The following is a 56,040-nucleotide window of genomic DNA, read 5'->3' as shown; positions in this document are numbered from 1 at the left end:
CGGTGGCGAACTCCCAGGTGAAGAGGTCCGGGGGCCCGGGGGTGGGGGTCGGGGTGGGGGTGGGCTGGTTGGTCACTCCTTGACGGTAGCTGGCGGGTCGGGGGGTGCGCCGAGGGGCCGGGAGGCTACGGGGCGCCGAGGTCTTCCGGGCTCGCCCGAGGGCCCGGGAGGCTACGGGGCGCCGAGGCCATCCGCGGCTCGCGGAGAGACCGGGAAGCTACGGGGCGCCGGGGCCATCCGTGGCTCGCCGAGAGACCCGCAAAGCTACGGGGCGCCGGGGCCATCCGCGGCCCGCCGAGAGCCCGGGAAGCTACAGGGCACCAAGCATCCGCGGCCCGCCGAAAGCCCGGAAAGCAACGGCGCACCAAGACCATCCGCGGCCCGCCGAAAGCCCGGAAAGCAACGGCGCACCAAGACCATCCGCGGCCCGCCGAAAGCCCGGAAAGCAACGGCGCACCAAGGCCATCCGCGGCCCGCCGAGAGCCCTGGAAGCTACACGGCGCCGAGGCCCTCCGCGGCTCGCACCGCGTCCCGGTAGGTCCTGGCCGCCACCCGCAGGGCCGCCTCCGGGTCCACGCCGGCCGCCTCCGCTCTGACCGCCATCGCCAGCAGCTCGTAACCGAGGCCCTCCCCCGTCGGCAGTGGCACCTCCAGACCCGCCGTGCGCACCCGGGACGCCAGCTTGGCCGCGAGGGCGAGGCCCGGCTGGCCGAGCGGGATGCCCTCCGTCACCGACTCGCGCCGCTTCTCGACCGCCTTCGTGCGCAGCCAGTGCTCCTTGACCTCCTCGGGGGTGGTCGCCGTCTCGTCGCCGAAGACATGGGGGTGGCGGTGGATGAGCTTGGCGACGATGCCGCCGGCCACGTCGTCGATGGAGAAGGGGGCTTCCGGATCCTCCTCGGCTATCCGGGCGTGGAAGACGACCTGGAGGAGGACGTCACCCAGCTCCTCGCGGAGTTCGTCGCGGTCACCGTCCTCGATCGCCTCGACGAGCTCGTAGGCCTCCTCGATGCCGTACTTCGCCAGGCCCTTGTGGGTCTGCTGGGAGGACCAGGGGCACTCGGCGCGGATGCGGTCCATGACCTGGACGAGGTCGAGGAGCCGGGCGCCGGGCAGGTCGTAGGAGGCGGGGAGCAGCTCCAGCTCCGGCATCTGGACGCGGCCGGTGCCGGCGAGGCGGGCGAGGCCGTCGGTGAGCGCGGGCTCGCCCTCGCCGGTCGCCACGACCACGGCCGTGCGGCCGCCGGCGCACGCCTCGATCAGGTCCTGCGCGGTCGGGGCGGCCTCGTCGACGGTGATCCCGGCCTCGCGCAGATACGGCAGCTGCGGGTGCGCGCCGTCCGCGCACAGCACGCGGTCGGCGGAGTGCAGCGCCTGCCACGCGGGCCAGGACAGCAGGCCGGGGGCGACACGGTGGCTGGTGGTGAGCAGGACGATGCGGCCGGGGTCGGCGGCGGCTTCGGGGCTGGTTGCGTTCACGATCCGAACGTAACCCAAGCGACCGACGACCCCGGAAGTTATCCACAGGCCGGGTGGGGCTCCGCGACTGTCCCCGCCCCGGTCGCCGTCACATCGGCTGCTGCGCGCCCGCCGCCGTCACCTCACGCACCCACGGCGTCTTCGCGTCCGCCCGGCTGCTCTTCTGCACGTCCCAGGTGCCGTAGCGCGGGTTCATGTCGATGTCGAGCTTCTTGGACGCCCCGGCCAGGGCGTTCCAGAAGGCGGGCTTGCCGGTGTCGGTGCCGAGGCTGGTGGCGAGCTTCTGGGCCTCCAGCTGGAGGCGGAGGTTCTCGTCGAGTCGCTGCGGCGGGATGCCGTACTGCTGGAGCCAGGCGGTCTCCAGGGCCTTCGCGCCGCCGACCTGCTCCTCCAGGCCGCCGCGCATCTCCTGGATCTCCTTGCGGGTGACGGTCACACCCGCGTCCTGGGCGGCCTTGTGCAGCACCTCGTCGAGAACCATGTTGTGCAGGACGTCGCGCGGGAGGGTCCCGGACTTGGCGATCACCTGCGAGTACGCGGCCTCGTCGGGCACGGCCGCGCGCTGAGCCGCGCGCACCTCGCTCACCCTGCCCTCCAGCTGCGAGACGGTGATCCGCTGGCCGCCGACGACGGCGGCCGCACCGGGGTGCGCGTCGGATCCGCAGGCGGTCAGCAGGGGCGCCGCGACGATCGCGGCGGATAGCAGGAACGCGGTGCGACGGCGGCGGTGCAAGGAGACCTCCCGAGGAGAGCGCAACAACAGGTGCGGCGCGCAGCGTCTCCACCAGGGGTGGTGGTCGGGCGACGGGCGGGCGCACAAAGTCTTGCGGTGATCGATGGTAGGCAGTGGGCAAGCTCTGGCCAACCCATTGGACCAACGATTCACCAGGACTTCGGGCACCGCCGCACACCGCCATGCGGGGGGTCGGCGTGTGCCACAGACCCTCAACCCGCCGCCAGGAACTAGCCGCGCACCTGCCCGAGCCACTGCAGGGTCCGCCGCACCTCCGCCGCGACCGGGTGGCCGGGGCCGTGCAGGCGCTCCACGTCGATCAGGAGGCGGGCCAGGGTGTCGTGGGCGGCGGGGCGGTCGCCCAGGGCGAGCAGGAGGTGGCCGATGCGGCGGCGGACGTCGTGGGCGAGCTCGGGGTCGCCGGAGACGTACTGGTTCTCGTAGTACGGCAGCAGCGCGCGGTACTGGGCGAGCGCGGCCGCCGGCTCACCGAGCTGTTCGAGGCACTGGGCCACGTCGAAGCGGAACCGCAGGGCCTGCGGGTCGGCCTGGCCGGCCTCGGCGGCGCGTTCGTCGGCGAGGCGGCGCAGTTCGGGCAGCGCGCGCCGGTACTGGCCGTCGTCCATGAGCGTGGCCGCGTACTGCTTGCGCAGGGTGCGCACCACCGGGGAGTGCTCGCCGTGCCGTTCGGCCGCGGTCGGCAGGATCGAGCCGAGGATGTCGACGGCCTGGGTGATACGGCCCTCGCCGAGCAGCCGCTTGACCTCGTCGACGGCCCGCGCGACGTCCGTCTTCTCGGTGTCGGGGGTGATCGGGGTGGCGGGCGCCGGCTGGGGTGCGGGGGTGCGGGCGCGGTCCGGCCAGGGGGCGTGCGGGCGCAGGAAGGGGCGGGCGGGGTCGCGGGGCTCTCCGGTGGGGGTGCCGCGCGCGGGCAGGAGCGGTGCCAGGGCCTCGTACACGTCCTGCGCGGAGGCGGGGCGGTGCTGCGGGTCCTTCGCGAGCAGCCGCAGCACCAGGGCTTCGAGTGCCTCGGGGACTTCGGGGCGAATCCGGCGCACGGGCACCGGCGGCTCGTACAGATGCCGGTGCAGCACGCCGAGCGCGGTCGAGCCGGAGAACGGCACGTCTCCGCTGAGCAGTTCGTGCATCAGCACGCCGAGTGCGTACAGGTCGGTGTACGGGCCGACCGCGCCGCCCATCGCCTGCTCGGGGGCCATGTAGGCGGGCGAGCCGATGGGGGTGCCGGTGTGGGTGAGGCGGGTGGTGTCGGCGTCCATGACGGAGGCGACACCGAGGTCGAGGACGGTGACCGTGCCGTCCTGCTTCACCATGAGGTTGCGCGGCTTGAGGTCGCGGTGGACGATCGGCACCGCGTGCACGGCGCTCAGCACCGCGCACAGTTGGGCGGCGACGGCGACCGCCCACTGCCAGGGGTACGGGTCGCGCTCGGCGAGATGAGCGGCGAGGTCGACGCCGTCGACGTACTGCATGACGAGGAACAGCTCCTCGCCCTCGCTGCCCGCGTCGTGCACCGTGACGAGTCCGGGGTGGTCTACCTGGGCGGTCACCCGGCATTCGCGCACGAACCGGCGGCGCAGCTCGTCCGCCTCCTGTCCGGCCACCTTGTCCGGGCGCAGCAGCTTGACCGCGACGCGCCGGTCGAGGCGCTGGTCGTAGGCCGTCCAGACCTGTCCCATGCCGCCCTGGCCGATGAGGGTGGACAGTTCGTAGCGGCCGGCGACGACGCGTCCTGTCGCCACGGTCACCTTCCGCCCTCGTGGTTGTCGTCCTGCCGGCCGTCGTGCTTGCGCAGGTAGTCACTGAGCTCGTCGAGCTCGGCGCGCACCTGGTCGATGCGGGCGGGGGCGGGACGCTGCGGGGGCGGGGGCACGGGTGTCCGGGGTATCGGCGTGTGGGGTACGGCCGGAGACTGCGGCACCGTCGTGGCCGTGTACGGCGACTGGTTCTGCGGGTAGCCGTAGGCCGGGGACGGGGGCCGCTGCGTGGGGTAGCCGGAGAGGCGGAGCTGGTGGAAGTGGCGTATGTCCGCGGACAGGTAGTACGCGATCGCGGCCACCATGCCGCCCAGGACGAGGGCGAGGCCCGTCCAGCCGCCCGCGGTGTGGATCTCGTCGCCGGGCTCGGAACCCATCAGGTACAGGCCCAGGAACTCCACCACGATCGACGCCGCGAACAGCCACCAGTCGAGCGCCCTGCGGGTCACGATGGCCAGGCGGAGCATCATCGTCCACATCAGCAGCCCGAAGCTGAGCACCGAGATCACGACGAAGACCACGCGCAGGAAGACCAGCCAACCGATCGGCGGCGGCTGGTTCACCGGCTGCGTATAGCCGTGGCCTTGCATGGCTGCTCCTGATGCCTGGAATGGACGCGCGGGGCCGACCGACCCTGCCCGGTGCGGGGCAACCTCGGTCGTGCGATTGTCGCTTCGAGCGTATAGGTCGACACCGACATACGGTCACCGGTTGTACCGAACCGTTGTCGTGCTGATCACTTCGCACGACGGCGCAGGTCGCGTGGAGGCTTTCCTTCCGCCGCCGGCCGCGCGCCCCCGCCCCGGCTCCGCTCGCCCCGGAGGGCTCAGAGCGGGTGCCGCATCCACACATTGGGCTCGACATACACCGCCTGGTCCCGCTCCGGCTCGCACCGCACCGGCACCAGCGCGCCCGGCACCTCGACGTCACCCGGGGCGTCGAAGGGCAGCCCGGTCCAGCCGCGCCACTGCTCCAGCGAACCGGCGACGGTCATGGAGGCCGGGGCGACGGAGTCGATGGTGGCCCCGGCCCGCGCATGGACGCGCAGCCACGGGTCGTGGGGCAGGCCGTCGGGGCGTACCCGGTGGGCGTACTCCTCGATGGGCGTGTGCGGTTCGAGGTGCTTGGCGTTGGGGCGGACCGGGGCGACGACCTCACGGAAGCCGTGGGCACGGGCGTGGTCACGCATCGCGGAGAGCATCCGGGCGGACAGGCCGCCGCCCAGCGCGTGCGGGGCGATGACAACGGAGATGGCGCTGACCGTGTCGGGCCGCACCCCCGCGCGCTGGTCCGCGAAGGCCCACACCAGCACCTGGTCCCAGCCCCGGTCGGGCAGCCGCCCGCGTCCCTCGGCGTGCAGGGCGAACGGGACGCTGAAGGCGTGGGCGACCACCTCGCCCCGCTCGTCCTCCGCGAAGAGCGCGTACTCGGGGAGCTCGCGCGGGATCCGGGCGTAGTGGGCGTTGCCCACGAGGTCGTTGACGACGAACTCCGGCCAGGTGTTCGGCATTTCCAGCACCCGATCGACCATCTCGGGGCGCTCGGCGAGGCTCGCCACCTTCAGTTCCATGCCCGAAACCGTAAGGTCGGGCCACCCGCACCGGAAAGCCGTTTTCGGCTCACGGGGCGGCAGTCCACTGCTCGGCAGCCGCCGGCACGTCGGGTCACCCACCGCACTGGCGCAGCATCATGTCCTTGTCGGCGGCGGTCACGGGCAGTTCGTACTTCAGCGACACCTGGGCGAAGCGCACCGCGTACGAGCAGCGGATCCCCTTGTTCGGGGGCAGCCAGGACGCGGGGCCCGAGTCGCCCTTGGAGCCGTTGGTCGGGCCGTCGACGGGCATGAGGTTGAGGGGGTCGTTGGCGATGTCCTGGCGCTTGCCCTTGGGCCAGCGCGAGGCGCCCATCTGCCAGTCGTACGACAGCGGCATGACGTGGTCGATCTGCACGGTCGTGGCGCGGGACTTGGCCCAGTCGATCGTCCGGCCCGTGTACGGGTCGTCCAGGGTCATGGACATCACGACGCAGTCGGAGCCGGAGCGGAAGCGGACGTCCTCCCCGTCGCGCTTGAGCAGGTCGTTGCGGGTGTCGCAGCCGTTGCGGGCGAACGGGATGCCGCCCGGGGCCGAGTCCATCCACGCGTAGCCGAACTCGTCCCGGTCGTAACCCGTCTTGGGGCCGCGGCCCTTCGTCGTCACCTTGCCGATGATCGCCCGCGCCTCGGCCCGGTCGGCGTCCGAGGTGAGCGGCGCCAGTCCCGGTTTCGTGCCGTCGGGGTTGTCCAGTGGGCTCACGGCGCGACCGGATCCACCGGCCGGGGCGGAGCCCGAAGGCCCGTCGTCGACCGGCAGATCGACGTTCTCACAACCCGCCAGAACCAGCACCATGCCGAGCATCGCCGCGGCGCTCGCCGCCCCGCCCCTCAGAGGCATCACGACGCGTCCCTCCCCTTGCTGCCCGTCCGCCCCGCATCTGCGGTCTTCCCTGGTACACCGTCGCGCACACGGTAGCGACCCGGCGCACGGCGGCATTCGGGAGGTACGGGCGGAGGTCCAGACCATCAGGACGCGAGTCGCGCATACTTCGCAACTCGGGCGTATCGTCGGTGGTGAATCACCTCTGGAAGGAGCTCTGGATGGGCATCTTCGACAGGTTCAAGAACCGCCAGGCGCAGCAGAAGGCAAGGGACATGTCCGACACCGCCGAGCAGAAGGTCAACGAGCGGACGGGCAACAAGCACGAGCGCCAGGTCGACGAGGCGCAGCAGCGGATGGAGCGCCAGGCCGGCATGGACCGGGACAGGCCCGAGCAGCAGTAGGGGCGCGAGCGGGGACCACAGACGGAACACAGACGGACCACTGGTGGACCACTGGGCAACCGAGGCCGTCCGCGGAGCCGCAGCTCCTGCGGGCGGCTTCTGACTGCCGACACCACCGTGCGGCACTCAAATCCCGGGCTTCTCAGACCTTCCCGATGCCCAGCGTCGTCTCCGACGGCAGCAGCCCCGAGGACAGCACCGCCACCCAGAACTCGCCGAGCAGTCCCACCAGCCGGTCAACCTCGTCCTCCGTGAGCGACAGCCAGGGCGCGGCGGCGAGTTGGTCGGTGTGCTCCTCGACGGTGCGCCGCAGTTCGCGGCCCGCCTCCGTGGCCGTACCGTCGGCGTCGACCAGCCCTCGGGCGGCCAGGCGATCGCGGGCGGACGCCCACTCCGGCGCACTCCAGCCACGGCTTTCGAAGCGCTCGACGGACGCGGCGCCTATCGCGGCGAACGACACGAGCGATTCGACGGGGTCGAGGCCGGCCACCAGCAGGGCCGCTATGTGACCGTCGCCGCGGTGTTCGCGCAGCAGGGTCGCCGCGTGCCAGAGCTGGAGGTGGGGGGCCTGCGGCCAGTCCAGGGCGGCGTTGGCCGCGGCGAGCGGGCGCCCCTCGGTGTTCACCGCCTCGGCCGCGCGGCGGGCCAGCGCCGCGGCTTCCGCCAACTCGGGGCTGTCCGTGCGGTCGCCGAGTATCGCGCGGTAGGCCCGGTCCACGCCCCGTGTCCGTGCTCGCAGCAGAGCCTCGGGGCTCGCGGTCTTCCATGCGGGGTCGATGTGCTCGGCCACCATGCGCGGGCTGAAGCTGTAGAAGGCGGACGTGACGCTCCGCGCGCCGACCGCCCCCAACGGCGCGGTCCGGTACGGGAAGTAACTCGGCCAGCGCTCCTTGGTGTCGTAACCGAGCGCGGCCGCCTCCTCGAAGGCCTCCGGCGCGTAGTACAGCACCGCGTGCAGCGGCTCCAGCAGATGCCAGAGCTGACGTACGCGACCCGGCTCCAGGCCGCCGTTGAGCTCCTTCATGACGCGACTCCCCCAGTTCGAAGTCCCGAGGACCGACCTCCCGGCAGACCCGGCCGATCTCTCCAACTTGACACTGACAAGATTGCCTCGCCCACCCAAACTTGTCAATGCCTAGATCCAAGGAACTTGTCGATGCCAAGATTGCGCGTACGCTGCTGCCATGACAGCCGCACAAGAGCCGTCCCGCCGCCCCTACCACCACGGCGACCTGCGCCGGGCCATCCTCACCGCCGCGCTGGACGCCATCGCCACCGACGGCCCGTCCGCGCTCAGCCTGCGCGACCTCGCCCGCCGTGCCGGTGTCTCGCACGCTGCGCCCGCCCATCACTTCAGGGACCGGACCGGTCTGCTCACCGCGATCGCCGCCGAGGGTTTCGGGCTGCTGGCGACCGCCCTCATCGAGGCCACGGACCTGAAGGACGCGGGTGTGCGCTACGTCCGCTTCGCGCGCGAGCACCCCGCGCACTTCCAGGTGATGTTCGCGCCCGAGCTGCTGCGCACCGACGACCTGGAACTGACCACGGCCCGCGCCCTCGCCGCCGACACCCTGCGCGGCGCCGTCTCCGCCATGCACCCCGAGGAACTCGGAATCGACGCCCGCCTGGCCGGCGTCGCCGCCTGGTCCCTCGCCCACGGCTTCGCCACGCTGCTCCTCAGCCACAACCTGGAGGGCCCGGTCGGCGACAAGGATCCCGAGGAGGTGTTCCGGACGCTGGCGGTGATGATGTTCCGGAGCGAGGCACGCGAAAAGGCTTGACCTCAACCCCACTTGATGTCCCAGAGTGATCCGCATGACCACCGAAACGGGACACGCAAGTGCACACACCGACGCCGACCTCAAGGCCATCACCGAGGTCGTAGCCACAGTCGAGCGCACCCAGCGCGCCAAGGACCCGGAAGGCTTCCTCGCCCTCTTCCACCCCGACGCCCTCTGGACGACCGCCCACGGCAAGGTCCTCATCGGCCTCGACGCCATCGCCGAGTTCACCCGCGCCGTGCTGCCCGCCGCGACCTGGGACGGCGAGGTCACCTACGAGGTGGCGCACACGCAGTTCCTGCGGCCCGACGTGGCTGCCGTCAAGGTGCGGCAGGTCTACCACTCGCCCACGGGCGACACCGAGGGCGCCCCGCTGTACGTCATGACCAAGCAGGACGACGGGAGGTGGCTGCTGCACGCCTGCCAGAACACCGAGGTGCGGGTCGGCTGACAACTGCCGCAGACCGCACCCCGGCCCGGATCACGACCCCAGGATCGACGCGAGGAACTCCCCGACCCACCCGAGCAACTCCCGTCCGACCAACGGCTTCCCGCCCACCTTCGCCGTCTTCGGGCGCGGCACCAGCAGCTGGTGCACGGCCGGCTTGATGACGGTGCCCGGGTACAGGCGCTTGACCCTCAGCTCCTGCGACTCGCGCAACTCCACCGGCGCGAAGCGGATGTTGTTGCCCTGGAGGACGATCTCGCCGACGCCGCACGCGCGTGCCAGCATGCGCAGGCCCGCCACCAGCAGGAGGTTCTCGACGGGCTCGGGCAACTTGCCGTAGCGGTCGACGAGTTCCTCGCGTACGGCGGTGATGTCCGCCTCGGTGTTGGCGGAGGCGATGGAACGGTAGGCCTGCAACCTGAGCCGCTCGCCGGGGGCGTAGTCGTGCGGGACGTGCGCGTCGACCGGCAGCTCGATCTTGACCTCCAGCGGCGGCTCCTCCTCCACGCCGCCCTCCAGCGAGGCGCGGTAGTCCGCGACCGCCTCGCCGACCATGCGGACGTACAGGTCGAAGCCGACGCCGGCGATGTGTCCGGACTGCTCGCCGCCCAGCAGGTTGCCCGCGCCCCGGATCTCCAGGTCCTTCATGGCCACGTACATGCCCGCGCCCATCTCCGTGTGCTGGGCGATGGTGGCGAGGCGCTCGTGGGCGGTCTCGGTGAGCGGCTTCTCCGGCGGGTACAGGAAGTAGGCGTACCCGCGCTCGCGCCCACGCCCGACACGGCCGCGCAGCTGGTGCAGCTGGGACAGGCCGAAGTTGTCGCCGCGCTCCACGATGAGGGTGTTGGCGTTGGAGATGTCGATGCCGGACTCGACGATCGTCGTCGAGACGAGCACGTCGAACTTCTTCTCCCAGAAGTCGACGACGACCTGCTCCAGCGCCTGCTCGGACATCTGGCCGTGGGCCGTGGCGATGCGTGCCTCGGGGACGATCTCGCGCAGCCGGGCGGCCGCGCGGTCGATCGACTCGACCCGGTTGTGGATGTAGAAGACCTGGCCCTCGCGCAGCAGTTCGCGGCGGATCGCGGCGCCGATCTGCTTCTCCTCGTAGGGGCCGACGAAGGTCAGGACCGGGTGGCGCTCCTCGGGCGGGGTCGTGATCGTCGACATCTCGCGGATGCCGGTGACCGCCATCTCCAGGGTCCTGGGGATCGGGGTCGCGGACATCGTCAGGACGTCGACATTGGCGCGCAGCTTCTTCAGCTGTTCCTTGTGCTCGACGCCGAAGCGCTGCTCCTCGTCGACGATGACCAGGCCCAGGTCCTTGAACTTGGTCTCCGAGGAGAACAGCCGGTGCGTGCCGATCACGATGTCCACCGAGCCCTCGCGCAGGCCCTCCAGGACCGCCTTCGCCTCGGTGTCGGTCTGGAAGCGGGACAGGGCCCGGGTGTTCACCGGGAACTGCGAGTAGCGCTCGGAGAACGTCCCGAAGTGCTGCTGCACCAGCAGGGTCGTGGGCACGAGTACGGCCACCTGCTTGCCGTCCTGCACCGCCTTGAACGCGGCCCGCACCGCGATCTCCGTCTTGCCGTAGCCGACGTCACCGCAGATCAGGCGGTCCATCGGGACCGACTTCTCCATGTCCTCCTTGACCTCGGCGATGGTGGTCAGCTGGTCCGGGGTCTCGGCGTACGGGAAGGCGTCCTCCAGCTCGCGCTGCCAGGGGGTGTCCGAGCCGAAGGCGTGTCCGGGGGCCGCCATGCGCGCGCTGTAGAGCTTGATCAGGTCGGCCGCGATCTCCTTGACGGCCTTCTTGGCCCGCGCCTTCGTCTTCGTCCAGTCGGCGCCGCCCAGGCGGTGCAGGGTGGGCGCCTCGCCGCCGACGTACTTGGTGATCTGCTCCAGCTGGTCGGTGGGGATGTACAGCCGGTCGCCGGGCTGGCCGCGCTTGGCGGGCGCGTACTCGACGACGAGGTACTCGCGCGTGGCGCCCTGCACGGTGCGCTGCACCATCTCGATGTAGCGGCCCACGCCGTGCTGCTCGTGGACGATGTAGTCGCCCGCCTCCAGGGTGAGCGGGTCGATGGTCTTGCGGCGGCGGGCCGGCATCCGGGCGCCGTCCTTGCCGGCCGCCTTCTGCCCGGACAGGTCGGTCTCGGTCAGGACGGCGAGCTTGAGCGCCGGGTCCACGAAGCCGTAGTCGATCGAGCCGCAGGCGACATGGACGACGGACGGGGCGATCTCCCCGAGGTCGGCCTCCAGGCGGGCCGCGACGCCCTCACCGCCGAGCACCTCGACCGTGCGGGCCGCCGGGCCGTGGGCCTCGGTCACGAAGACCGTGCGCCAGCCGTCGGCGAGCCAGCCCTTGGTGTCGGCGAGGGCCTTCGCGGTGTCCCCGCGATAGGACTCGGGGGCGTGCATGCCGAGCTTGAGGGTGTCCGCGTCGAGCGTCTCGTCGGCGGCGAACGGCGACACCGACCACCACATCATGTCCAGCTCGCGCGCCCGGTCGCGGACGTCCGCGATGGACCACAGGGAGGCGGCGCCGACGTCGATGGGCGCCTCGCCGCCGCCGGCCGTGGCGGCCCAGGAGGCCTGCAGGAACTCCTGTGAGGTCGCCACGAGGTCGGCGGCACGCGTGCGTACCCGCTCCGGATCGCATACGACGGTCATGGCGCCCTTGGGCAGGACGTCCAGCAGCAGCTCCATGTCGTCGACGAGGACCGGCGCCAGGGACTCCATGCCCTCGACGGCGATGCCCTCGGCGATCTTGCCGAGCAGTTCGCCGAGCTCGGGGTGCGCCTCGGCGAGGGCACGCGCGCGTGCGCGCACGTCGTCCGTGAGCAGCAGCTCGCGGCAGGGCGGGGCCCACAGGCCGTGCTCGGCGACTTCGAGGGAGCGCTGGTCGGCGACCTTGAAGTAGCGGATCTCCTCGACGTCGTCGCCCCAGAACTCGATGCGCAGGGGGTGTTCCTCGGTGGGCGGGAAGACATCGAGGATGCCGCCTCGTACGGCGAACTCGCCGCGCTTCTCGACGAGCTCCACGCGCGCGTACGCGGCGGCCCCGAGGGCGTCCACGATCGCGTTGAGGTCGGCGGTCTGTCCGGTCCTCAGCGCCACCGGCTCCAGGTCGCCGAGGCCCTTGACCTGCGGCTGAAGCACGGAGCGCACCGGCGCGACGACGACGGAGACCGGGCCCGTCTCGGGGTCGTCCGAGCTGGGGTGGGCGAGGCGGCGCAGGACGGCGAGGCGACGGCCCACGGTGTCGCTGCGAGGGCTGAGGCGCTCGTGCGGCAGGGTCTCCCAGGACGGGTACTCCACGACGCCCTGGGCGGGGAGGAGGGAGCGCAGGGCCGCAGCCAGGTCCTCCGCCTCGCGTCCCGTGGCCGTCACCGCGAGCAGCGGGCGGTCGGCCTCACGGGCGAGGGCGGCGACCACGAACGGGCGGGCCGCCGGGGGGCCGACCAGGTCGACGTGCATGCGGTTGCCGTCTGCGGCCGCCGTGACCGCTTCCGCGAGGGCGGTGTCCTTGACTACGGCGTCGAGCAGACCGTGCAGACTCATGGAGGGCGCTTTCCGTCCAGGGGTGGGCAACACGAAGGGCCCGACACGTGGCACGAGCGTGGGACGAGCCGGGTGTTCCAGCGTACGTCGCTGCGCGGGCGGACGCCGGGGCCTGTGGATAACGCCGGTTCTCCGCGACTGGGGGCCCGTGTCCTAGATCACTCCTCGATCACTCCTCGGACCGCTCCTGGGCCGCTTCTCAGCCGCTTCTCGGCCGCCCCTCGGCCGCTTCTCAGCCGCCCCTCGGCCACTCCACCCCCCATCGGACCGAATCGCACAGGCGGGCGAAAAACCGAGCACGGCAACGCGTAAGGTCCCCCCATGCCCACCCCTGCCGCCTCCATCACCCCCGACGCGTCCTCGGACCCCCACATACCGGCACCCGCCCCCAGCGAGCCGGGCCACACCCGGCCCGACGGCGCACGGCGAGACCCGTGGCTCCTCGCCACCGCCCTCTTCACCGCCTACGCCGTCATCTCCGTGGGCCGCTACCGCCACCTGGGCCAGCGTTCGTGGGATCTCGGCATCTTCGAGCAGGTCATCCGCTCCTACGCGCACCTTCAGGCACCGATCGCCGACCTGAAGGGGCCGGGGTTCAACATCCTCGGGGATCACTTCAGTCCGGTGACCGCGCTCCTCGCGCCCCTGTACCGGGTCTTTCCCTCGCCGGTCACCCTGCTCGTCGCGCAGGCCGCGCTCTTCGCGCTGTCCGTCGTTCCCGTCACCCGTGCCGCGGCCCGGCTGCTCGGGCGGCAGCGGGGGCTGGCGATCGGTGTCGCGTACGGGCTGTCGTGGGGGCTCCAGCAGGCCGTCGACTTCGACTTTCACGAGATCTGTTTCGCCGTGCCGCTGATCGCCTTCTCCCTGGAGGCGCTTCTCGCGCGGCGGTGGCGGGCCGCGCTGCTGTGGGCCGTGCCGCTCGTCCTGGTCAAGGAGGACCTGGGGTTCACCCTCACCGCCATCGCCCTGGTCGTCGCCTGGCGGGCCCGCCAGGACTCCCCGCGCGCGTACCGGTACGCGATCGGCGTCGCCGTGCTCGGGGTGGTGGCCCTCGCGGTGACGCTTCTGGTGGTCATACCGGGCTTCAATTCCGCGGGGACCTACGACTACTGGGACAAGGTGAGCGAGTCGGGCGGCGGCGGCCCGTTCGACGGCCTCGACACCAAGCTCCGTACGCTCGCCTGGCTTCTGATACCCACGACCGGGCTGCTCGCCCTGCGGTCCCCGATCCTGCTCGTCGCCCTGCCCACCGTCGGCTGGCGTTTCGTCTCCTCCTATGCGCAGTACTGGGGGACGGACTGGCACTACAACGCCGTCCTGATGCCGGTCGTCACCCTGGCGCTCGTCGACGCCCTCGTCGCCGGCAGGCACAGCACGCGCGCGTGGCTGCGTTCGTACGTCCGTCACGTGCCCGCCGCCGTCGCGGCCGCCGCGCTCGCGCTGACCACCTCGCTGCCGCTGTCCGCGCTGGCCGAGAGCGAGATCTACCGCAAGCCCGCGCGCGTGAGCGCGATCGAGCGGCTCCTGGCCGAGGTTCCCGACGGCGCCTCCGTCGAGGCGAACATCGCGCCGATCAGCCGGCTCACCTCGCGCTGCCGGGTCTTCTGGGTCAGCAACGCCCGGGGCGTCGAACCCGACTTCATCGCCCTCGACAACTCCCGCAAGCGCTACCGCGACGTCGAGGCCTACGCCCGCACCCTGCACCCCGACGCCCGGTACACCACGAAGGGCACCGCCTACGGAGTCGTACTCCTGGAGCGGCGCACGGCGGGCTGAGCGCGGCCCCATGACAGCCGGGCCCGGTCCGAAGGTGGCAGTACCTTCGGACCGGGCCCGTCCCCCGCAACCCCCGTGTGCGGTGGCTATTCGGTCGCGATCGCCTTCAGGACGTTCATCCGGCCCGCCCTGAACGCCGGGATCAGGGCGGCGAACAGGCCCACGAAGGCCGATCCGACGAAGACCCCGATGATCGTCGGCCACGGGATCTCCAGGACGTTCAGACCCTCCAGAGCCAGCAGCTTCTGGGCCGTCGCGCCCCAGCCCATGCCCAGCCCCAGGCCGAGCAGGGCACCGAAGAGGGCGATCACCACCGACTCCATGCGGATCATCCGGCGCAGCTGGCGGCGGGAGAGGCCGATCGCCCGCATCAGGCCGATCTCCCTCGTCCGCTCGACCACCGACAGCGCCAGGGTGTTCACCACACCCAGGACCGCCACGATGATCGCCAGGGCGAGCAGGCCGTAGACCATGTTCAGCAGCTGGCCGACCTGGTCCTTCAGCTCTTCCTTGAAGTCGGTCTGGTCACGGACCTGGTACTGCGGGTACGGCTCCAGGGACTTCTTCAGAGCGGCGTACGCCTCGTCCTGCTGACCGTCCTTGGCCTTGGCGAACATGATCTCGTTCGGCGGGATCCGGTCGGCCGGGACGTACTTCTGCATCGTCTCGATGCTGGTGTACCGCGCGCCCTGGTCGATGGAGGTGTCGTCGTCGGTGACGGCGGCGACCTTCAGCTCGGCGGTCCGGCCGCCCTTGAAGGCGACGGAGATGGTGTCGCCGACCTTCACGCCGTGCTTCTTGGCGTAGTCGGAGCCGACCGACATGGCGTCCTTGCCGTACGCGGCCGACAGCGTGCCCGCCGTGGTGGGGCGGCGCAGATCCTCGGCGTACGTCGGGTCGGCGGCGGTGATGTCGCTGTCCTCGGTCTTGCCGTCCGGGGTGGTCAGCTCGGCGTCGAGCATCTTGTAGCGGGTGACGTGGGCCAGGTCCGGGCTCTGCTGCATCGCCTTCTCGGCCTGCGGCACGATCCGCTGGTTGCCCTGGACGATGAAGTCCGCGCCGACCGACTTGTCGAGCTCGCTGGTGGCCGAGGCGACCATGGAGGAGCCGACGACCGACAGACAGGCGACCAGCGCGAGGCCGATCATCAGGGCCGCGCCGGTGGCGCCGGTGCGGCGCGGGTTGCGCAGGGCGTTGCGCTCGGCCATCCGTCCGACGGGACCGAAGGCCCGCAGCAGCACCGCGCTGATCACCCGGACCACGGCGCCCGCCAGCAGCGGGCCGATGACGACGAAGCCGATCAGGGACAGGACGATGCCCGCGCCCAGCATCAGCGCGCCGTCGCTCGCCTTGTCGGCGGTGGCCGCCGTGTACAGGGCGAACGCGCCGGCCCCGGTGAGCACCGCGCCGATCAGACCCCGGATCCAGCCCGCCTTCACGTCGGCCGGCGTACCGGCGTCCCGCAGGGCGGCCATCGGGGAGACCTTGCCGGCGCGGCGGGCCGGGAGGTAGGCGGCGAGGACGGTGACGACGACGCCCAGGACCACTCCGGCGATCGGGGTGGTGACCTTCACGGTCAGGTCGTCGGTGGAGAGGTTCATGCCGGCCATCGACATCAGCTTCATCAGCCCGATGGCGATGCCGACCCCGGCGGCCACGCCGAGGACGGAGCCCACGACGCCGAGGAGCAGCGCCTCGACCAGCACGGACCGGTTGACCTGCCTGCGGGACGAGCCGATGGCCCGCATCAGACCGATCTCCCGCGTCCGCTGGGCGACCAGCATGGAGAAGGTGTTGATGATCAGGAAGATGCCGACGAGGAAGGCGATGCCGGCGAAGCCGAGCATGGCGTACTTGATGACGTTCATGAACTCGCCGACGCCCTCACGGTTCTCGTCCGCGGTCTCCGCCTGCGTCTGGACCTTGTACGTGCCGTTCAGGGACTGCGTGACGTTCCGCTTGAGCTGCTCGTCGCTGACGCCCGTGGCGGCGGTGACGTTGAGCTGGGTGAACCGGCCGGTCGCGCCGAGCAGTTCGCGCTGTGCGGTGGCGGTGTCGAAGTAGACGACCGCGGCACCGGGGTTGGTCACCTTGAAGGTGGCGACGCCGACGATCCGCGCCGTGAAGTCACCGGTCTGCGCGATGGTGCGCAGTTCGTCGCCGAGCTTCAGGTCGTGCTTGTCGGCGGTGTCGGCGTCGACCATCACCTCGGTGGGCCCGCGCGGGGCGTGTCCGGAGGTGATCTCCATGGAACGCAGGTCGTTCTTGGTCCAGTTGCCGGCGATGGTGGGCGCGCCGGTCGTCGACCCCATGTTCTTGTTGTCGCTGTTGACGACGGTCACGTTCATCGAACTGACCGCGCCCTCGGCGGACTTGACGCCGTCGGCCCGCTCGGCCCGTGCCAGCAGCGAGGCGGGCAGCGACTCGGGGACGCCGCTTTGCGGGGTGTCGTCGGCCTTGGTGTCCTTCGGGGAGATGGTGACGTCGGACGACGTGGTCGCGAAGAGCTTGTCGAACGTCGTGTTCATCGTGTCGGTGAACACCAGCGTCCCGCACACGAAGGCCACCGACAGCAGCACCGCCACGGCCGACAGGGCCATCCGCCCCTTGTGCGCGAAGAAGTTGCGCAGGGAGGTCCTCAGGACGGTCATGACGTACGCCCCCGGGCGTCGAAGTCCTTCATGCGGTCCAGGACGGCGTCGGCGGTCGGCTTGTACATCTCGTCGACGATGCGTCCGTCGGCGAGGTACAGCACCCGGTCCGCGTAACTGGCCGCCACGGGGTCGTGGGTGACCATCACGATGGTCTGACCGAGTTCGTCGACGGACCGCCGCAGGAAGCCGAGCACCTCGGCGCCCGCGCGCGAGTCGAGGTTTCCGGTCGGCTCGTCACCGAAGATGATCTCCGGGCGGGCGGCCAGGGCGCGGGCGACGGCGACACGCTGCTGCTGGCCGCCGGAGAGCTGGGTGGGCCGGTGCTTGAGCCGGTCGGAGAGCCCGACCGTGTCGACCACCCGCGCGAGCCACTGCTTGTCCGGCTTGCGGCCCGCTATGTCCATGGGCAGCGTGATGTTCTCGAGCGCGTTGAGCGTCGGGAGCAGGTTGAACGCCTGGAAGATGAAGCCGATCCGGTCCCGGCGCAGCTGCGTGAGCTTCTTGTCCTTCAGCCCGGTGATCTCGGTGTCGTCCAGGTAGATCTGACCGCCGGTCACGGTGTCGAGCCCGGCGAGGCAGTGCATCAGGGTGGACTTGCCGGACCCCGAGGGGCCCATGATCGCGGTGAACTGTCCCCGCGCGATGTCCACGTCCACATGGTCCAGGGCCACGACGCGGGTCTCCCCCGACCCGTACGCCTTGACGACCTGCCGCGCCCGCGCGGCAACGGCCGTACGCCCTCCAGTACCCCCGTGCCTGGGAATGGTCACAGCCGATGTCACGGTATGTCTCCTAAGTCGGTCAGCAGGTCGGTCACGAAAACCGGTACGTCCGTCAGTCTCGTGGCGGGGACGGGTCCGGCGCGCTGGTGCCGGGCCCCCTCTTGTGCGGGGGAAAACCCCACCCCCGCCGGTTCGGTAAACCGCCCCCCAGCGGCGTAAAGCCAGGTTAAGGACGGCGCCCCGGCCGTCTCGTCCTCCGGCGGTACCAACCCTCCCCGAGACCTAGTACGGAGGTCCCCCTAGGGGCTCTCCTCCCTCCGGTGGAGCGCGGGTCAGGGTCGGCTCCCCCCTCGGGCCCATCGAGCCTCCACCCTCCCGCGGCGTCAGGGTCAAGTGGGAAGCTGGTGCGCGCCGGATAGATGCAAGGGGAAAGCAACGCGCGGCGACGGGAAGCACCAGGAGAGGAGCCCGGTGGGCAGGACCGACAGACGAGGGGCCGTGGTCGCGGCCCTGATGCTCGCGATGGCGCTGGCCGCGCTCGACTCCACCATCGTCTCCACGGCCGTACCGCAGATCGTCGGCGACCTCGGCGGCTTCTCCGTCTTCTCCTGGCTCTTCTCCGGCTATCTCCTCGCCGTGACGGTGACCCTCCCGGTGTACGGCAAGCTCTCCGACACCTTCGGCCGCAAGCCGGTGCTGATCGCGGGGGCCGCGGTGTTCCTGCTGGGCTCGCTGCTGTGCGCGGTGGCCTGGAACATGGGGTCGCTGATCGCGTTCCGGATCGTGCAGGGCCTGGGCGGCGGGGCCCTCCAGGGCACCGTCCAGACGCTGGCGGCCGACCTGTACCCGCTCAAGGAGCGCCCGAAGATCCAGTCGAAGCTGTCCACGGTGTGGGCGGTCTCGGCGGTGGCGGGACCCGGACTGGGCGGGATCCTCGCGGCGTACGCGGACTGGCGCTGGATCTTCCTCATCAACCTGCCCATAGGCGCGGTGGCGTTGTGGCTGATCGCGCGCCATCTGCACGAGCCCGAGCGGCGGCGGAGGGGGCCGCGCGCGCGGATCGACTGGGCGGGCGCGCTGGCGGTGTTCGCGTGCGGCGGTGTGCTGCTGACGGCCCTGGTGCAGGGCGGAGTGGCCTGGCCGTGGTGGTCGGGACCGTCCGTGGCCCTGTTCGGTACGGGACTCGCGCTGGTGGCGGTCGTGGTGCTGGTGGAGCGCCGGGCGGCCGAGCCGATCATCCCCGGGTGGGTGTGGCGGCGCCGCACGATCGCGGCGGTGAACCTGGCGCTGGGCGCGCTGGGACTGCTGATGGTGGCCCCGACGGTGTTCCTGCCCACGTACGCCCAGGCGGTGCTGGGCCTCGCGCCGGTGGCGGCCGGATTCGTGCTGTCGGTCTGGACGTTGAGCTGGCCGGTGTCGGCGGCGCTCAGCCAGCACGTGTACCGAAGGATCGGCTTCCGCAACACCGCGATGCTGGGGATCGGCACGGCCTCGCTGATCCTGCTGGCGTTCCTGTTCCTGCCGTATCCCGGTCAGGCCTGGCAGCCGGCACTGCTGATGCTCCTGCTGGGCGCCGCGCTGGGCCTGTTCCAACTCCCGCTGATCGTCGGCGTGCAGTCGACGGTCGGCTGGTCGGAGCGGGGCACGACGACGGCGTCGGTGCTGTTCTGCCGGCAAGTGGGCCAGACGGTGGGCGCGGCGGGCTTCGGCGCGGTGGCCAACGGCGTACTGGCGGCACGGCTCGGCGGGGCGGGCGACCTGGACTCGGTGACGCGGGCCCTGGACCTGGGCGGTACGGCCCCGGAGGCGACCAGGAGGGCCATCGCCGACGCGGTGCACGCCGTGTATCTGGGGGCGTCCTGCGCGGCGGCGCTGGCCTTCCTGGTGCTGTTGCTGCTGGCGCCGAGGCGGTTCCCGGTCCTGAAGGAGGCCGACGACCAGGCCGCGGACCGGGCCACCAGCGACGCCGCTACGGGAGACGGACGCTGACCTCGGGGTGGTCCGGCGAGGGTCCGTCGAGCAGCGGCTGCGGTACGCCCTTCAGGTGCAGGTCGAAGAAGGCGGCCACGTACGCGCGCGTGAGGGCCAGCGAGCGCTCGTACGGCAGCGGTTCGGCGTCCGGGATTCCGACCAGCCTCGCGAGCAGCGGTACGTCGGTGAAGGAGCCGTGGTCGGCTCCGGTGACGGACAGCCGGCGCTTCCAGCCGTCCAGGTCTCTCCAGGACTCGTCCCAGGTCGTGTCGTTCGGCGACCTGTCCTTGGCCCCGAACATCAGGAACGGACGCCCGTCCAGACCGTCCGCGGGGACCGGCGCGAAGAAGTCGCCGTCCATGTTCACACCGGCCCGCACGCGCGCGTCGGCGGCCATCGTCGCGACGGCCGCGTTGCCGCCGATGGAATGCCCGGCCATACCGACCCGCTCGGCGTCGATCACGCGCGCGTACCGCCACGCGGGGTGCCGCCCGGTCAGCCGGTCGAGCACGAAGGAGACGTCCGCGGCCCGGCTCTCGGCGACGGCCTTGCCGCCGATCGAGGCGGAGTCGTCGCAGATGGCACAGGGCAGGGTCTGACCGTCGGGCAGGGTCGTGCCGGCGTTTTCGTACGGATGGTCGACCAGTGCGACGACATATCCACGACTGGCCAGGTCCTCGGCGAGGCCGGTGAGCGTGGCGCGCGGGAGCGTGAACCCGGGCGACAGCACGACGAGCGGGAACCTGCCGTGCGCGGGGCGCGCCGCTGTGCGCGCCCAGGTCCCGACGCCGCTGATCGCCTCCGGCGGGACGGTGGAGCCGGGCACCCTCAACTCCAGCAGGTGACGTGCCTCTTCCCTGGTCATGTACGGAGCTGCCGGCCCGCCCGTACCCCTGCGCGCGGGGTAGTACAGGGACACCATCAGCTGCCGCGGACCGGCGGAGGGCACCCAGGGGTCGGAGCGGTCGCCGTCCACGAGGTGGAGCGTGTCGCGTCCTACGGCGTGGGGACCGGAGGGGCGGGGCAGTTGGACCGATGCCGCGACAGGGGCTGTAGCGGATGCGGCGACGGGGGCTGGGGAGGATGCGGGGGCGGCGGCGAGCGCGGGCAGAGCGAGGGCCGGCCCGATCACGAGCACGACGGAGGCCGCCGCGGCGGCTAAGAAGCGTGGTCTGTTCATGCACAGGACGCTAGGCCGCGCGCCCCCTGCCTGACGTCGCCCGACGGTCGTAGGCCGGGGGTGCCGGAGGGTAGTGCGGATGTACTTCCCCGGTCTGACCGGCCCCTGACACACACCCTTACCCTGTCCCCATGCTGACCCTGGAGCGCCTGCGCGCCGACCACGCGGACGCCCTGCTGGCCTTCGAGCGCGAGAACCGGGAGTACTTCGCCCGTACGGTGCCCGACCGCGGGGACGCGTACTTCACCCCCGCGGGGTTCGCGGCCAGGCACGCGGCGCTCCTGGCCGAACAGGACGCCGGGATCTGTCACTTCCACGTGGTGCTGGACGACGAGAGGCGCCTCGTCGGGCGGGTCAACCTGATGGACGCCATAGACGGCTCCGCCGAACTCGGGTACCGCGTGGGAGAGTCCGCGGCGGGCAAGGGAGTCGCCACGGCGGCGGTGGCGCGGCTGTGCCGGCTGGCCGGGACGACGTACGGGCTGACGTCCTTGGAGGCGAGGACGACTCTGGACAACCTGGCCTCCCGGACGGTCCTGGAGCGTAACGCCTTCGTCGCCGTGGAGGAGACCCCGATCGAGGGCCAACCCGGGGTCCGCTACCGGCGCGCGCATCTCGGGCACTGACAGGGCGGGAACCGGCCCGCGAGGTCGAAGGGCGTGTCCTTGCGGGAGGGCTGGTACGTCACTGTGGGTCCCCACGTGCGCCCACCGTCCCGGGACACGCGGAGGGTGAGCCAGGGTCCGGCCACCTCCTCGAACGGGTCTTTGTGCTGGTCCGCCTGTTCCATGCCGCCGCCTTTCACTTTCCGTGCTGTTGTCTGCACACAGTGACGTCACCCTGGGTACGCTCGGAAGGTGGCTCAGCGTGACAACGGGGTGCGCACGGAGGGGAGTTGCCGACGTGGCGATCGAGGACAATCCGCGTTCGCGGGAGCAGTACGGGGCGGAGCTGAAGCGGCGGCGCGAGGCGGCGGGGCTCACGCAGGAGCAGTTGAGCCAGCGTGCGGTGATGTCACGCACGCACATCGCGCATATCGAGGCGGGGCGGCGGAGGCCGGATCCGGATGACGCGCGGCGGTTGGATCAGGTGTTGGAGGGGGGTGGGTTCTTTGTGAACTTTCTGCCGATCCTGGATGGCCGCAAGGTGGCAGAGCACTTCGAAGAGGCCCTCGAATTCGAGGGCAAGGCAAGCGAGATCCGGGAGTATGCCCCCAAGTTGGTACCGGGCATCCTGCAAACCCCGGCTTACGCGCGCGAGGTGCTCAGTTCTGGCGCTTCGCCAAAGAGTGCCGCAGAACGCGACGAGCTCCTCGCCACCCGCCTCGAACGCGGCGGCATCCTCGAGGAGTTCGGCTCACCAAAGGTGTGGACACTGCTCGACGAGGCGGTGCTACGGCGGCCCATCGGCGGCCCAACCGTGATGTGCGAGCAGCTCCGTCACATTGCTGCGCTGGGGGAGAGCCAGCGCATCCGGGTCCATGTCCTGCCCTTCGCGGTGGGCTACCACGCCTTGTTGGAGGGCTTCGTCTCACTCATGTGGTTCGAGGACCTCCCGCCCATCGCATATGTGGAAGGCTTGAAGTCGGGCCGGGTTTGGGAACTTCCGTCCGTGGTCCGCCAATGTCAGGTGGCTTACGATCATGCGCTGGGCGACGCGTTGTCGCACCGCCAGTCCCTGGCGCTGATCAGGTCGGTCGCGGAGGATTACGAGCATGAAGCGCAGCGAGACCAGCATCCCTGACGCGTCGGTACTGACCGGCTGGAAAAAGTCCAGCTACAGCGGCGGCAGCAGCGGCGACTGCCTCGAAGTCAACGACGCCGCCCGCCCCACCCACGTCCCCGTCCGCGACAGCAAGAACCCCACCGGCCCGGCGATCGTCTTCTCGGCGCCCGCCTGGTCGGCGTTCGTCACGTCTCTCACCACGTCTCCCTGAGCGCACCCCTTCTTCGGCGACGCCAGAGAGAAAGCCTGTCCAGCCACAACCGCCACGCCGACTCCGGACCGCCCGTCCAGTCATCTCCGAAGAACGAGGCGAACCCCACACCCACAACGACAAACACGCCGCATACCAGCGTGGGTCCGAGTGCCACGGGCCCCCTGCCCATCACCTCTGTTCCGATCTTCCACAGACCGCCTCCGGCGAATGCCCACCCAAAGGCCCTGCCGAAGATCTGCCAACCGAACTCCCCGAGTTCCCCGTTGCCCAGCAGCGACCACATCAGCAGCCCAAGCCCCACCCAGAGGACGGCCAGGCGCCAAGCGAGGTCCGCGCCCATCGGCGTCAGTTCGAACGTCTCTTCCTGAACCGCGATCTCGACCACACGATCGCGCCAGATCGTGAAGCCCGCCTCGCGCCCGACCTCCGCCGCGCTGTAGACCTCGCTGTCGACCCGATGCGTCTCAAAGCTTCCCGAGTCCCTCCGCACCGTCAGCTCGTAGATGGTCTGCTTGGTCTCCTTGTCCCCTTCTTCGTACGAGTCCTTCTGCGCGACCTCGCCGGTCTCCTGCCCGACGCAGTCCTCCGTCGTCGCGGCCTCGGTCACCGCGCACACCTGCGCCCGCTGATACGCGCGAAGGTCCTCAAGCGGCTCCCAGGACAGATACGTCCCCAGCACCAGGGCGACGACGGCCACCGCGAACCCGATCCTCCTCGGTGGAGTGAAGTAGGGGGGAGAAGGCCTCCTCAAGTGGGTGATCATCCATCCGGTAGGTGAGCGCCCCTGCCCCACAGGGACCCAGCCGTCACGCCGCGGCCCGTTGCGGGACCCGCTCGCGCCGCCCTCCACCCGGCCCGTTCCGACCGTCGCCATCACGGGTGCGGCCACCCGCCGCCTGCTCTCCTCCTCGCTGAGGCGGGTCACCTGACCTCGGAGCGTCCTGACCTCGGCCTCCAGGCGGAGGACGGTCACGGCCATCTGCTCACGCTGCTGCTCACTGCTCCGCAGCCGGAGTTCGAGGTCTTGTACATACGCGGAAGCCGCCTTCAGCTGCCGCTGCTGCCATTCGCTGTGCCGTCGCAGCTCCAGCACACCGGCTTCGCGGGCGGAGGCGGCGACCTGAGCCGTCCTCAGCTCCCGGTGCAGACCGGCGACCGCCCCGTCGAGTCTCCCCCGCGCCTTGAGCGCCTCCGCCAGTTCCGTCTCGACGGCCCGCTGCCGGTCCTGGGCCGCCTCCAGCTTCCGCTCCAAGTCGTAGCGGGCCCACCGCTGTTGGTACGGCTTCTTTCCCGCGGGCCGCCTCGCCGCCTCGTCCTCGGATTCCTTCAGCGCGTCCATGTACAGGGCGAAGACGCGCGCTTTCTCCTCGGCCGGCACCGGCATCCCGGCCACGCGTTCACGGGCCTCGTGGAGTACGGCGAGCCACTCTCTCGCCGGCATCAGCTTGCCGGCGAGGATCCGCGACAGCTCCGATTTCTCCGTGGCCAGCGCGCGGGCCGCGTCCTGCCGTGACGGCCATAACTCCCCGACCACGCGACGCGCGTACGTCGCCCAGCCCCGCACAGCCGGGCCGAGATCGGGGTCGAGTTCCTTCAGTGGACGCCCCCGGCGCCGGCCGGGCGCACGCTCCTGTGGCCCCGCCTCTGGCCCCGACGTCTGTCCGGGGTCTTCAAAATTCCTGGTCACAACGTTAGTTGCAGCTTTCGCACAAATTCTCGGGGGGCTCATGCTCTCAGTTGTCCGCACCGGATGCGGCTGATCCGTGAAACCCCGAGGAGCAGTGCGCCATGCGCAAGAACCCCCGCTGCGACCGCCGTCGCCCCCTACGCCTGTCCCGTACCGCGCTCAACGGCCTGGTCACCGGCGCCGCCACGGCCGTCGGCGCATCCCTGTGCGGGTGGTTCCTGTCATGGCTCTGCGGCCGTTTCTGAGAGGCATGTCACTGTCCGCGTCGGCACCTCGAGTGCTTGCCCCAGCCGTTCCCCCCTAGGGCTGACCGGCCCTTCCCGCGTTGGGGCAGCACGTGACCGCCACCGCGGCGCTGCTGCACCTGAAGTAGCCACTCGGTTGCCCTCAGTCCCCAAACAGGCGCTTAAAAGTCAGAGTTAACGGCGGTAACACCGCTGGTCAGACACGGTTCGGCATCAGTGGGCGCAAACCGACCACTCAGTTTGCCGAAACCCTCGCGCATGCCGGTACTCCGAAGTAACGTGCGTGGCTCGCCCGCCCCCCACCTCCCTGCGGTCCGCCGCGCCGGACCCGAGCCACGCAAGGAGTACCGGGATGTCCACCCCGTACGACCCATATTCACCGCACTCGTCTCCCCCGAGGCACTCTCCCCCGCAGTACGCCACCTACCCCTGGCAACCGTCCGCCCCACCGGAACCGCCACGCCACCGAGTCCCCGACCACCCGCCCCTCGGGCACCACAGCGACCTGCGGGTCCTGCGCAGCGCCTACCGCTGGCAGCGGCGCACGGCGACCCTCACCGCACTCGGGTACTTCACGCTGTTCCTGCTCCTGTCCGCCTGCGCGCCCGGGTTCATGACCAGCACGGTCACCGACGGACTGCCCGCCGGCCTGCTGCTCGCGCTGCTCCAACTTCCCGTCACCTGGCTGGCGATAGGCCTGTACGAGTACACCGCCCGCCGCTACCTCGACCCGATCGCGGACCGCATCCGCAAGGAGGCCGCGGTGGACGCCAAGCGCGAGGCGGGCAAGAGGGGAACGGGCCGATGACGAACTTCAGCGGAAACGCGCAGGCGATGTCGCTGGTGGCGTTCTGCGTCGTGGTCACCGTCACGCTCCTGCTGTGCGTGATGACCGGCCCGGACCGGGACGACCTCGACGAGTTCTACACGGGCTACAGCTCCCTGTCCCCCATGCGCAACGGCCTCGCGATCGGCGGCGATTACATCAGCGCGGCCACCGTACTCGGGACCACCGGCGTGGTCGCGCTGTGCGGCTACGACGGGATCGTGCTGGCGCTGAGCACCGCCCTGTCGCTGATGCTGCTGATGTTCCTGCTGGCCGAACCCCTGCGCAACGCGGGCCGGTTCACGATGGGCGACGCGCTGGCCCGCCGTATGCCCGGCCGGGGCGTGCGGGTCGCGGCGTGCGCGGTGACGCTGGCCGCGCTGGTCCCGCTGATGCTGGTGCAGCTGGCGGGGACCGGGCAGTTGCTGGCGTTCATCCTCGGCTTTTCGAGCGACGGCCTGAAGACCGGGTGCGTCATCGGCCTGGGCGTGCTGATGATCAGCTACGCGGCCATCGGCGGTATGAAGGGCACGGCCCTCATCCAGATCCTGAAGATGGTGATGCTGCTCGGCTCGGGCGCTGTGGTGGCCGTCCTGGTGCTGCGGCGGTTCGACTGGGATCCGGCTGCGTTGTTCAGCGCGGCGGCCGAGCGCAGCGGCGTCGGCTCGGCGTTCCTGGAGTCGGGACTGCAGTTCGCGGGGAGTCCGTATCCGCGCGTCGACATGATCACCTCCCAGCTCGCGGTCGTCCTCGGCGGGGCGGTGCTGCCGCACATCACCATGCGTATGTACACGGCGACCGGCGCCCGCCAGGTACGCCGGTCGATGTCCTGGGCGGTGTCGAGCGTGGCGCTGTTCGTTCTGGTGATCACGGTGGTCGGCTTCGGCGCGACGGCGCTGATCGGGCGTGAGGTGATCGCCGGGGCGGATCCGCAGGGCAACACGGCCTATCTGCTCGGCTCCCGGGCCGTGTTCGGCGCCGAGGTCTCGACCGCGGAGAGCCTGCTGTTCACGGCGGTCACCACGGCCATCTTCCTGACCGTGCTCGCCTCGGTGGCGGGCATGATCCTCGCCTGCGCGAACTCGCTGGCCCACGACCTGTTCGCCACCCGGGTCCGGGAGTTGTCCGGCCACCGCGAGATGGCGCTGGCGCGGCTGTCGGCGCTGGCGGTCGGCGTCCCGGCGATCCTGCTGGCGACGATGGTCCAGCACCGCAGCCTCCAGCCGCTGGTGACCCTGTCGTTCACGCTGGGCGCCTCGGCCATCGCGCCGGCCCTCGTCCTCAGCCTCTTCTGGCGCCGGTACACCCGGGCCGGTCTGCTGTGGACCCTCATCGGCGGCTCGGCGGTGGTGCTGGCGCTGATGCCGGGGACCAACCTGGTCTCCGGGTCGCCGGTGGCGGCCTTCCCGGAAGCCGACTTCAACTGGTTCCCGTTCACCACGCCCGGTCTGGTGTCGATCCCGGCCGGCTTCCTGTTCGGGTGGCTGGGGACCGCCATCTCCGGGCGGCGGCAGTCGGAGGAGCAGCGCCGCCAGTACGAAGCCGTGGAGGGGTGGATTCTGGCGGGGGCGGTGCGCAGGGGGAACTGACACCGGCAAGGCCGGCGCCGGCGCTCACTCCTGGATGGTCTGGCCGGTGAGCGCCGTCAGGCTGTTGCGCATCTGGCCGATGTGGGTGCGGACGTCGTCCCACATCTCCCCGTGCTCGCGCAGCACCTGTTCCGTCTCCCGGGCGATCTCGTCCGACCGCTCACGGGCCTGCGTGAGGAGTTCCGTCGCGCGGGCCTGCGCCTCCTCCTGTGCCCGCCGGGCCGAGGCCTGCGCGTCCGCGAAGATCTGCTTCGCCTCGGCCAGCGACGCCTCGGCCAGCGCCAGCCGCTCCTGGTGAGCCGCCTCCTGCGCGGCCAGCCGCTGCTCGGCCTCCTTCTTGGCGTCACCCCATCGCGTGCCGTGGTCCCGGGCCTGCTCGGTGAGCATCTTGGTGGTCCGGTGCCGCAGATCTCGCAGCGCGAGCAGTTCCAGCCCGCGCGCCTCCCGGACCGCCCGCCGCGCGGCCACCCGGTGCTCGTCGGCCTCGGCCCGCGCCGCGCGCATCCGCTCCTCGACGTACGCGTCGGCCTCCACGCGCAGGGAGTCGGCGTGCGCCTGCGCCGCTTCCCGGATGCCGTCCGCCCAGGCCTGTGCCTTGTCCACCAGGGCCTGCCCCTCGCTGCGCGCACTCTCGCGCACGGCCGCGGCCTCCTCCTGCACCAGCTCGAACAGCCGCCGGGCCTGCTCACCCAACGACTCGTACGTCTGCGGAGCGAGCTGCGCCACCTGCTCCCGCAGCCGCTCCGCCTCGGCCTCCATCTCCTTGGCCAGTACGGTGAGCCGGGCGGCCCGTTCCCAGGCGGCGTCCCGGTCGCGGAAGAGGGCGTCGACATAGGCGTCGACCTGGTCGGGACGGTAGCCACGCCCCCGTACGACCACGAAGTCGTGGAGCGAGCCCGGTGCGCTGCCGCTCATCCTCAGAACCCCTTCCACCGACCTGATGTGAAAATGATGATTTAGCGCACATCTTGATGGATCGGGTGTAGGCGTTCATAACGCGACACTCCGGGCAGGTGGCGGGGCGCGAGGGGTGCGCGGGGGCACGGGGGTATACGGACGGGGAGCACATCGGCGTACGAACGCGGGGCACGCGGGCATGCGAACGCGGGGCACGTGGGTGGGGTTGCGCGGGCGCTCGGGCGGGCGTACGCGAAAGGGCCGGCCCCGGACGTGCGCCCGGAGCCGGCCCCTTCACGCCCCGGCCGCCGCGGTCAGCGGCAGCCGGAGGGCGTCACAGCAAGCCGTCCCACATCTCCTCCAGCAGCACCGACCACCAGCTCTCCGGCGAACCGAGCGCCGCCGGGTCGAGAGCGGCCAGCTGGGCCTGGAAGTCGACGGTCCAGCGGCCCGCCTGCTCCTGGTTGAGGCCGAAGCGCAGCCGCCACATCCGGCCGAGCAGCGCCAGGCAGCGCTGGAACTCGGGCAGGCCCGTGTTCACGAACTGCGGCGGTACGGGCGCCCCGCCCGGCCCGGCCTCCACCGGCACGGCGACGATGTTCGCCGTCCCGTACTGCACACAGATCGCCTTGCCGAAGTCACTGCCCATGACGAGGTACGACCCGGCGTCCGACGCCGGCTGCACGCCACGCTCCTGCGCCAGCTCCGCCAGCGTCGGAACCGGCCGCCCCGGCTGGGCCTGCGCCCAGAAGAACGGACCCATGTCCATCGGCAGTCCGCCGACGACGAGGCTGTGCGCCACGACCGGCGGTACGCCCTGCCGAGACACGGCGGCCTGCTCGAACCGGAAGAGCCCCGGCCCGAACGCCCCCGCCAGCTCCTGCGCCACACCCTCCGGCGGAATCGGCGGCGCCGCCTGCACCTGCGGCAACGGTGCGCGCACCGGCGCCGGCCGGGCGGGACCGTCGGCCACCTGGTGCAACTCGCCCTGATGGGCGAGCAGTTGCTGCATGCCCTGCTGCCGGCTCGCGTGATCCGTGCCGTACGGCGCGATCGACGTGATGCGCGCCTGGGGCCACTGCTCCCGGATCATCCGCGCGCAGTACGCGCCCGGCAGCTCGCACGACTCCAACTCGGTGTGCAGCTCCAGGACCTGGTCCGGCGGCACGTTCATGCCCCGCAGCTCATGGAAGATCTGCCACTCCGGGTGCGGCGTACCCGGCGCCGAACGCCGGATCAGCTGCTGCTCCGACCCGTCCTGCGCGCGGTAGCGCAGGACGGCCTGGTAGCCCGGGCCGACGGTCGGCTGACCGGTGGGCTGCGGCGGATATCCGTACGAGGGCTGCCCGGGGGCGGGCTGGCCCGGCATGGGCTGGCCCGGGATCGGCTGCCCTGGGGCGGGGTGCCCCGGCCCGGCGTGCCCGGGCGGCGGCGGAACGGCGCCCGGCGCCATGGGGGGCTGGGGGGCACCGGGCATCCCCGGGGCCGCCGGGGCGCCGGAGGCACCGGGAGCAGCCGGGGCGCCAGGCGGCTGCGGAGCACCAGGCATACCCGGGCCACCGGGAGCGCCGGGAGCACCGGGAGGCTGCGGCGCACCAGGCATACCCGGACTCGCCGGCGGCATGCCGGGGGCACCCGGCGGCTGCGGCGCGCCGGGCGCCTGCGGCGGCGGAGGCACGCCGGGGCCGCCCATCGAGGGTGCGGCCAGCACGGTCTCGGCATGGTGCACGGCGCCTTGGGCACCACCGGGGGCGCCGGGCGGCTGCGGAGCACCAGGACCGCCGGGAGCACCCGGAGCACCCGGAGCACCGGGAGGCTGCGGAGCACCAGGCATGCCCGGGGCACCCGGAGCACCGGGCGGGCTGGGGATGCCGGGCGGGTTGGGGTCGGCCAGCATGGTCGCGGCATGGTGCACCCCGCCCGGAGGCGTACCGCCGGGCGTGCCGGGTGGGTTGGGCGCCCCGGGGGCACCCGGAGGCTGCGGCGCGCCGGGCATACCGGGCGCGCCCGGTGCTCCGGGCGGCTGCGGAAGGCCAGGCGTGTTCGGGGCACCGGGTCCCTGAGGAGCGCCGGGCCCGGCGGCGCCCTCCGGCCCCTCGGGCCCGAACGCCGACACGAGCTGCGTGGGCACATAGCCGCCACCCGAAGCACCGGCGGCACCCGGAGCCGACGGCGGCACAGGCTGCGTACTCCCGGCGGGCGCGCCTCCCGCGCCCGGCACACCGGGCGCACCCGGCGGCGGAGGCGGCGTCGCAGGGCCCCGGCCCCGAGGAGGCGCCGCCTTGCTCGTCGCGGCGTCGGCGATGTCCCCGGCGCTCTGCGCGGGCGGCTGCCCCGGCCCACCCGCGGCCTGCGGATACCCGTAGGACGGCGCACCCGGCGGAGGCGGCGGCGTCGCACCGGACGCACCACCCGCACCCTGCGGATACCCGTACGAAGGCACACCCGGCGGAGGCGGCGGCGTCGCACCCGACGCACCACCGGCCCCCTGCCCGTCCGTACCACCGACCGCAGGCGACACCGCCGTAGGCGGAAGCTGGCTGCCGCCCGACATCAGTGCGGTGTTGGCGTCCGGCGGCACACTGTCGTCACCGCTCAGCGGCGGCGCGAACACCGTCTCCGGCAACGGCACCGAACGGTCCTCACCGGCATCGGCGTTGGTGTCGGTCCCCGCCCAGGGAGTCGCCCCTGCGGGCACTCCCGGCATCTCCGGCGTCCTCGGCGGCGCAGTCGCCCCCGAGTCGGATTCCCCGGCAGGAGGCCCGCCCAACGTCTCAGGAAGCCCCCCGGCGCCCGCGGCACCCCCCTCACCCGCGGCACCACCGGCGTCCGCCCGCGAAGTCCCGTCCCCGTCACGCCCGTCCGGCGCCCCCAGCCTGTCCGCCGCCTCCTGCAACCACTCCGGCGGAGTCAGCAGGAACGACGTCTGGTTCAGGTCCACCCGGGCCGGAGCGGCCGACGCCGGCTCCGCGGCCGCCGCGACACGGCCGTACTCCTCCTCGTACCGGCGCACGACCTCACCCACCGGCAACGCGGGCCACAACGTGGCTTCCCCGCTGTCCCGGGCGATCACCAGCCGCAGAGCACCGCCGTCCGAACGCGGACCGTCCGCACGGTCCTCGGCCCACACCACGAACCCGCGCTCGAACTCCCGCACCCGCACCTCACGATGCTGGTACGCCGGCAGGTCCCCGTTGATCCACTCCTCGGCGCGCTCCTGCGCCTGCGCGAACGTCACCATCGCGAAGCTCACTCCCCCACAGCCGCGGCCGCGACGGGCACCGCACGCGCGAACCCACCGTCCACCATCAGATTCGCCACCGTCTCCAACTCCGGCGGAGAACCCGCCAGCCGGGACAGAAACGCGTCGAAGTCCTCACCGCACGGCAGCAGCAGCCGCTCCACCCGCTCCGCCGGCGGCCACGACGGATCCACGTCCCGCGCGTCGTCGTACGCGCAGAACCACACCGAACCGATCCGGTCGCCCTTCACCTTCACGGCCAGCAACCCGCCCTGGACGAAGCCGACACCCAGGTAGTCCTTGGTCAGATGGTCACGCAGACACTTGTTGACGTAGACCAGGTCATTGACCGCCGCCTCGTCCCGCACCGTGAAGAACGGCTGGTCGATCAAGAGGCCCAACTCCGCGTCCAGCGCAGTCCCCACCGGCGCGCACCCGCCCGCCGCCTTCAGGAACGACCGGTACGCGCCCGGCAGCCGGTACCCGAGGTCCTCCTCGACACCCTGCGCCTGCGCCTCGGTCACCGCCACACCCGACTTCGGCAGCCGGAAGTGCGCGGGCCGCGTCTCCTGCAACGGCCGCGTGCCGCGCTTGTACTGGTCCACCGCCGACGTCGCGATCCCGCCGTGGTGCCGCAGCAGCGCCTTCACCTCGACCGGGACCAACTCCAGCCGCCGGGTGCCGACGGCGTGATGCCAGGTCCAGCCGTGCGGTGTCGCCACCGCCGGCACCGTGTCCCACAGCTCGTGCCCCGACGCCGCCAGTGCCGCGTTCGCCGACACGTAGTCCGTCAGCCGCAACTCGTCGACCCCGAAACCCTCCGGCGGCTCCGCGATCTCCGCCGCCGCACGCGCGTACGCCGAGAAATCGGGGTAACCGCGCTCGTCCACGCGTACCCCTCTCGGGTGACGGGACGCCCGTACCGGATCCGGGAAATGCACGACCTGCCCGGCGTAGGCCGCGTTCGGCGGCGCGGCTTGCTGCCCGAGCCGACCTGTCGTCATGGCGGTTGCCCCCTGCGGCGTTCTGATACGCGCCGCCATGACCACTCTCGGTCACAACGCCACGTATCGACTGTCTCGTCTGCGTCCACGCGTCACCGCATGGAAAGCGGTGCCGACAGCCTATGCGGTACGACGACACCGGTCACCGGCGCCGGTCACGCCCCCTTCCGCTTCCGTGACCAGCCGTCACCCCGCCGTGACAGCGCGCCCAAACCCGGGCGTGTCGCGTCGCCCCAGCTTCCGCACCCGCCACGGCATTTGGCACTCTGTGACGTCCGAGAGCATGCCCGGGGGATGCTCGGGAGGGGATGATGATCATGAACGCGACGCAAACAGGGCCGCACGCGGCGAGGTCCGGCGACCCCCGCATCGGCTGGAGTGCCACCGAAACCCCCCACGCGCCCGCCCTCCGCCACCGCCGCGACGGCATACTCCCCACCGTCGCCGCCGCCCTCTCCGTCCGCGGCGCCACCCTCACCGGCACCGCCGCCCGCGGTGACCAGCCCCCCGAACTGCACCACCTCGTGCAGGACTTCCTCGACTCCCTCACCAGCGGCGAACGCGACCGCTTCACCGGCCGCTGCGCCGAGACCATCCTCATCTCGCGCCACATCACCACCGCCGACGCGGCCCGCAGCAAACGCGCCGCCCGCAAACCCATGACCAACGGCGAAGCCCGCAAAGCCCTCAAACAGGCCAAGCTCACCGCCCGCCGCATCCGCGAGGACGGCGACCCCCTGCACGGCAGCTTCGCCGCCCCCTGCCGCGCCTGCAACGCCCTCAGCGCCCACTTCGGCGTCCGCATCGTCGACCCGGCCGCAGAAGACGGCTGACCCGACACCCAGACCCGAACCCGAACCCGACCCCGAATCCCGCAACCCCCCGCACGTCCCACAGGCACCGACGAACAAAGGGCAGATGCACACCGACCGCACCTCCTCCACCCGTTTCCCCGTCCCCGTGGACGCCGCCCTGCGCGCCGCCGGCTGGCAACCCGGACGCTGGGACATCAAGCAAGCAGAGGTCTGGGCCGACACCCTGCGCGAGCACACCTCACCGATGGGTCACCGCCACGCCGTCTTCCCGGCCGCCGTGGAGGCCTGGGCCGAGTTCGGCGGCCTGCACATCGCACCCGGCGGTGCCGGCCGCCAGGTCGCACCCGCCAGCGTCCACTTCGACCCCCTGCACGGCCTGCACATGGCCCGCACCCTCGGCGACCTCGGCCGCGCCCTCGACACCGAGGTCTGCCCCCTCGGCACCGAGACCGACAGCCAGGCCCTCCTCGCCATCGACGCCGAAGGCCGCGTCTACGCCCTCGACCACACCGGCGACTGGTACCTCGGCCCCGACATCGACCAGGCTCTCGCCGGCCTCGTCGCAGGGATAGAACCGGTACGGCTCACGGCGGGCTGACCCGGCGAAGCGACGAAACCGGCGGCGGGCCCGACCCAGCCGAGCCACGCCCGGCGCGCCTCACCGGCCGCCACCGCTCGCAGCGGCTAAGCCGCCGGAATCACCGCCGACACCCGGAATCCCCCCGCATCCGTCGGCCCCGACACGAACACCCCGCCCAGCGCCGAGACCCGCTCCTTCATCCCCACCAGACCGTTGCCCCCCGACGGCAGCCGCGCCGACGACGCCGACGATAGCTCCGGCGGCGGCTCGTTCTCCACCTGCATCGCGATCTCCGACACCCGGTGCGCCAGCCGCACATGCGTCTTCGCACCCGCCGCATGCTTGTGGACGTTGGTCAACGCCTCCTGCACCACGCGATACGCCGTCTGCTCGACCTCCGGCGCGTACGCCCGCGTCTCCCCCTCCACCGACAGATCCACGACCATGCCCGCCGCGGCCGACTGCCCGATCAACTCGTCCAGCTCCGACAGACAAGGCCCCTCACCGGCCGGCTCGTCCCCACCGGCCCGCTCCCGGTCGGCGGCCGCCGCGGCAGCTGCCCCCACCGCGGCCAGCGGCACCACAGCCCCCCGCACCCGCCGCGCCTCGACGGCCCCGCTGCGCAGCACCCCGAGCATCTCCCGCAGCTCCGTCAGCGCCTGCCGGCCCATGTCACCCACCAGCGCCGCGTTCTTCACGGCCTTCTCGGGATCCTTCCGGGCGACCGCCTGCAACGCCGCGGCGTGCACCACCATCAGACTCACCCGATGCGCGACCACGTCATGCATCTCACGCGCGATACGGGTCCGCTCCTCGCCCCGCGCCCACTCGGCCCGCTCCTCGGCCCGCTCGGCGAGCAGCTGAAGCTCCCGCTCAAGACTGTCGGCCCGCTCCCGCAGGCTCTCCATCAGGCGCCGCCGCGCACCCACGTACAGGCCGAGCAGCAGCGGAGGCGCGGTCACACCGAGCGCGGTGGTGAGCGAGGCGAACGGAACCACCCAGTCACCGAAACTCAGATCCCCCCGGTCCACCCCCTGCCGCACCCACACGAACGTCACGATCAACGTCCCAACGAACGACATCCCGGCCAGCGCGGCGATGATCCGCCGCGGCAGCTCGGAAGCGGCGAGGGTGTAGAGCCCGACGATGCCCAGCAGGAACCCCATCTGGGCCGGCAGAACGGCGATCGACACCAGCACGACCGTGATCGGCCACCGGCGCCGCAGCACCAGCACCGCGCCCGCGAGCAGCCCGAACACCACGCCCACGGCCACCGGAATCCCGGCGTCCCCCGCGAACCGAACCCCCTCGACCCCGCACTCCAGCGCGGACACGACGCCCAGACTCACGTCCAGCACCGCACTGCGCACCCGATCCCACCACCAAGGCCCCGCCCTCGGCGGCGGGACCTCGGCGCGCTCTTCCCCCGTCGTGGTCATGGCTCCAGCCTAAGGGCCGCCGCACGTCCATTTCCGGGGAGTTTTGACGACTGGCCTACACCACACTGCGTAACCGAACGTAAGCGAAACCGCCCGATATCCCTCGAACTGCTGAATCGCTCATCGTTCGACCCGGGAAGCGATCATTCCGCCCGGACGGTATGCCCATGGCACACCCACATGGCAAATACGCCGACTTCGAGAGCCTGCGGGAGCAGGCAGTGGCACTGCGGCGGCGGGGCTACAGCCTTCGGCAGATCCGGGACGAGCTGAAGATCTTCAACAACGACATCCTCAACCAGCTGGTGAAGGGTGAACCGCCGCCGGAGTGGACCAAGCGACCTCGCGCGAAGGACGACCTGAGGGCGAAGGCGCGGGAGCTGCGGCTCCAGGGCTGGACGTATGACCAGATCGAGGCGGAACTGGGCTGCTCACGAAGCTCGGTGTCCCTATGGGTACGCGACCTGCCGAAACCGGAGCGCCGCGATCCGAAGGAACAGGCGAGGCTGGCGGCACGCAAGCGGTGGGAGCACGAACTCGCGGTGCGAGAGGAACAGCGCCGGCGGACAAAGGCAGCTGCCGCCGAGGAGATCGGCGCGCTGTCCGCACGCGAGTTGTTCGTGGCCGGTGTCGCGCTCTACTGGGCCGAGGGCACGAAGGACAAACCCCACGCCAGACGTGAAAGGGTCGCCTTCGTGAACAGCGACCCCGGCGTGGTTCGGCTGTTCCTGGCCTGGCTCGACCTGCTGGAAGTGGAGCGAGATCGCGTCCAGTACCGCGTGATGATTCATGAAACGGCGGACGTCGCGGCGGCGGAACGCTACTGGGCGGACGTGGTCGAGGCGGATCGCAGCGCCTTCGGCAAGACGACCTTGAAGCGGCACAACCCGAAGACCGTGCGCAAGAACACCGGCGACGACTATCGCGGCTGCCTCGTGCTCACCGTTCGGCAGAGCGCCGAGCTGTACCGTCGCGTCGAAGGCTGGTGGTACGGCATAGTAGGGGCTGCCACCGCATCCGATCTAGGAAATCGGACATAGCGGCAATCCCGGGTCGTCTAAGGGCAAGACGTCAGATTTTGGTTCTGATCATGGGGGTTCGAGTCCTCCCCCGGGAGCAGATGCTCGGTCCGGGCCCTGACCGCCAACAGCTCAGTCAGGGCCCGCTCTCATATCGCCCACGAAACACCCCGGTATCCTGCGGATGTCACCCCACCCCCGCCACATCCGAAGGGCAAACCGTGAGCGCCATTCGCCCGGCAGCCGTCGTCGTTCTCGCAGCGGGTGAGGGCACCCGTATGAAGTCGGCCACACCCAAGGTCCTGCACGAGATCTGCGGACGCAGTCTCGTGGGTCATGTGCTCGCCGCCGCCCGTGAGTTGGACCCCGAGCATCTCGTCGTCGTGGTCGGGCACGCCCGTGAGCAAGTCACCGCGCACCTCGGTGCGATCGACCCGGGTGTGCGCACCGCCGTGCAGGCCGAGCAGAACGGTACGGGGCACGCCGTACGGATGGGTCTGGAGGAGCTCGGTGGTTCCGTCGACGGGACCGTCGTGGTCGTGTGCGGGGACACGCCCCTGCTGACCGGCGAGACCCTCACCCGCCTCGCCGCCACGCATTCCGCCGACGGCAACGCCGTGACCGTGCTGACGGCCGAGGTTCCGGACGCGACCGGCTACGGGCGGATCGTGCGCGACGGCGCCTCCGGTGCCGTGACGGCGATCGTCGAGCACAAGGACGCGACCGAGTCGCAGCGGGCGATCCGGGAGATCAACTCGGGTGTGTTCGCGTTCGACGGGCAACTCCTCGCGGACGCGTTGGGCAAGGTGCGCACCGACAACAGCCAGGGCGAGGAGTACCTCACCGACGTGCTCGGGATTCTGCGCGAGGCCGGTCACCGCGTCGGGGCGTCCGTGGCCGTCGACCACCGTGAGATCGCCGGGATCAACAACCGTGTGCAGCTCGCCGAGGCCCGCCGGATCCTGAACGACCGGCTGCTGACCGACGCGATGCTCGCCGGCGTGACCGTCGTCGATCCGGCGACGACCTGGATCGATGTGACCGTCACCTTCGAGCAGGACGTCGTCGTCCTGCCGGGCACGCAGTTGCAGGGCGCGACCCATCTCGCCGAGGGCGCGGAGGTCGGCCCCAACAGCCGGCTGAAGGACACCCGGGTCGGCGCGGGTGCCCGGGTGGACAACACGGTGTCGGACGGTGCCGTCGTGGGCCCGCAGGCGAGTGTGGGGCCGTTCGCGTATCTGCGGCCGGGGACGCGGCTCGGCGCGAAGGGCAAGATCGGTACGTACGTCGAGACGAAGAACGCCTCGATCGGTGAGGGCACGAAGGTGCCGCATCTGTCGTACGTCGGTGACGCGACCATCGGCGAGTACACCAACATCGGTGCGGCGAGCGTGTTCGTTAACTACGACGGACAGGACAAACACCACACGACGGTGGGTTCTCACTGCCGTACCGGTTCGGACAACATGTTTGTGGCTCCTGTCACGGTCGGGGACGGCGCGTACACCGCCGCCGGGTCCGTGATCACGAAGGACGTACCGCCCGGTTCGCTGGCCGTGGCCCGTGGTCAGCAGCGGAATATCGAGGGTTGGGTGGCTCGTAAGCGTCCGGGCAGTGCCGCCGCGAAGGCGGCGGAGGCGGCTTCACGGCAGGTGGAGAGCGAAGACTGACCGGAAACGGGCGCGTCAAACACGGCGTACCGTGATAAGTGCACACCCAGCTGAGATACCTCTGAGGAGACAGTGCTGTGACCGGGATCAAGACGACCGGCGAGAAGAAGTTGATGTTCTTCTCCGGCCGCGCCCACCCCGAGCTTGCCGAGGAGGTCGCCCAGCAGTTGGGGGTCGGGGTCGTTCCGACGAAGGCCTTCGACTTCGCCAACGGTGAGATCTACGTCCGCTACCAGGAGTCGGCGCGCGGCGCGGACTGCTTCGTGATCCAGAGCCACACGGCTCCGATCAACCAGTGGATCATGGAGCAGTTGATCATGATCGACGCGTTGAAGCGCGCGTCGGCGCGGTCCATCACCGTCATCGTGCCGTTCTACGGTTACGCCCGTCAGGACAAGAAGCACCGCGGGCGTGAACCCATCTCGGCGCGTCTGATCGCGGATCTGATGAAGACCGCGGGTGCGGACCGCATTCTGACGGTCGACCTGCACACCGACCAGATCCAGGGCTTCTTCGACGGCCCGGTCGACCACCTCTTCGCCCTTCCGCTGCTCGCCGACTACGTGGGCGACAAGGTGGACCGGGAGAAGCTGACGGTGGTCTCCCCCGACGCCGGCCGCGTGCGCGTGGCCGACCGCTGGTGCGACCGGCTGGGCGCGCCCCTGGCGATCGTGCACAAGCGGCGCGACAAGGACGTGGCGAACCAGGTGACCGTCCACGAGGTCGTGGGTGAGGTCAAGGGCCGGGTGTGCGTGCTGGTCGACGACATGATCGACACCGGTGGCACGATCTGCGCCGCGGCGGACGCGCTGTTCGCGCACGGTGCGGAGGACGTCATCGTGACGGCGACGCACGGTGTGCTGTCGGGTCCGGCGGCGGACCGGCTGAAGAACTCCCGGGTGAGCGAGTTCGTGTTCACGAACACGCTGCCGACGCCGGGTGAGCTGGCGCGGGATCTGGACAAGCTGACGGTGCTGTCGATCGCGCCGACGATCGCGAGTGCGGTGCGTGAGGTGTTCGAGGACGGTTCGGTGACGAGCCTGTTCGACGAGCAGTAGAGAGCACGCGACAGAGATCCTTTTGGGAACGGCCTCCCCCTCCGAGTAGACTGCTTCAGTTGCTCGGCGAGGGAGGCCGTTTCCCGTTCACGGGATGCGGTGGTCCGTTATCGACGCGCTCTTCGTAGCAGGCCGTTCGTGGCCGGGTGACCACGTCCGCCCCCAGTTTTCTACGAGGAGTGATCATGTCCGAGGTCAAGATCTCCGCCGAGACCCGTACCGAGTTCGGCAAGGGTGCCGCCCGTCGTATCCGCCGTGACAGCAAGGTCCCCGGCGTCCTGTACGGCCACGGCTCGGACCCGCTGCACCTCACGCTTCCCGGCCACGACCTGCTGCTCGCGCTGCGTACGCCGAACGTCCTGATCGCCCTGGACATCGACGGCAAGACCAACGAGCTGGCGATCCCGAAGGCCGTGCAGCGTGACCCGCTGAAGGGCTTCCTGGAGCACGTCGACCTGCTGCTCGTCAAGCGCGGCGAGAAGGTCACCGTCGAGGTTCCGGTGCACGCCGAGGGCGAGCTGGCCGCCGGTGGCAACCTGCTGGAGCACGTCCTGAACGCGCTGCCGGTCGAGGCCGAGGCCACGCACATCCCCGAGTCCTTCACGGTGTCCGTCGAGGGCCTGGAGGCCGGTGCCTCCGTCCTCGCCAAGGACATCAAGCTGCCCAAGGGCACCACGCTGGCCGTCGAGGAGGACACGGTCGTCCTCCAGGTCCTGGCCGCGCAGGTCGAGGAGGCCCCCGAGGGCGAAGAGGCCGAGGGCGAGGAAGTCGCCGAGGCCTGATCCTCTGCTCTGGCAGGGGCGTGATCCTCGGCCCTGTCATCGTTTTGTCAGCCGCTGTTCCCGAGGGGGGCAGCGGCTGGCGCGTATCAAGGAGACATGGACGTGACGACCGATCCGAGCGCGCCGTGGCTGATCGCCGGCCTCGGTAATCCGGGACCCGAGTACGCCATGAACCGGCACAACGTGGGGTTCATGGTGGCCGATCTGCTGGCCGAGCGGGTCGGGGGGAAGTTCAAGCGGGCCGGGAAGGCTCAGGCGCAGGTCGTCGAGGGGCGGATCGGGCCGCCGGGGCCGCTGAACCGGCGGGTGATCCTGGCGAAGCCGATGTCGTACATGAACCTGTCGGGCGGGCCGCTGAACGCGCTGCGTGACTTCTACAAGGTGCCGGTCGGCAATATCGTTGCCGTTCATGACGAGTTGGACATCGACTACGGCGTGCTGCGACTGAAGCTGGGCGGCGGCGACAACGGGCACAACGGGCTGAAGTCGATGACGAAGGTGATGGGTTCGGACTATCACCGGGTGCGGTTCGGGATCGGGCGCCCGCCGGGTCGTATGCAGGTCGCGGACTTCGTCTTGAAGGACTTCTCCTCGGCGGAGCGCAAGGAGCTGGACTACTTCGTGGACCGTGCGGCGGACGCGGTGGAGTGTCTGGTGATCGAGGGGCTGGAGCGGGCGCAAAGCACGTACAACTCCTGACTTGTCCGCCGGTCCGGCCGGACCGAAGTTGACCGACCGCATGGGCATGGCCAAGGATCGCGGCCATGCCTTCTGCCGTTGTGTCCAGTCAGGGAGCTTTCGCCGCGCTGCGGTTCGGGCGGTTCGCGGCGATGGGTACGGTCGTGGTGCTGATTCTGATCGCCGGTGTGTGGGCCTCGTGGGGCACGGCTCATCACGTGATGCTCACGAAGGGCCGGGAGAGCGGCACGATCGAGGTGACGCGGTGTGGTGCGGACACGTGCAGCGGTCCGTACAACCCGGTCTCGGCGGGCTCTCAGCCTCGTGAGTCGGTCGTCATCGAGAAGAACGTGGCCGTGCGCAAGGGGCAGACGTACGCGGTGGTGATCAAGCCGGGCGGTGACGAGGTCGTGCGCTCGGGTCCCGCGGGTGTCCTCTACTCGTGGGTTCCGCTGGGCGGGGCGCTGTTGCTGGCCTCGGTGGTGGTCGCGGGCGGGTTGCGGCGGACGCGGCTCGCGTGGGTGATGGCGGGGTCCGGGGTCGCGTTGCTGACGGCGGCGTTCGTGACGGTTTGAGGGCGGGGCCGTTCTCCTTTTCTGTGGAGGATCGATGTGTTGTCTGTTCGTGATTGACCTGGAGTCAGTCCCGGCAGGAAGCTGAGCCGCCCCCTCCACATCTTCCCGTTCCTTCTCGAAGATGGACTACTGCCCCATGCGTACCCTCAACCGCGTCGGTGCCCTGACCGCCGTCGCCGCCGCGGCGCTGCTGTCCGCGCCGGCCGCCGCGCACGCGACGGCGATTGCCGCAGGCCCTGGCGACAACGGCACCGTGAAGATCCATGACGCCACCACCGGCGAGGAACTGCGTAAGAACGAACCGCACGTGTGCGAGTTCTATCTCGACGCGTTCGGCTTCGACTCCGTCCAGCAGGTCTCCTGGCACATCGAGGCCTGGGCCCCGACGGCCGCCGTCAAGGGCGAGACCGTGAAGTCCGGCGCGATCACCCTGGACGGCGAGGGTCATGGCCGTACGGAGGACCTGACCCTGCCCGACGGGCACTACAAGCTGTTCTGGAATTTCGAGGGTGAGAAGGGGTCCGCCAAGCACAAGGTGTTCTGGACGGACTGCGAGGACGAGGAGCCGAGCGGCACGCCCTCGTCGTCCGCCTCCGAGCCCGAGACGCCCGGCGAGGAGAGCACCGAGCCGGCCGCGAGCCCGTCCACGTCCGCCGGCGAGGCGGCTCCGTCGTCGTCGCCGTCGGTGCAGGGCGATGCCGAGGGCGATCTCGCCGAGACCGGCAACGGGGCCCCGGTGGGCCTGCTGTCGGCGGCCGCGGCCGCGCTGCTGGGCGCGGGCGGCTACCTGGTGTTCCGGCGTCGTAAGGCCTGACGCGCGGAGCCGGTGAACGAACGGTGCCCCCGTGCTCGTACGGAGCGCGGGGGCACTGTCGTGTGCTGTGCGGTCAGCCGGTGTTGCGCAGGCCGGCCGCCACGCCGTTGACCGTGAGGAGCAGGGCGCGGGCGAGCAGCGGGTCGGGCTCGGCGCCGCTGGCGGCGGCGTCGCGCTGGCGCTTGAGCAGGGCGACCTGGAGGTAGGAGATCGGGTCGAGGTAGGCGTCGCGGATGGCGAACGTCTGCTTCAGGACCGGGGTGGCGGCCAGGAGTTCGCTCTCGCCGGTCACCTTGAGCACCTCGGCGACGGTCAGCTCGTGCTCGGCCTCGATGTCGGCGAAGACGTGCTGGAGTTCCTGCGGGACCAGCGTCTCGACGTAGTGGCGGGCGATGCGCAGGTCGGTCTTCGCGAGGGTCATCTCGACGTTGGAGATGAAGTTCCGGAAGAAGTGCCACTGTTCGTGCATCTCGTCGAGCACGGTGTCCAGGCCCGCCTCGCGCAGCGCCTTCAGGCCGGAGCCGACGCCGTACCAGCCGGGGACGATCTGGCGGGACTGGGTCCAGCCGAACACCCACGGGATGGCCCGCAGGCCGTCGAGGGAGACGCCCGAGCCGGGGCGGCGGGAGGGCCGGGAGCCGAGGTGCAGGTCGGCGAGCTGGTCCACCGGCGTCGACGCGAGGAAGTACGACGGCAGATCGGGGTCCTCGACCAGCTTGCGGTACGCGGTGTGCGCGGCGTCGGACACCACGTCCATGGCCGCGTCCCAGCGGGCCAGCGCCTCGACCGACTGGCGCGGGGCGGTGTGCAGGGCGGAGGCCTGGAGGGTGGCCGCGACGGTCAGCTCCAGGTTCTCCCTGGCGAGCGAGGGCACGAGGTACTTGTCGGAGATGACCTCGCCCTGCTCGGTGACCTTGATCTCGCCCTCCAGGGTGCCCCAGGGCTGGGCGAGGATCGCGTCGTGCGAGGGGCCGCCGCCGCGGCCGACGGTGCCGCCGCGGCCGTGGAAGAGCCGCAGCCGCACGCCGTAGCGGTGGGCGACGTCGCGCAGGCGGCGCTGGGCGCGGTGGATCTCCCACTGCGAGGTGGTGATGCCGCCGAACTTGGAGGAGTCGGAGTAGCCGAGCATGACCTCCTGGACGTCGCCGCGCAGCGCGACCAGGCGCCGGTACGACGGGTCGGAGAGCATGTCCTCCAGGATCGTGTCGGCGGCCTTGAGCTCGTCGGTGGTCTCCAGGAGCGGCACGATGCCGATCTTCGCCCAGCCGGCGTGCAGGTCGATCAGGCCGGCCTCGCGGGCGAGGACGGTCGCGGCGAACACGTCGTCGGCGCCCTGGCACATCGAGATGATGTACGACTCGATGACCTCGGGTCCGAAGACCTTCAGGGCCCGCTTGATCGTCTCGAACACGCCGAGGGTCTTCTCGCCGGCCGCGTCGACGGGCGCCGGGGTGGGCGCGAGGGGACGGCGGGAGCGCAGTTCCTTCGCGAGCAGCTTGGCGCGGTAGTCGCGGGGCATGTCGGCGTAGCGCCAGGACTCCTCGCCGAGCCGGTCGAAGAGCTGGCCGAGGGCGTGGTGGTGGGCGTCGGCGTGCTCGCGGACGTCCATGGTGGCGAGCTGGAGGCCGAACGCGGACAGGGTGCGGATGGTGCGGTTCATGCGGCCGTCGGCGAAGAGGCCGCCGCGGTGTTCGCGCAGCGAGGTCTGGATCAGGGTGAGGTCCTGCAGCAGCTCGCCGGTGCCGAGGTAGTCGCGGCCGGCCTCGTGCGGGATGTTCCTGGCCAGGCGGGTCTTGGTGTTCTCCAGCTTCTGCCGGATGCAGGTGGCCTTGAGCCGGTAGGGCTCCTCGGCGTTCAGGCGCTTGTAGCGGGGGCTGATCTCGGGCAGGGCGTCGAGGTCGGCCTTGAGGGACTCCAGGAGTTCCTCGGTGGCGCCGGTGTAGCGGATGGAGTTCGACAGGAAGCCGCGCAGCTCGTCGATCATCTCCAGGGCGTCGTTGATGCCGTGCTCGTGCTGGAGGATGAGGACGTCCCAGGTCACCTGGGGGGTGACGTTGGGGTTGCCGTCGCGGTCGCCGCCGATCCAGGTGCCGAACGTGAGCGGGCGGGTGGCGTCGGGGAGCTTGTGGCCGACGCGCTCCAGCTCCGCGGTCAGGTCCTCCAGGACGTCGCCGACGGCGCCGGCGTGCAGTTCGTCGAGGTAGTAGATCGCGTTGCGGGCCTCGTCGGCGGGTTCGGGGCGTACGACGCGCAGCTCGTCGGTCTGCCAGACGAGGTCGATGTTCTCGGCCAGTCGGGTGTCGTGGCGGCGGCGGTCGCCTTCGAGGACCGGGGCCTCCAGCAGGGCGGCGATGCGCCGGAGCTTGTTGAGGACCGAGCGGCGGGCGGCCTCGGTGGGGTGCGCGGTGAAGACGGGACGCACGTTGAGGTGCTGGACCGTCTGGCGCAGGTGCTCGGGGTCGGCGTCCTTGAGGCGGTCGGCCGTTCGGGCGAGAAGTCCGCCCTCGGCGGCGCGTCGGGCGCGCAGCTCTCGGCCGCGGTGGACCTGCTCGGTGACGTTGGCCAGGTGGAAGTAGGTGGAGAAGGCGCGGACCAGCTTGGCCGCGGTGTCCAGTTCCGTGCCACGCAGCAGCTCGGCGGCGGCTTCGCCGTCCTCGCGGGTGAGGCGGCGTACCTTCTCGACGAGGTCGAGGAGCTCGGGGCCCTCCTGCCGGACGAGGGTCTCCCCGAGGAGGTCACCCAGCCGGCGGATGTCGGCACGCAGCTCGCTGCTGGTCGTCGCCGTGGACACGGTCTGGTCGTCGGCACTGCTCACAGGTGCGGCTCCTTGCAGTGTTGAAGCTCGTCCGGAGGGAACCCGGCGCAGGCACCGCGCGGCGGGCGCCGCATACGGCTCCTGACATCCGGGAAAGAAATCAGAGCGGACCGCGCTGTCCGACCGACACCAGGATAGGTGTCGATGCGGACGCGCAGTCTCACGGGCTCTTGCCGCCGGGCGACGCACTGCCATACTTACGACGCCGTAGGTTACGGAACCGTAGGGACCGTTGTAACGAAACCCGGGAACAGTTCCCGCAACCCCGGCACCTGCCAAAACCCTCGACCCCACAGGGGACGCCCCATGACCACGAGCTCCGATGTGATCGAAGACGCCCCGAAGGCGAACGACGACACCACGACTCCCTCAGCCACCCTCGGCGGTGAGAAGAAGGGGTCGCTCGAGCAGTTCGCGCTTCTCCTCTTCATCGTCGTCCCGTTCCTGGCGCTGGCCGCCGCGGTTCCGCTGGCCTGGGGCTGGGGGGTGAGCTGGCTCGACCTCGGTCTGCTGGTCTTCTTCTACTTCTTCGCCTGCCACGGCGTCACGATCGGCTACCACCGCTACTTCACCCACGGTTCCTTCAAGGCGAAGCGCCCGCTGCGTATCGCGCTCGCCGTCGCGGGCTCGATGGCGGTGGAGGGCCCGCTGGTCCGCTGGGTCGCGGACCACCGCAAGCACCACAAGTTCTCGGACGCGGAGGGTGACCCGCACTCGCCGTGGCGTTACGGCGACACGCTCCCGGCGCTGATGAAGGGCCTGTGGTGGGCGCACATCGGCTGGATGTTCGACGAGGAGCGCACGCCGCAGGACAAGTACGCACCGGATCTGATCAAGGACGGGGCGATCCGCACGATCTCCCGGCAGTTCATCTACTGGACGATGCTGTCGCTGGCGCTGCCCGCCCTGATCGGCGGACTGGTGACGATGTCCTGGTGGGGCGCGTTCACGGGCTTCTTCTGGGGCTCGCTCGTGCGGGTGGCGCTGCTGCACCACGTGACGTGGTCGATCAACTCGATCTGCCACGCGGTGGGCAGGCGCCCGTTCAAGTCGCGTGACATGTCCGGCAACGTGTGGTGGCTGGCGATCCTGTCCTGCGGTGAGTCCTGGCACAACCTGCACCACGCCGACCCGACGTCCGCGCGGCACGGCGTGGAGCGCGGGCAGATCGACTCCTCGGCGCGGATCATCCGCTGGTGCGAGCAGTTCGGCTGGGCGTACGACGTGCGCTGGCCGTCACGCTCCCGTATCGATTCGCGCCGGAACACCGAGGAAGGCGGCTCCCGGCGCCGAGGGGAGCCCGCGAAGGCGGCATGATTGACGGCGTGGCGACCGACTCCAGCAGTACCCCCGGCACTGACAAGCAGCGGCGGACGCGCCGCACCCGGATGACCGGTGCGGAGCGCCGCCAGCAGCTGCTGGAGATCGGTCGCACCCTCTTCGCCGCGAAGGGCTTCGAGGGCACGTCGGTGGAGGAGATCGCGGCGAAGGCCGGGGTGTCCAAGCCGGTGGTCTACGAGCACTTCGGCGGCAAGGAGGGGCTGTACGCGGTCGTGGTGGACCGCGAGATGCGCCGGCTGCTGGACATGGTGACCAGCTCGCTGACCGCCGGCCACCCGCGTGAGCTGTGCGAACAGGCGGCTTTCGCGCTCCTCGACTACATCGAGGAGTACACGGACGGTTTCCGCATCCTGGTCCGTGACTCGCCCATCCCCCAGTCGACGGGCTCCTTCGCCTCGCTGATCTCGGACATCGCCACCCAGGTGGAGGACATCCTGGGCCGCGAGTTCAAGAGCCGTGGCTTCGACCCCAAGCTGGCCCCGCTCTACGCGCAGGCCCTGGTCGGGATGGTCGCCCTGACCGGGCAGTGGTGGCTGGACGTCCGCCGGCCGAAGAAGGCGGAGGTGGCGGCCCATCTGGTGAACCTGGCGTGGCACGGGCTGGACGGCCTAGAGGCCAAGCCGCACCTGATAGGGCGTCGCAAGAGCTGACGCGGGAACTGACGCGGGTACTGACGCGCGGGGCGCCGGTGCGGCACCCCGCGCGTTCTGTGTGCGGGCACGCTTACTGCCTGAGGCTCCCTGCTTGAAGCTCCTGCTCGAAGCTCAGCGCTCGAAGCTCAGTGCTTGAAGGTGTCCTTGCCCTTCTCCTTGGCCTGGCGCGCGTCGCCCTTCATCTGGTCGGCCTTGCCTTCGGCGGTCATCCGCTCGTTGCCGACGATGCGGCCCATCGCTTCCTTGGCCTTGCCCTTGACCTGTTCCTTCTTGGCCCGGGTCTTCTCTTCCTTCGCCACGTTCCTCACTCCCGCAAGGTTCGACGTCGGGGTCACCGAGCGGGTGACCCTGAGCGGCCCCCCTCAAACCGGGGTCGTCGGTTCCAGGAACTCCAGCCGGTTGCCGACCGGGTCGCTGGAGTAGAAGCGCCGGTGCCCGGGGAGGTTCTCGTCCCACTCCACCGGCGCCCCGTGGGCCGCCAGCCGGGCGCCGTAGCGCTCGATGCCGGTGACCCGCAGCCCGGGGTGCGCCTTGCGGGCGGGGTGGAAGTCCGCGTCGATGCCGAGGTGCAGCTGTACACCGCCCGCGTGGAACCAGCAGCCCCCGCGCGCGGCCAGGGCGGGCGGCTTGGGGATCTCGGCCATCCCGAGGACCTCCACGTAGTACGTCCGCAGCCGCTCCTCCGAGCCGGGCGGGGCCGCGAGCTGGACGTGGTCGACGGCGGTGATCATCACGCCTCCTTGCGGGCCACGGCGAAGATCCGGCGGAACGGGAACGGTGTGCCGTGCGGGCCGGACGGATAGGCCCGGCGCAGGGCGCCGCGGTAGTCGTCGAGGAAGGCCTCGCGCGCCTCGGGATCGTCGGCGAGGGCGGTGAGGACCGGTCGCAGTCCGGTGCCCTTGACCCAGTCCAGCACCGGGTCCTCACCGGTGAGCAGGTGGACGTACGTCGTCTCCCAGACGTCGGCGGCGCAGCCCAGGTCGGACAGGCGGCTCAGATACGCCTCCGGGGCGAGCACGGCGTCCTCGTGGCGCAGCGCCCCGGCGAGGCCGTGCCGGGAGGCGAGGTCGCGCATGAGCTGGTGGCTGGGGGCGGCGAAGTTGCCGGGGACCTGGAAGGCGAAGGTGCCGCCGGGGCGCAGGCCCGCCACCCAGGCGCCGAACCGCTCGGCGTGGTCCGGCACCCACTGGAGGGTGGCGTTGCTGACGACGAGGTCGTACGGCTCCTCGGGCGTCCAGGTCCGTACGTCGGCGTGGGTGAAGTCGAGGCGGCCGCCGCCCGCTGTCGGGCCCTCGTGTTCGACGTGGGCCCGGTCGAGCATCTCGGTGGAGTTGTCGTAGCCGGTGATGTGCGCGGTGGGCCAGCGCTCGGCGAGCAGGGCGGTGACGTTGCCGGGGCCGCAGCCGAGGTCGGCGATGCGGGGGCGGTCGGCGGGGAGGTCGGGGACGCGGGCGAGGAGGTCGGCGAAGGGGCGTGCGCGATGGCCGGCGTGACGCAGGTACTGGGCCGGGTCCCAGGTGGGGGTGGCGGCAGCGGACATGGCGGGCCTCCTGTCGGGTGCTGCTGGCTCTCGCTCTCCAGCCTGCCCTTCCAAGTATCTTGACGTCAAGAGACTTCATGTCGACACAACCACTACACTGATCGCTATGGAGGACGAGGTCGATCGGCTGGTCGCAGCGTGGCGCCGGGAGCGCCCTGACCTCGACGTGGAACCGCTCGAGGTGCTCAGCCGGGTGAGCAGACTGGCCCGGCATCTGGACCGCGCGCGTCGGCTGGCCTTCTCCGAGCACAGCCTGGAGCCCTGGGAGTTCGACGTGCTGACCGCGCTCAGGCGCGCGGGGACGCCGTATCAGCTCTCCCCGGGGCAGCTGCTGACGCAGACCCTCGTCACCTCGGGCACGATGACGAACCGCATCGACCGCCTGGCCAAGAAGGGCCTGGTGGAGCGCCTCCCCGATCCCAGCGACCGGCGCGGGGTCCTCGTCCGGCTCACGGACGAGGGGCGCGATCGGGCGGATCAGGCGCTCGCCGGGTTGCTGGACCAGGAGCGGGCGATCCTTGCGGAGCTTTCGCGTGCGCAGCGGGGTGAGTTGGCCGGGTTGCTGCGCCAGTTGACGGCGCCCTTCGACAACATCCCCGGCTAGGCGCTCCGCCGGTAGCGCCGGGTTGGGTCGTCGGTTGTCTGCGGCGCCCATGTGGCTGGTCGCGCAGTTCCCCGCGCCCCTTAGGGGGTTGCCGCTAGGCGCTGCTGCTTTCCTCCGGCAGGATTCGGCCTGCTGAGCCCAGGTCGACCGGGCCGACCCCGGCGCGGCGCGCCAGCGCGACCGCGGCCAGTGTCGAGTGGACGCCGAGCTTGCCCAGGACGTTCTGCATATGGGTGCGGACGGTGTGCGGGGACAGGTACAGGCGCTCGGCGACCGCCTTGCGCCCCAGGCCCGCCACCATGCACCGCAGCACTTCCCGCTCGCGCGGGGTCAGTGACTCCACCAGCCGTTCGCTCTCGGTGCGGTGCTTGCGGGCGGCCGTCAGCTCGCGCAGCACCCCGGTGAGCAGGGCCGGCGGCAGATGGGTCTCCTCGCGCAGCACGCCGCGGATGACGGTGAGCAGCCGGGACAGCGAGCAGTCCTTGGCCACCCAGCCGGACGCCCCGGCCTGCAGGGCGAGCGCGGCCCGGCGCGGATCGTCCTTCTCGGCGAGGACGACGATCCGTACGGCCGGCTGCGCGGAGCGGACCCCGGCGACCAGCGAGATGCCGTCCACGAGCCCGTCCTCCCCCACCTCCTGGACGGGCACGGCGGGCCGGACCCCCGGCACACTGCCGCCCAGGTCGGCGTCGACGAGCAGGACGTCGAACCGCCGCCCCTCGGCGGCCGCGCGCTCCAGGCTGCGCAGGGCGGCCGGACCGCTGCCCGCGGCGGAGACGTCGACGTCGGGCTCGGCGGCCAAAGCGGCGGCGAGCGACTCGGCGAAGATGCGATGGTCGTCGACGACCAGGACTCGGATGCGAACCACGAAACCCCCTTCCCCAAGCTCCTGAAGAGCAGGGGATACCCCATCGTCATGAGGACGACATCGGGAGACGAACACCGTCGCGGGCACGACGCCCGAAGCGCGGATGGCCGCACGGCCGCCGCCGTGCAAGAACTGCTACCCCCACTTCGGGCGTCGAACCCGACCTGTCTCGCCCCCTGATCAGCTCCGGCCCCCACCGGTGCTGCTCATCAGAGTACGGGCGGGGGGCAGGAGCGGAAGGTAATTTGCAGAACTGGTTGGCCAACGCGTTTATGGTGAGCCGCATGTTTCGTCTGGAGACAGAAGTCGACAAATCACGGCGGGATCTGCTCCGCCGCCGGCTGCTCGACACCAACACCGCGGCCTCCCCGGTCCTGCGCGCCCTGCGCGGAACCCCAGGTGAACGTGAACTTCCGCTCCATGTCTGGGTGTTGGACGACACCGGCGACATGGTCGGCGGCCTGGTCGGTCACACCTGGACCACCTGGCTCCATGTCACCTACCTGTGGGTCGACGAACGCCATCGCGGCAGCGGTCTCGGTTCGCAATTGCTCGCACATGCCGAGGGCATGGCCCGCACCGAACGGGGCTGCACCGCCGCCCGCCTGGAGACATGGGACTTCCAGGCGCCGGAGTTCTACAAGCGGCACGGGTACGAGGTGGTGTGCGTGGTTCCGGACTATCCGCCGGGGATCACGGAGTACACGCTGATCAAACACCTGGGAGCAAGCTGAGGTCGGTGTCGTCCCAGACACCGACCTCGCTCTCGCCTGGTCAGCTCAGGCGCCGCGCCCCCGCCGCCGAGACCGCCTCGAACACGCGGGGCGTGGTGAACCCGGCCGTGGCGAAGGCCTCCTCCACGGTCTTCGTGATGGCCTCGACGTCGGCCGCCTCGGCCAGCACGATCGCCGAGCCGCCGAAGCCGCCGCCCGTCATCCGGGCCCCCAGGGCGCCGTTCGCCAGGGCGGTGTCCACGACCAGGTCCAGCTCCGGGCAGGAGATGCGGAAGTCGTCCCGCAGGGAGGCGTGCCCCTCGGTCAGGACCGGGCCGATCGCGCGCGTCCGGCCCGACTCCAGCAGCGTCACGACCCGCTCGACGCGCTGGTCCTCGGTGACGACATGGCGCACCAGCCGGCGCACCTCCTCGTCGTCGCCGAGCCGGTCGAGCGCCGCGTCCAGTTCGTCGTACGGCACGTCCCGGAGCGCGTCCACGCCCAGCAGCGCGGCGCCCTTCTCGCAGCCCGCGCGCCGCTTGCCGTACTCGCCCTCGCTGTGCGAGTGCTTGACCTGGGTGTCGACGACGAGCAGCCGCATGCCCTCGGCGGCCAGGTCGAACGGGATCTGCCGCTGCGAGAGGTCCCGGGTGTCCAGGAACAGCGCGTGGCCGGCCTCGCAGCACGCGGACGCCGTCTGGTCCATGATCCCGACGGGGGCGCCGACGTACACGTTCTCCGCGCGCTGGCACAGGCGGGCCAGCTGCCAGCCCTTGAGGCCGAGGGCGTACAGGTCGTTCAGGGCGAGCGCCACGACGACCTCCAGCGCCGCCGACGACGACAGGCCCGCGCCCGCCGGGACCGTCGAGGCGAGATGGATGTCGGCGCCGGTCACCGGGTGCCCGGCCTCGCGCAGCGCCCAGACCACGCCCGACGGGTACGCCGTCCAGTTCCGGTCGGACTCCGGGGCCAGCTCGTCGACGCGGAACTCCACCACGCCGCCCGCGTCGCCCTCGATGTCCGCCGAGTGCAGGCGCAGCACGCCGTCCGCGCGCGGCGAGACCGCGGCGACCGCGGTGTGCGGCAGCGCGAACGGCATGACGAAGCCGTCGTTGTAGTCGGTGTGCTCGCCGATCAGATTGACCCGGCCCGGCGCGGCCCACACCCCCTCCGGCCCGGCCCCGTACAGCTCCCTGAACCGCTCGGCGACCGCGGCTGCCGTGTCGACGCTCATCCCCTGACCCTGACCTTCCCTCTGAACCGGCCCTGCCGGCCGGTGAGTTGACCGGCCGGGCCGTAGAACTTACGGCCGTTTCGTACCGGCCGTGGAGACTACTTGCCGCGTCGCTGCGCGAACTCCCAGGCGTCCGCGACGATCCCCGCGAGGTCCGCCCGCCGGGGGTTCCAGCCGAGCCGCTCGCGGGCGGTGCCGGCGGAGGCGACCAGGACCGCCGGGTCGCCGCCCCGGCGCGGGGCCACGACCTCGGGGATCGGGTGCCCGGTGACCTGGCGGACGGTCTCGATGACCTGGCGGACGGAGAAGCCCTCTCCGTTGCCGAGGTTGCAGATGAGGTGCTCGCCCGGGGTGGCCGCCTTGAGCGCCAGCAGGTGGGCGTCGGCCAGGTCGGCGACGTGGATGTAGTCGCGCACGCAGGTGCCGTCCGGCGTCGGGTAGTCGTCGCCGAAGACGGAGATCGCGTCGCGCCTGCCCTGGGCGACCTGGAGGACCAGCGGGATGAGGTGCGACTCGGGGTCGTGGCGCTCGCCGTACTCGCCGTAGGCGCCGGCGACGTTGAAGTAGCGCAGGGAGACGGCACCGAGGCCGTGGGCCGCCGCCTCGCCGGTGATCATGTGGTCGACGGCGAGCTTGGAGGCGCCGTACGGGTTCGTGGGCCGCGTCGGCGCCGACTCGACGATCGGCACCTCCTTCGGCTCGCCGTAGGTGGCGGCCGTGGAGGAGAAGACCAGCTTGCGCACGCCCGCCTCGCGCATGGCGCCGAGCAGCGCCATGGTGCCGCCGACGTTGTTGTCCCAGTACTTCTCGGGCTTCACGACCGACTCGCCGACCTGCGAGAACGCGGCGAAGTGCAGCACCGCGTCGAAGGAGGAGTCCAGCCACTTGGCGGCGTCGCGGATGTCGCCCTCGACGAAGGACGCCCCGGACGGCACACCCTCACGGAAGCCGGTGGAGAGGTTGTCGAGGACGACGACCTCCTCGCCGGCCTCGATCAGGTGCTGCGCGACCACGCTGCCCACGTAGCCCGCCCCACCGGTGACCAGAAACTTCCCACTCATCTACTCGCTACCTCTCGCAGTCGCTGGGCCGCGCGCTCCGGCGGCACGTCGTTGATGAACACGCTCATGCCGGATTCGGAACCCGCGAGGAACTTCAGCTTGCCGGAAGTGCGGCGGATGGTGAAAAGCTCGAGGTGAAGTGCGAAGTCGTCCCGCACGGCGCCCTCGAAGTCCTCCAGCGTGCCGAACGGCGCCTGATGCCAGGCGGCGATGTACGGCGTAGGAGATTCACTCACAGAGGTTTCCCCTCCATCCCGCCCATCGAAGATCCGGTCGAAGCGCCTCAAGAGTTCCAGATAAACCTTGGGGAACTCTGAGCGGGCGTCCTCGTCCAGCGCCAGCAGATCGGGCACGCGGCGCTTGGGGTACAGGTGGACCTCGTACGGCCAGTGCGCGGCGTACGGCACGAAGGCCGCCCAGTGTTCACCCTCCAGGACGACCCGTTCGCCGGCGAGTTCACGCTCCAGGACGGCGTCGAAGAGGTTCTCCCCGCCGGTGGCCTCCTTGTGGGCGGCGACGGAGCGCAGCATCAGGGCGGTGCGCGGCGTGGTGAAGGGGTAGGCGTAGATCTGCCCGTGCGGGTGCTGGAGCGTCACGCCGATCTCGGCGCCGCGGTTCTCGAAGCAGAACACCTGCTCGACGGAGGGGAGCGAGGACAGTTCGGAGGTCCGGTCGGTCCACGCTTCGAGCACGAGCCGCACCTGCTCCTCGGTCAGGTCGGCGAAGGAGGCGCTGTGGTCGGAGGTGAAGCAGACGACCTCGCAGCGCCCGGAGTCCCCGGCGAGGGAGGGAAAGCGGTTCTCGAAGACGGCGACGTCGTACGACGAGTCCGGGATCTCGCTCAGCCGGTCGCCCGCGGAAGGGCACAGCGGGCACTGGTCGGCCGGCGGGTGGTAGGTCCGGCCCTGCCGGTGCGAGGCGATGGCGACGGAGTCCCCGAGCAGGACGTCGTGGCGGACCTCGGAGGACGTGACGGTCCGGTCCAGGGGACGGCGGTCGACCGCGTCCCGCACGGTGTCATCGCGCAGGTCGTAGTAGATGAGCTCGCGACCGTCGGCCAGTCGGGTCGAGGTCTTCTTCACGCCAGACTCCCATCGAACAGAACTAAACACACAGAAACACAACCCACCACCCTCGGTCAACATCACAATCAAACAAAGAGCATCATCCGGCATGTTCAATTACTGAACGCAGGGGCGTAGGTTCCGCTCTGTATCGGTTCGCGCAACGAAGCGAGTACATATGCAAACCCCCACAATTTCCCCCACTGCATATCCCGCCGCATCCCCCACAACATCCCCCATCCACCTCGCCGCGGAGCTACGGCTCCCCACGAACTGGCTCGACTACACGCTCCTCGGGATCTACTTCGTCGTCGTCCTGGGCATCGGATTCGCGGCCCGCCGCTCGGTGAAGACCAGCCTCGACTTCTTCCTGTCCGGCCGCTCCCTGCCCGCCTGGGTCACCGGCCTGGCGTTCATCTCCGCCAACCTCGCCGCCACCGAGATCCTCGGCATGGCCGCCAACAGCGCCCAGTACGGTGCCTACACCGTCCACTGGTACTGGATCGGCGCCATCCCGGCCATGGTCTTCCTGGGCCTGGTGATGATGCCCTTCTACTACGGCAGCAAGGTCCGCTCGGTCCCCGAGTTCCTGCTCCTGCGCTTCGACAAGTGGGCGCACCTGCTCAGTTCGGTCCTGTTCGCCTTCGCCGCGATCCTGATCGCCGGGGTGAACCTGTACGCCCTGGCGATCGTGGTCGAGGCCCTGCTGGGCTGGCCCCAGTGGGTGGCGATCGTCGTCGCGGGGTTCTTCGTGCTCGCCTACATCACCCTCGGCGGGCTGTCCTCGGCGATCTACAACGAGGTCCTGCAGTTCTTCGTGATCCTGGCCGCGCTGATCCCGATCACCGTGCTGGCGCTGAAGAAGGTGGGCGGCTGGGACGGCCTGAGCGACAAGCTGACCCAGACCCACGGCGACGACTTCGTCACCGCCTGGGGCGGCACGGGCATCGGCGACCCCAACCCGCTCGGCGCGAACTGGCTGACCATCGTCCTGGGCCTCGGCTTCGTGCTCTCCTTCGGCTACTGGACGACGAACTTCGCGGAGGTCCAGCGCGCGCTGTCGGCGAAGAACCTGTCGGCCGCCCAGCGCACCCCGCTGATCGCGGCGTTCCCGAAGATCTTCATCGTGTTCCTGGTGATGATCCCGGGGCTCGCGGCCGCGGCCCTGGTCCCGGGCTTCGGCACGGAGGAGTCGGGCTACCAGTACAACGACGCCATCCCGTATCTGATGGAGGGTCTGCTGCCCAACGGCGTGCTCGGCATCGCGGTGACCGGGCTGCTGGCCGCCTTCATGGCGGGCATGGCGGCCAACGTGTCGTCCTTCAACACCGTGTTCACCACGGACATCTGGGCGAAGTACGTGGTGAAGGACCGCGAGGACTCCTACTACGTCCGCTTCGGCCGGCTGATCACGGCGATCGGTGTGCTGGCGTCGATCGGCACGGCGTTCCTGGCGTCGTCCTTCTCCAACATCATGAGCTACCTCCAGACGCTGTTCTCCTTCTTCAACGTGCCGATGTTCGTGGTCTTCATCGTCGGCATGTTCTGGCGCCGGGCGTCGATGAAGTCGGGCTTCTGGGGCCTGCTGGCCGGCACCACTGCGGCGATGGTGAACTACTTCGTCCTCTACAAGCAGGACATCATCTCCATCCCCTCCGACCAGGGCGCGAACTTCGTCTCCGCGATCGCGGGCTTCGTCGCCGGCGCGGTCGTCATGGTCGCCGTCTCCCTGTTCACGGCCCCCAAGCCGACGGAGGAACTCCAGGGGCTGGTCTACGGCACCCGGTCGCCCGGCATGGCCGAGCCGCCCGCCGCGGGCGACGACGCGTGGTACCGCAAGCCGGCGTTGCTGGGCTGGGGCGCGGTGGTGCTGGCGGCCGCCTGCTACATCCCGTTCTCGTTCTCGCTCTGACGACGGAGGGCTGACCGACCATGACCGACCACCAATCCGAACACCCCCGGTCCTCCGGGTACTCCGAGCAGGACGTCCAGCGCGAGGTCACCGAGCTCCAGGAGAAGTCCGAGACGGCCGCCCGGCTGTTCGACATCCGGCGCATCATCGGCGGGCTGTTCGTGCTCTACGGCGTCATCGTCACGATCGTCGGGATCACCGACGACGATGCCACGATCGACAAGGCCGAGGGGATCAACATCAACCTGTGGACCGGGTTGGGGATGCTGCTGCTCGGGCTGTTCTTTCTGGCGTGGCTGAAGCTGCGGCCTGCGGCTCCGCCGCCACCGGTTGAGCCGGGGTCCGTGCCCGGGGAGGAGCCGAAGGGCTGATTGCCGGTGGGGGCGGGCGGGTTTTCTTCGCCCCCGCCGCCCCTACCCGTCCCGTCCCCGGGGGCTGCCGCCCCCGGACCCCCGCTTCGGCCCCGAAAGGGCCTC

Annotated in this window: 51 protein-coding genes and 1 tRNA gene (1 of these 52 only partly in view); 27 read left to right on the top strand and 25 right to left on the bottom strand. The window is 70.9% G+C overall.

Annotated features, from left to right (window positions below):
• From ACIRD7_RS26105 to ACIRD7_RS26075, 7 genes are all read right to left on the bottom strand, one after another.
• On the bottom strand, positions 1-76 hold the start of the coding sequence (locus ACIRD7_RS26105; RefSeq protein WP_403457349.1) for a cytochrome P450. Its footprint begins 1,208 nt before the window's first position; 76 of the gene's 1,284 nt are visible here — the first part of the coding sequence; it begins with the start codon at positions 74-76; the stop codon falls past the left edge of the window.
• A 416-nt stretch (positions 77-492) separates the two neighbouring features.
• A complete protein-coding gene (locus tag ACIRD7_RS26100) occupies positions 493-1,479 on the bottom strand; it encodes a nucleoside triphosphate pyrophosphohydrolase (protein ID WP_403457348.1) in 987 nt (328 codons plus the stop codon).
• Between the two features lie 88 nt (positions 1,480-1,567).
• Positions 1,568-2,212 (bottom strand): SurA N-terminal domain-containing protein, encoded by a 645-nt coding sequence (locus tag ACIRD7_RS26095; protein WP_403457346.1) that lies wholly within the window; start codon positions 2,210-2,212, stop codon positions 1,568-1,570.
• A 230-nt stretch (positions 2,213-2,442) separates the two neighbouring features.
• On the bottom strand, positions 2,443-3,936 hold the full coding sequence (locus ACIRD7_RS26090; RefSeq protein ID WP_403457513.1) for a protein kinase: 1,494 nt from the start codon (positions 3,934-3,936) through the stop codon (positions 2,443-2,445).
• Between the two features lie 38 nt (positions 3,937-3,974).
• Positions 3,975-4,577: a hypothetical protein gene (locus ACIRD7_RS26085; protein WP_403457344.1), complete on the bottom strand. Its 603-nt coding sequence runs from the start codon at positions 4,575-4,577 to the stop codon at positions 3,975-3,977.
• A 236-nt stretch (positions 4,578-4,813) separates the two neighbouring features.
• Positions 4,814-5,557 (bottom strand): N-acetyltransferase, encoded by a 744-nt coding sequence (locus tag ACIRD7_RS26080; RefSeq protein ID WP_403457342.1) that lies wholly within the window; start codon positions 5,555-5,557, stop codon positions 4,814-4,816.
• A gap of 94 nt (positions 5,558-5,651) precedes the next feature.
• Positions 5,652-6,419, bottom strand: coding sequence for an HNH endonuclease family protein (locus ACIRD7_RS26075; RefSeq protein ID WP_403457511.1), 768 nt, complete (start codon positions 6,417-6,419; stop codon positions 5,652-5,654).
• A 203-nt stretch (positions 6,420-6,622) separates the two neighbouring features.
• Here ACIRD7_RS26075 and ACIRD7_RS26070 point away from each other — a divergent pair, with 203 nt between their 5' ends.
• A complete protein-coding gene (locus ACIRD7_RS26070; protein WP_403457341.1) occupies positions 6,623-6,805 on the top strand; it encodes an Rv0909 family putative TA system antitoxin in 183 nt (60 codons plus the stop codon).
• A gap of 142 nt (positions 6,806-6,947) precedes the next feature.
• On the opposite strand, the gene ACIRD7_RS26065 is transcribed toward ACIRD7_RS26070, so the two are convergent.
• Positions 6,948-7,829, bottom strand: coding sequence for a hypothetical protein (locus ACIRD7_RS26065; RefSeq protein ID WP_403457340.1), 882 nt, complete (start codon positions 7,827-7,829; stop codon positions 6,948-6,950).
• Between the two features lie 160 nt (positions 7,830-7,989).
• On the opposite strand from ACIRD7_RS26065, the gene ACIRD7_RS26060 reads away from it, so the two are divergent.
• Entirely contained in the window at positions 7,990-8,586 is a 597-nt protein-coding gene (locus tag ACIRD7_RS26060; protein WP_403457337.1) for a TetR/AcrR family transcriptional regulator, read from the top strand.
• Between the two features lie 34 nt (positions 8,587-8,620).
• Positions 8,621-9,037 (top strand): SgcJ/EcaC family oxidoreductase, encoded by a 417-nt coding sequence (locus ACIRD7_RS26055; RefSeq protein ID WP_403457336.1) that lies wholly within the window; start codon positions 8,621-8,623, stop codon positions 9,035-9,037.
• Between the two features lie 30 nt (positions 9,038-9,067).
• On the opposite strand, the gene mfd is transcribed toward ACIRD7_RS26055, so the two are convergent.
• Positions 9,068-12,598, bottom strand: coding sequence for a transcription-repair coupling factor (gene mfd, locus ACIRD7_RS26050; RefSeq protein WP_403457334.1), 3,531 nt, complete (start codon positions 12,596-12,598; stop codon positions 9,068-9,070).
• A 321-nt stretch (positions 12,599-12,919) separates the two neighbouring features.
• On the opposite strand from mfd, the gene ACIRD7_RS26045 reads away from it, so the two are divergent.
• Positions 12,920-14,374, top strand: a complete 1,455-nt coding sequence (locus ACIRD7_RS26045; protein WP_403457333.1) for a DUF2079 domain-containing protein — start codon at positions 12,920-12,922, stop codon at positions 14,372-14,374.
• A gap of 86 nt (positions 14,375-14,460) precedes the next feature.
• Here the strand turns inward: ACIRD7_RS26045 and ACIRD7_RS26040 are convergent, their stop codons facing one another.
• Both ACIRD7_RS26040 and ACIRD7_RS26035 read right to left on the bottom strand, forming a co-directional pair.
• Positions 14,461-17,025: an ABC transporter permease gene (locus tag ACIRD7_RS26040; protein WP_403457332.1), complete on the bottom strand. Its 2,565-nt coding sequence runs from the start codon at positions 17,023-17,025 to the stop codon at positions 14,461-14,463.
• Positions 17,022-17,810 carry an ABC transporter ATP-binding protein gene (locus tag ACIRD7_RS26035; RefSeq protein ID WP_266515779.1) on the bottom strand — a complete coding sequence of 263 codons (789 nt, stop codon included), beginning with the start codon at positions 17,808-17,810 and terminating at the stop codon, positions 17,022-17,024. The genes ACIRD7_RS26040 and ACIRD7_RS26035 overlap by 4 nt, the downstream gene beginning before the upstream one ends.
• 453 nt (positions 17,811-18,263) lie before the next feature.
• Between ACIRD7_RS26035 and ACIRD7_RS26030 the strand changes: the two genes are divergently transcribed.
• Positions 18,264-19,739, top strand: coding sequence for an MFS transporter (locus tag ACIRD7_RS26030; protein WP_403457510.1), 1,476 nt, complete (start codon positions 18,264-18,266; stop codon positions 19,737-19,739).
• Here ACIRD7_RS26030 and ACIRD7_RS26025 read toward each other — a convergent pair.
• The gene (locus ACIRD7_RS26025) at positions 19,720-20,901 is read right to left on the bottom strand and encodes an alpha/beta hydrolase family protein (RefSeq protein ID WP_403457331.1); all 1,182 of its coding nucleotides are present in this window, start codon (positions 20,899-20,901) and stop codon (positions 19,720-19,722) included. The two genes, ACIRD7_RS26030 and ACIRD7_RS26025, sit on opposite strands and share 20 nt — an antisense overlap.
• Before the next feature lie 131 nt (positions 20,902-21,032).
• Between ACIRD7_RS26025 and ACIRD7_RS26020 the strand changes: the two genes are divergently transcribed.
• The 3 genes from ACIRD7_RS26020 (at position 21,033) to ACIRD7_RS26010 (ending at position 22,837) form a co-directional block, all read left to right on the top strand.
• Positions 21,033-21,527 (top strand): GNAT family N-acetyltransferase, encoded by a 495-nt coding sequence (locus ACIRD7_RS26020; RefSeq protein WP_403457329.1) that lies wholly within the window; start codon positions 21,033-21,035, stop codon positions 21,525-21,527.
• Between the two features lie 277 nt (positions 21,528-21,804).
• Complete coding sequence (locus ACIRD7_RS26015; protein WP_403457327.1) at positions 21,805-22,644, top strand: Scr1 family TA system antitoxin-like transcriptional regulator; 840 nt, start codon at positions 21,805-21,807, stop codon at positions 22,642-22,644.
• Positions 22,616-22,837 (top strand): DUF397 domain-containing protein, encoded by a 222-nt coding sequence (locus tag ACIRD7_RS26010; protein ID WP_403457326.1) that lies wholly within the window; start codon positions 22,616-22,618, stop codon positions 22,835-22,837. Before ACIRD7_RS26015 ends, ACIRD7_RS26010 begins: the two co-directional genes overlap by 29 nt.
• Here ACIRD7_RS26010 and ACIRD7_RS26005 read toward each other — a convergent pair.
• Positions 22,821-24,374, bottom strand: coding sequence for a hypothetical protein (locus tag ACIRD7_RS26005; protein ID WP_403457324.1), 1,554 nt, complete (start codon positions 24,372-24,374; stop codon positions 22,821-22,823). The genes ACIRD7_RS26010 and ACIRD7_RS26005 overlap by 17 nt on opposite strands.
• A gap of 254 nt (positions 24,375-24,628) precedes the next feature.
• On the opposite strand from ACIRD7_RS26005, the gene ACIRD7_RS26000 reads away from it, so the two are divergent.
• The 3 genes from ACIRD7_RS26000 (at position 24,629) to ACIRD7_RS25990 (ending at position 27,187) form a co-directional block, all read left to right on the top strand.
• Positions 24,629-24,772, top strand: a complete 144-nt coding sequence (locus tag ACIRD7_RS26000; RefSeq protein WP_403457322.1) for a hypothetical protein — start codon at positions 24,629-24,631, stop codon at positions 24,770-24,772.
• A gap of 352 nt (positions 24,773-25,124) precedes the next feature.
• Positions 25,125-25,580, top strand: coding sequence for a DUF485 domain-containing protein (locus tag ACIRD7_RS25995; RefSeq protein ID WP_403457321.1), 456 nt, complete (start codon positions 25,125-25,127; stop codon positions 25,578-25,580).
• Positions 25,577-27,187: a cation acetate symporter gene (locus tag ACIRD7_RS25990; protein WP_403457319.1), complete on the top strand. Its 1,611-nt coding sequence runs from the start codon at positions 25,577-25,579 to the stop codon at positions 27,185-27,187. Before ACIRD7_RS25995 ends, ACIRD7_RS25990 begins: the two co-directional genes overlap by 4 nt.
• Before the next feature lie 24 nt (positions 27,188-27,211).
• On the opposite strand, the gene ACIRD7_RS25985 is transcribed toward ACIRD7_RS25990, so the two are convergent.
• The 3 genes from ACIRD7_RS25985 to ACIRD7_RS25975 form a co-directional block, all read right to left on the bottom strand.
• Entirely contained in the window at positions 27,212-28,102 is an 891-nt protein-coding gene (locus ACIRD7_RS25985; protein WP_403457318.1) for a DivIVA domain-containing protein, read from the bottom strand.
• Positions 28,103-28,418: 316 nt separating this feature from the next.
• On the bottom strand, positions 28,419-31,325 hold the full coding sequence (locus ACIRD7_RS25980) for an SUKH-4 family immunity protein (RefSeq protein ID WP_403457316.1): 2,907 nt from the start codon (positions 31,323-31,325) through the stop codon (positions 28,419-28,421).
• A gap of 8 nt (positions 31,326-31,333) precedes the next feature.
• The gene (locus ACIRD7_RS25975; RefSeq protein ID WP_403457314.1) at positions 31,334-32,329 is read right to left on the bottom strand and encodes an SMI1/KNR4 family protein; all 996 of its coding nucleotides are present in this window, start codon (positions 32,327-32,329) and stop codon (positions 31,334-31,336) included.
• Between the two features lie 308 nt (positions 32,330-32,637).
• On the opposite strand from ACIRD7_RS25975, the gene ACIRD7_RS25970 reads away from it, so the two are divergent.
• Complete coding sequence (locus tag ACIRD7_RS25970) at positions 32,638-33,162, top strand: YwqJ-related putative deaminase (protein ID WP_403457312.1); 525 nt, start codon at positions 32,638-32,640, stop codon at positions 33,160-33,162.
• An 85-nt stretch (positions 33,163-33,247) separates the two neighbouring features.
• On the top strand, positions 33,248-33,742 hold the full coding sequence (locus ACIRD7_RS25965) for an SUKH-3 domain-containing protein (protein ID WP_403457311.1): 495 nt from the start codon (positions 33,248-33,250) through the stop codon (positions 33,740-33,742).
• 86 nt (positions 33,743-33,828) lie between these two features.
• Here ACIRD7_RS25965 and ACIRD7_RS25960 read toward each other — a convergent pair whose 3' ends face one another.
• Complete coding sequence (locus ACIRD7_RS25960; RefSeq protein WP_403457309.1) at positions 33,829-35,163, bottom strand: sensor histidine kinase; 1,335 nt, start codon at positions 35,161-35,163, stop codon at positions 33,829-33,831.
• 167 nt (positions 35,164-35,330) lie between these two features.
• Here ACIRD7_RS25960 and ACIRD7_RS25955 point away from each other — a divergent pair, with 167 nt between their 5' ends.
• The 8 genes from ACIRD7_RS25955 to ACIRD7_RS25920 all read left to right on the top strand — a co-directional run bounded on the left by ACIRD7_RS25955 (position 35,331) and on the right by ACIRD7_RS25920 (position 41,759).
• Entirely contained in the window at positions 35,331-36,203 is an 873-nt protein-coding gene (locus ACIRD7_RS25955; protein ID WP_403457509.1) for a hypothetical protein, read from the top strand.
• Positions 36,204-36,209: 6 nt separating this feature from the next.
• A tRNA-Gln gene (locus ACIRD7_RS25950) sits at positions 36,210-36,280 on the top strand.
• 123 nt (positions 36,281-36,403) lie between these two features.
• Complete coding sequence (gene glmU / locus ACIRD7_RS25945) at positions 36,404-37,852, top strand: bifunctional UDP-N-acetylglucosamine diphosphorylase/glucosamine-1-phosphate N-acetyltransferase GlmU (protein WP_403457307.1); 1,449 nt, start codon at positions 36,404-36,406, stop codon at positions 37,850-37,852.
• Positions 37,853-37,929: 77 nt separating this feature from the next.
• Positions 37,930-38,910, top strand: coding sequence for a ribose-phosphate diphosphokinase (locus ACIRD7_RS25940; protein WP_403457305.1), 981 nt, complete (start codon positions 37,930-37,932; stop codon positions 38,908-38,910).
• A gap of 185 nt (positions 38,911-39,095) precedes the next feature.
• A complete protein-coding gene (locus ACIRD7_RS25935; RefSeq protein ID WP_403457302.1) occupies positions 39,096-39,692 on the top strand; it encodes a 50S ribosomal protein L25/general stress protein Ctc in 597 nt (198 codons plus the stop codon).
• Positions 39,693-39,788: 96 nt separating this feature from the next.
• The gene (gene pth, locus ACIRD7_RS25930; RefSeq protein WP_403457301.1) at positions 39,789-40,391 is read left to right on the top strand and encodes an aminoacyl-tRNA hydrolase; all 603 of its coding nucleotides are present in this window, start codon (positions 39,789-39,791) and stop codon (positions 40,389-40,391) included.
• A gap of 65 nt (positions 40,392-40,456) precedes the next feature.
• The gene (locus tag ACIRD7_RS25925) at positions 40,457-40,945 is read left to right on the top strand and encodes a hypothetical protein (protein WP_403457299.1); all 489 of its coding nucleotides are present in this window, start codon (positions 40,457-40,459) and stop codon (positions 40,943-40,945) included.
• 136 nt (positions 40,946-41,081) lie between these two features.
• Positions 41,082-41,759 (top strand): LPXTG cell wall anchor domain-containing protein, encoded by a 678-nt coding sequence (locus tag ACIRD7_RS25920; protein ID WP_403457298.1) that lies wholly within the window; start codon positions 41,082-41,084, stop codon positions 41,757-41,759.
• A gap of 73 nt (positions 41,760-41,832) precedes the next feature.
• On the opposite strand, the gene ppc is transcribed toward ACIRD7_RS25920, so the two are convergent.
• The gene (ppc, locus tag ACIRD7_RS25915; protein ID WP_403457296.1) at positions 41,833-44,574 is read right to left on the bottom strand and encodes a phosphoenolpyruvate carboxylase; all 2,742 of its coding nucleotides are present in this window, start codon (positions 44,572-44,574) and stop codon (positions 41,833-41,835) included.
• 306 nt (positions 44,575-44,880) lie between these two features.
• Between ppc and ACIRD7_RS25910 the strand changes: the two genes are divergently transcribed.
• Positions 44,881-45,891, top strand: a complete 1,011-nt coding sequence (locus ACIRD7_RS25910) for an acyl-CoA desaturase (protein WP_403457294.1) — start codon at positions 44,881-44,883, stop codon at positions 45,889-45,891.
• On the top strand, positions 45,888-46,565 hold the full coding sequence (locus tag ACIRD7_RS25905) for a TetR family transcriptional regulator (RefSeq protein WP_403457292.1): 678 nt from the start codon (positions 45,888-45,890) through the stop codon (positions 46,563-46,565). The genes ACIRD7_RS25910 and ACIRD7_RS25905 overlap by 4 nt, the downstream gene beginning before the upstream one ends.
• Positions 46,566-46,693: 128 nt before the next feature.
• On the opposite strand, the gene ACIRD7_RS25900 is transcribed toward ACIRD7_RS25905, so the two are convergent.
• The 3 genes from ACIRD7_RS25900 to ACIRD7_RS25890 all read right to left on the bottom strand — a co-directional run bounded on the left by ACIRD7_RS25900 (position 46,694) and on the right by ACIRD7_RS25890 (position 48,108).
• Complete coding sequence (locus ACIRD7_RS25900; protein ID WP_403457290.1) at positions 46,694-46,867, bottom strand: CsbD family protein; 174 nt, start codon at positions 46,865-46,867, stop codon at positions 46,694-46,696.
• 63 nt (positions 46,868-46,930) lie between these two features.
• On the bottom strand, positions 46,931-47,299 hold the full coding sequence (locus ACIRD7_RS25895; protein ID WP_403457288.1) for a glyoxalase: 369 nt from the start codon (positions 47,297-47,299) through the stop codon (positions 46,931-46,933).
• Complete coding sequence (locus tag ACIRD7_RS25890) at positions 47,299-48,108, bottom strand: trans-aconitate 2-methyltransferase (RefSeq protein ID WP_403457287.1); 810 nt, start codon at positions 48,106-48,108, stop codon at positions 47,299-47,301. The genes ACIRD7_RS25895 and ACIRD7_RS25890 overlap by 1 nt, the downstream gene beginning before the upstream one ends.
• A gap of 106 nt (positions 48,109-48,214) precedes the next feature.
• Between ACIRD7_RS25890 and tamR the strand changes: the two genes are divergently transcribed.
• Complete coding sequence (tamR, locus tag ACIRD7_RS25885; RefSeq protein WP_059196100.1) at positions 48,215-48,712, top strand: MarR family transcriptional regulator TamR; 498 nt, start codon at positions 48,215-48,217, stop codon at positions 48,710-48,712.
• A gap of 94 nt (positions 48,713-48,806) precedes the next feature.
• On the opposite strand, the gene ACIRD7_RS25880 is transcribed toward tamR, so the two are convergent.
• Positions 48,807-49,580 (bottom strand): LuxR C-terminal-related transcriptional regulator, encoded by a 774-nt coding sequence (locus ACIRD7_RS25880; protein WP_403457285.1) that lies wholly within the window; start codon positions 49,578-49,580, stop codon positions 48,807-48,809.
• Between the two features lie 272 nt (positions 49,581-49,852).
• Here ACIRD7_RS25880 and ACIRD7_RS25875 point away from each other — a divergent pair, with 272 nt between their 5' ends.
• Positions 49,853-50,314 carry a GNAT family N-acetyltransferase gene (locus ACIRD7_RS25875; protein ID WP_403457506.1) on the top strand — a complete coding sequence of 154 codons (462 nt, stop codon included), beginning with the start codon at positions 49,853-49,855 and terminating at the stop codon, positions 50,312-50,314.
• A 40-nt stretch (positions 50,315-50,354) separates the two neighbouring features.
• Here ACIRD7_RS25875 and galK read toward each other — a convergent pair whose 3' ends face one another.
• The 3 genes from galK to galT all read right to left on the bottom strand — a co-directional run bounded on the left by galK (position 50,355) and on the right by galT (position 53,670).
• Complete coding sequence (galK, locus tag ACIRD7_RS25870; protein ID WP_403457284.1) at positions 50,355-51,527, bottom strand: galactokinase; 1,173 nt, start codon at positions 51,525-51,527, stop codon at positions 50,355-50,357.
• A gap of 98 nt (positions 51,528-51,625) precedes the next feature.
• Positions 51,626-52,588 (bottom strand): UDP-glucose 4-epimerase GalE, encoded by a 963-nt coding sequence (gene galE / locus ACIRD7_RS25865; protein WP_403457282.1) that lies wholly within the window; start codon positions 52,586-52,588, stop codon positions 51,626-51,628.
• Positions 52,585-53,670, bottom strand: coding sequence for a galactose-1-phosphate uridylyltransferase (gene galT, locus ACIRD7_RS25860; protein ID WP_403457280.1), 1,086 nt, complete (start codon positions 53,668-53,670; stop codon positions 52,585-52,587). The genes galE and galT overlap by 4 nt, the downstream gene beginning before the upstream one ends.
• A 160-nt stretch (positions 53,671-53,830) precedes the next feature.
• On the opposite strand from galT, the gene ACIRD7_RS25855 reads away from it, so the two are divergent.
• Positions 53,831-55,564 carry a sodium:solute symporter family protein gene (locus ACIRD7_RS25855; RefSeq protein WP_403457278.1) on the top strand — a complete coding sequence of 578 codons (1,734 nt, stop codon included), beginning with the start codon at positions 53,831-53,833 and terminating at the stop codon, positions 55,562-55,564.
• Positions 55,565-55,584: 20 nt separating this feature from the next.
• Positions 55,585-55,935 (top strand): hypothetical protein, encoded by a 351-nt coding sequence (locus tag ACIRD7_RS25850; protein ID WP_403457277.1) that lies wholly within the window; start codon positions 55,585-55,587, stop codon positions 55,933-55,935.
• The last annotated feature ends 105 nt before the right edge of the window (positions 55,936-56,040 follow it).

It is taken from the genome of Streptomyces sp. NPDC093568 (assembly GCF_044764945.1).
In the GTDB taxonomy this organism is placed as follows: Bacteria; Actinomycetota; Actinomycetes; order Streptomycetales; family Streptomycetaceae; genus Streptomyces.
Note: the sequence above shows the minus strand (reverse complement) of the source record. Positions and strands in the feature narration are given on the sequence as shown.

Excerpts from the sequence above, each read along its gene's own strand:
- ACIRD7_RS26085 (WP_403457344.1), bottom strand. The coding sequence starts at position 4,577 with ATGCAAGGCCACGGCTATACGCAGCCGGTGAACCAGCCGCCGCCGATC.
- ACIRD7_RS26080 (WP_403457342.1), bottom strand. The coding sequence starts at position 5,557 with ATGGAACTGAAGGTGGCGAGCCTCGCCGAGCGCCCCGAGATGGTCGAT.
- ACIRD7_RS26075 (WP_403457511.1), bottom strand. The coding sequence starts at position 6,419 with ATGCCTCTGAGGGGCGGGGCGGCGAGCGCCGCGGCGATGCTCGGCATG.
- ACIRD7_RS26070 (WP_403457341.1), top strand. The coding sequence starts at position 6,623 with ATGGGCATCTTCGACAGGTTCAAGAACCGCCAGGCGCAGCAGAAGGCA.
- ACIRD7_RS26065 (WP_403457340.1), bottom strand. The coding sequence starts at position 7,829 with ATGAAGGAGCTCAACGGCGGCCTGGAGCCGGGTCGCGTACGTCAGCTC.
- ACIRD7_RS26060 (WP_403457337.1), top strand. The coding sequence starts at position 7,990 with ATGACAGCCGCACAAGAGCCGTCCCGCCGCCCCTACCACCACGGCGAC.
- ACIRD7_RS26055 (WP_403457336.1), top strand. The coding sequence starts at position 8,621 with ATGACCACCGAAACGGGACACGCAAGTGCACACACCGACGCCGACCTC.
- mfd (WP_403457334.1), bottom strand. The coding sequence starts at position 12,598 with ATGAGTCTGCACGGTCTGCTCGACGCCGTAGTCAAGGACACCGCCCTC.
- ACIRD7_RS26045 (WP_403457333.1), top strand. The coding sequence starts at position 12,920 with ATGCCCACCCCTGCCGCCTCCATCACCCCCGACGCGTCCTCGGACCCC.
- ACIRD7_RS26040 (WP_403457332.1), bottom strand. The coding sequence starts at position 17,025 with ATGACCGTCCTGAGGACCTCCCTGCGCAACTTCTTCGCGCACAAGGGG.
- ACIRD7_RS26030 (WP_403457510.1), top strand. The coding sequence starts at position 18,264 with ATGCTCGCGATGGCGCTGGCCGCGCTCGACTCCACCATCGTCTCCACG.
- ACIRD7_RS26025 (WP_403457331.1), bottom strand. The coding sequence starts at position 20,901 with ATGAACAGACCACGCTTCTTAGCCGCCGCGGCGGCCTCCGTCGTGCTC.
- ACIRD7_RS26020 (WP_403457329.1), top strand. The coding sequence starts at position 21,033 with ATGCTGACCCTGGAGCGCCTGCGCGCCGACCACGCGGACGCCCTGCTG.
- ACIRD7_RS26010 (WP_403457326.1), top strand. The coding sequence starts at position 22,616 with ATGAAGCGCAGCGAGACCAGCATCCCTGACGCGTCGGTACTGACCGGC.
- ACIRD7_RS26000 (WP_403457322.1), top strand. The coding sequence starts at position 24,629 with ATGCGCAAGAACCCCCGCTGCGACCGCCGTCGCCCCCTACGCCTGTCC.
- ACIRD7_RS25995 (WP_403457321.1), top strand. The coding sequence starts at position 25,125 with ATGTCCACCCCGTACGACCCATATTCACCGCACTCGTCTCCCCCGAGG.
- ACIRD7_RS25990 (WP_403457319.1), top strand. The coding sequence starts at position 25,577 with ATGACGAACTTCAGCGGAAACGCGCAGGCGATGTCGCTGGTGGCGTTC.
- ACIRD7_RS25985 (WP_403457318.1), bottom strand. The coding sequence starts at position 28,102 with ATGAGCGGCAGCGCACCGGGCTCGCTCCACGACTTCGTGGTCGTACGG.
- ACIRD7_RS25980 (WP_403457316.1), bottom strand. The coding sequence starts at position 31,325 with ATGGTGACGTTCGCGCAGGCGCAGGAGCGCGCCGAGGAGTGGATCAAC.
- ACIRD7_RS25975 (WP_403457314.1), bottom strand. The coding sequence starts at position 32,329 with ATGACGACAGGTCGGCTCGGGCAGCAAGCCGCGCCGCCGAACGCGGCC.
- ACIRD7_RS25970 (WP_403457312.1), top strand. The coding sequence starts at position 32,638 with ATGATGATCATGAACGCGACGCAAACAGGGCCGCACGCGGCGAGGTCC.
- ACIRD7_RS25965 (WP_403457311.1), top strand. The coding sequence starts at position 33,248 with ATGCACACCGACCGCACCTCCTCCACCCGTTTCCCCGTCCCCGTGGAC.
- ACIRD7_RS25960 (WP_403457309.1), bottom strand. The coding sequence starts at position 35,163 with ATGACCACGACGGGGGAAGAGCGCGCCGAGGTCCCGCCGCCGAGGGCG.
- ACIRD7_RS25955 (WP_403457509.1), top strand. The coding sequence starts at position 35,331 with ATGGCACACCCACATGGCAAATACGCCGACTTCGAGAGCCTGCGGGAG.
- ACIRD7_RS25935 (WP_403457302.1), top strand. The coding sequence starts at position 39,096 with ATGTCCGAGGTCAAGATCTCCGCCGAGACCCGTACCGAGTTCGGCAAG.
- pth (WP_403457301.1), top strand. The coding sequence starts at position 39,789 with ATGGACGTGACGACCGATCCGAGCGCGCCGTGGCTGATCGCCGGCCTC.
- ACIRD7_RS25925 (WP_403457299.1), top strand. The coding sequence starts at position 40,457 with ATGCCTTCTGCCGTTGTGTCCAGTCAGGGAGCTTTCGCCGCGCTGCGG.
- ACIRD7_RS25920 (WP_403457298.1), top strand. The coding sequence starts at position 41,082 with ATGCGTACCCTCAACCGCGTCGGTGCCCTGACCGCCGTCGCCGCCGCG.
- ACIRD7_RS25910 (WP_403457294.1), top strand. The coding sequence starts at position 44,881 with ATGACCACGAGCTCCGATGTGATCGAAGACGCCCCGAAGGCGAACGAC.
- ACIRD7_RS25905 (WP_403457292.1), top strand. The coding sequence starts at position 45,888 with ATGATTGACGGCGTGGCGACCGACTCCAGCAGTACCCCCGGCACTGAC.
- ACIRD7_RS25895 (WP_403457288.1), bottom strand. The coding sequence starts at position 47,299 with ATGATCACCGCCGTCGACCACGTCCAGCTCGCGGCCCCGCCCGGCTCG.
- ACIRD7_RS25890 (WP_403457287.1), bottom strand. The coding sequence starts at position 48,108 with ATGTCCGCTGCCGCCACCCCCACCTGGGACCCGGCCCAGTACCTGCGT.
- tamR (WP_059196100.1), top strand. The coding sequence starts at position 48,215 with ATGGAGGACGAGGTCGATCGGCTGGTCGCAGCGTGGCGCCGGGAGCGC.
- ACIRD7_RS25875 (WP_403457506.1), top strand. The coding sequence starts at position 49,853 with ATGGTGAGCCGCATGTTTCGTCTGGAGACAGAAGTCGACAAATCACGG.
- galK (WP_403457284.1), bottom strand. The coding sequence starts at position 51,527 with ATGAGCGTCGACACGGCAGCCGCGGTCGCCGAGCGGTTCAGGGAGCTG.
- galE (WP_403457282.1), bottom strand. The coding sequence starts at position 52,588 with ATGAGTGGGAAGTTTCTGGTCACCGGTGGGGCGGGCTACGTGGGCAGC.
- ACIRD7_RS25855 (WP_403457278.1), top strand. The coding sequence starts at position 53,831 with ATGCAAACCCCCACAATTTCCCCCACTGCATATCCCGCCGCATCCCCC.
- ACIRD7_RS25850 (WP_403457277.1), top strand. The coding sequence starts at position 55,585 with ATGACCGACCACCAATCCGAACACCCCCGGTCCTCCGGGTACTCCGAG.